At 53.1% G+C, this 57,671-nt stretch carries 52 protein-coding genes and 1 tRNA gene (1 of these 53 running past the window's edge); 32 read left to right on the forward strand and 21 right to left on the reverse strand.

Annotated elements, in window-relative coordinates:
- Window positions 1-25: 25 nt before the first annotated feature.
- A complete protein-coding gene (gene aceE, locus RO22_RS00005) occupies window positions 26-2,698 on the forward strand; it encodes a pyruvate dehydrogenase (acetyl-transferring), homodimeric type (protein ID WP_009287423.1) in 2,673 nt (890 codons plus the stop codon).
- A 58-nt stretch (window positions 2,699-2,756) separates the two neighbouring features.
- Window positions 2,757-4,532 carry a dihydrolipoyllysine-residue acetyltransferase gene (locus RO22_RS00010; protein ID WP_041157228.1) on the forward strand — a complete coding sequence of 592 codons (1,776 nt, stop codon included), beginning with the start codon at window positions 2,757-2,759 and terminating at the stop codon, window positions 4,530-4,532.
- A 79-nt stretch (window positions 4,533-4,611) separates the two neighbouring features.
- Here the strand turns inward: RO22_RS00010 and RO22_RS00015 are convergent, their stop codons facing one another.
- The 11 genes from RO22_RS00015 to uraH form a co-directional block, all read right to left on the reverse strand.
- Window positions 4,612-5,328 carry a GntR family transcriptional regulator gene (locus tag RO22_RS00015; protein WP_027957831.1) on the reverse strand — a complete coding sequence of 239 codons (717 nt, stop codon included), beginning with the start codon at window positions 5,326-5,328 and terminating at the stop codon, window positions 4,612-4,614.
- Window positions 5,329-5,462: 134 nt separating this feature from the next.
- Window positions 5,463-6,932 carry a pyruvate kinase gene (gene pyk, locus RO22_RS00020; RefSeq protein WP_041157229.1) on the reverse strand — a complete coding sequence of 490 codons (1,470 nt, stop codon included), beginning with the start codon at window positions 6,930-6,932 and terminating at the stop codon, window positions 5,463-5,465.
- Window positions 6,929-8,251 (reverse strand): glycerate kinase, encoded by a 1,323-nt coding sequence (locus RO22_RS00025; protein WP_052475456.1) that lies wholly within the window; start codon window positions 8,249-8,251, stop codon window positions 6,929-6,931. Before RO22_RS00025 ends, pyk begins: the two co-directional genes overlap by 4 nt.
- 202 nt (window positions 8,252-8,453) lie before the next feature.
- Complete coding sequence (locus RO22_RS00030; protein ID WP_041157230.1) at window positions 8,454-9,338, reverse strand: 2-hydroxy-3-oxopropionate reductase; 885 nt, start codon at window positions 9,336-9,338, stop codon at window positions 8,454-8,456.
- Window positions 9,339-9,390: 52 nt separating this feature from the next.
- Window positions 9,391-10,167, reverse strand: coding sequence for a hydroxypyruvate isomerase (hyi, locus tag RO22_RS00035; protein WP_041157231.1), 777 nt, complete (start codon window positions 10,165-10,167; stop codon window positions 9,391-9,393).
- Between the two features lie 74 nt (window positions 10,168-10,241).
- Window positions 10,242-12,029: a glyoxylate carboligase gene (gcl, locus tag RO22_RS00040; protein ID WP_041157232.1), complete on the reverse strand. Its 1,788-nt coding sequence runs from the start codon at window positions 12,027-12,029 to the stop codon at window positions 10,242-10,244.
- Window positions 12,030-12,435: 406 nt separating this feature from the next.
- Window positions 12,436-13,272, reverse strand: coding sequence for a bifunctional allantoicase/(S)-ureidoglycine aminohydrolase (locus RO22_RS00045; RefSeq protein ID WP_041157233.1), 837 nt, complete (start codon window positions 13,270-13,272; stop codon window positions 12,436-12,438).
- A 65-nt stretch (window positions 13,273-13,337) separates the two neighbouring features.
- Window positions 13,338-14,114, reverse strand: a complete 777-nt coding sequence (locus tag RO22_RS00050; RefSeq protein ID WP_041157476.1) for an IclR family transcriptional regulator — start codon at window positions 14,112-14,114, stop codon at window positions 13,338-13,340.
- Window positions 14,115-14,222: 108 nt separating this feature from the next.
- A complete protein-coding gene (puuE, locus tag RO22_RS00055) occupies window positions 14,223-15,146 on the reverse strand; it encodes an allantoinase PuuE (protein WP_027957839.1) in 924 nt (307 codons plus the stop codon).
- A gap of 139 nt (window positions 15,147-15,285) precedes the next feature.
- Window positions 15,286-16,494 (reverse strand): urate hydroxylase PuuD, encoded by a 1,209-nt coding sequence (locus tag RO22_RS00060; protein ID WP_027957840.1) that lies wholly within the window; start codon window positions 16,492-16,494, stop codon window positions 15,286-15,288.
- A 75-nt stretch (window positions 16,495-16,569) separates the two neighbouring features.
- Window positions 16,570-16,923 carry a hydroxyisourate hydrolase gene (uraH, locus tag RO22_RS00065; protein ID WP_027957841.1) on the reverse strand — a complete coding sequence of 118 codons (354 nt, stop codon included), beginning with the start codon at window positions 16,921-16,923 and terminating at the stop codon, window positions 16,570-16,572.
- A gap of 497 nt (window positions 16,924-17,420) precedes the next feature.
- Between uraH and RO22_RS00070 the strand changes: the two genes are divergently transcribed.
- From RO22_RS00070 to RO22_RS00080, 3 genes are all read left to right on the forward strand, one after another.
- Window positions 17,421-18,839, forward strand: coding sequence for a uracil-xanthine permease family protein (locus tag RO22_RS00070; protein ID WP_052475458.1), 1,419 nt, complete (start codon window positions 17,421-17,423; stop codon window positions 18,837-18,839).
- A gap of 179 nt (window positions 18,840-19,018) precedes the next feature.
- Window positions 19,019-20,611 (forward strand): methyl-accepting chemotaxis protein, encoded by a 1,593-nt coding sequence (locus RO22_RS00075; protein WP_268747772.1) that lies wholly within the window; start codon window positions 19,019-19,021, stop codon window positions 20,609-20,611.
- 102 nt (window positions 20,612-20,713) lie between these two features.
- Window positions 20,714-21,232 (forward strand): AmiS/UreI family transporter, encoded by a 519-nt coding sequence (locus tag RO22_RS00080; protein ID WP_027957844.1) that lies wholly within the window; start codon window positions 20,714-20,716, stop codon window positions 21,230-21,232.
- Window positions 21,233-21,670: 438 nt separating this feature from the next.
- On the opposite strand, the gene RO22_RS00085 is transcribed toward RO22_RS00080, so the two are convergent.
- On the reverse strand, window positions 21,671-22,555 hold the full coding sequence (locus RO22_RS00085) for a LysR family transcriptional regulator (RefSeq protein WP_041157235.1): 885 nt from the start codon (window positions 22,553-22,555) through the stop codon (window positions 21,671-21,673).
- Between the two features lie 161 nt (window positions 22,556-22,716).
- Here RO22_RS00085 and RO22_RS00090 point away from each other — a divergent pair, with 161 nt between their 5' ends.
- From RO22_RS00090 to RO22_RS00135, 10 genes are all read left to right on the forward strand, one after another.
- A complete protein-coding gene (locus RO22_RS00090; protein ID WP_235270453.1) occupies window positions 22,717-23,694 on the forward strand; it encodes a hydroxyacid dehydrogenase in 978 nt (325 codons plus the stop codon).
- A 42-nt stretch (window positions 23,695-23,736) separates the two neighbouring features.
- Window positions 23,737-24,417 carry an RraA family protein gene (locus RO22_RS00095; protein ID WP_027957847.1) on the forward strand — a complete coding sequence of 227 codons (681 nt, stop codon included), beginning with the start codon at window positions 23,737-23,739 and terminating at the stop codon, window positions 24,415-24,417.
- Between the two features lie 2 nt (window positions 24,418-24,419).
- Entirely contained in the window at window positions 24,420-25,676 is a 1,257-nt protein-coding gene (locus RO22_RS00100) for an MFS transporter (protein ID WP_027957848.1), read from the forward strand.
- 482 nt (window positions 25,677-26,158) lie between these two features.
- A complete protein-coding gene (gene dctP / locus RO22_RS00105) occupies window positions 26,159-27,142 on the forward strand; it encodes a TRAP transporter substrate-binding protein DctP (RefSeq protein ID WP_200890205.1) in 984 nt (327 codons plus the stop codon).
- 23 nt (window positions 27,143-27,165) lie between these two features.
- Window positions 27,166-27,690 carry a TRAP transporter small permease gene (locus RO22_RS00110; protein ID WP_027957850.1) on the forward strand — a complete coding sequence of 175 codons (525 nt, stop codon included), beginning with the start codon at window positions 27,166-27,168 and terminating at the stop codon, window positions 27,688-27,690.
- Complete coding sequence (locus RO22_RS00115; RefSeq protein WP_041157236.1) at window positions 27,690-28,985, forward strand: TRAP transporter large permease; 1,296 nt, start codon at window positions 27,690-27,692, stop codon at window positions 28,983-28,985. Before RO22_RS00110 ends, RO22_RS00115 begins: the two co-directional genes overlap by 1 nt.
- A 2-nt stretch (window positions 28,986-28,987) precedes the next feature.
- Window positions 28,988-29,923 (forward strand): SMP-30/gluconolactonase/LRE family protein, encoded by a 936-nt coding sequence (locus RO22_RS00120; protein ID WP_041157237.1) that lies wholly within the window; start codon window positions 28,988-28,990, stop codon window positions 29,921-29,923.
- Window positions 29,923-31,086 carry an amidohydrolase family protein gene (locus tag RO22_RS00125; protein ID WP_202606161.1) on the forward strand — a complete coding sequence of 388 codons (1,164 nt, stop codon included), beginning with the start codon at window positions 29,923-29,925 and terminating at the stop codon, window positions 31,084-31,086. Before RO22_RS00120 ends, RO22_RS00125 begins: the two co-directional genes overlap by 1 nt.
- Before the next feature lie 66 nt (window positions 31,087-31,152).
- Window positions 31,153-32,118 carry a Bug family tripartite tricarboxylate transporter substrate binding protein gene (locus RO22_RS00130; protein ID WP_041157238.1) on the forward strand — a complete coding sequence of 322 codons (966 nt, stop codon included), beginning with the start codon at window positions 31,153-31,155 and terminating at the stop codon, window positions 32,116-32,118.
- Between the two features lie 335 nt (window positions 32,119-32,453).
- A complete protein-coding gene (locus RO22_RS00135) occupies window positions 32,454-33,410 on the forward strand; it encodes a Bug family tripartite tricarboxylate transporter substrate binding protein (protein ID WP_009286103.1) in 957 nt (318 codons plus the stop codon).
- 18 nt (window positions 33,411-33,428) lie between these two features.
- Here the strand turns inward: RO22_RS00135 and RO22_RS25140 are convergent, their stop codons facing one another.
- The gene (locus tag RO22_RS25140) at window positions 33,429-33,563 is read right to left on the reverse strand and encodes a hypothetical protein (protein WP_255200324.1); all 135 of its coding nucleotides are present in this window, start codon (window positions 33,561-33,563) and stop codon (window positions 33,429-33,431) included.
- On the opposite strand from RO22_RS25140, the gene RO22_RS00140 reads away from it, so the two are divergent.
- Together RO22_RS00140 and RO22_RS00145 are read left to right on the forward strand one after the other, a co-directional pair.
- Window positions 33,562-34,029 carry a tripartite tricarboxylate transporter TctB family protein gene (locus RO22_RS00140; protein WP_041157239.1) on the forward strand — a complete coding sequence of 156 codons (468 nt, stop codon included), beginning with the start codon at window positions 33,562-33,564 and terminating at the stop codon, window positions 34,027-34,029. The genes RO22_RS25140 and RO22_RS00140 overlap by 2 nt on opposite strands.
- Window positions 34,030-34,043: 14 nt before the next feature.
- On the forward strand, window positions 34,044-35,549 hold the full coding sequence (locus RO22_RS00145; protein WP_041157240.1) for a tripartite tricarboxylate transporter permease: 1,506 nt from the start codon (window positions 34,044-34,046) through the stop codon (window positions 35,547-35,549).
- A gap of 239 nt (window positions 35,550-35,788) precedes the next feature.
- Here RO22_RS00145 and RO22_RS00150 read toward each other — a convergent pair whose 3' ends face one another.
- The 5 genes from RO22_RS00150 to RO22_RS00170 are packed head-to-tail and all read right to left on the reverse strand — an operon-like array spanning window position 35,789 to window position 40,505.
- The gene (locus tag RO22_RS00150; protein WP_052475460.1) at window positions 35,789-36,874 is read right to left on the reverse strand and encodes an ABC transporter ATP-binding protein; all 1,086 of its coding nucleotides are present in this window, start codon (window positions 36,872-36,874) and stop codon (window positions 35,789-35,791) included.
- Window positions 36,871-37,731: an ABC transporter permease gene (locus RO22_RS00155; protein WP_230804982.1), complete on the reverse strand. Its 861-nt coding sequence runs from the start codon at window positions 37,729-37,731 to the stop codon at window positions 36,871-36,873. Before RO22_RS00155 ends, RO22_RS00150 begins: the two co-directional genes overlap by 4 nt.
- On the reverse strand, window positions 37,715-38,548 hold the full coding sequence (locus RO22_RS00160; RefSeq protein WP_041157241.1) for an ABC transporter permease: 834 nt from the start codon (window positions 38,546-38,548) through the stop codon (window positions 37,715-37,717). The genes RO22_RS00155 and RO22_RS00160 overlap by 17 nt, the downstream gene beginning before the upstream one ends.
- A complete protein-coding gene (locus RO22_RS00165; RefSeq protein ID WP_041157242.1) occupies window positions 38,545-39,369 on the reverse strand; it encodes an alkaline phosphatase family protein in 825 nt (274 codons plus the stop codon). The genes RO22_RS00160 and RO22_RS00165 overlap by 4 nt, the downstream gene beginning before the upstream one ends.
- A 56-nt stretch (window positions 39,370-39,425) precedes the next feature.
- The gene (locus tag RO22_RS00170) at window positions 39,426-40,505 is read right to left on the reverse strand and encodes an ABC transporter substrate-binding protein (RefSeq protein ID WP_235270455.1); all 1,080 of its coding nucleotides are present in this window, start codon (window positions 40,503-40,505) and stop codon (window positions 39,426-39,428) included.
- 269 nt (window positions 40,506-40,774) lie between these two features.
- On the opposite strand from RO22_RS00170, the gene RO22_RS00175 reads away from it, so the two are divergent.
- The 7 genes from RO22_RS00175 (at window position 40,775) to RO22_RS00200 (ending at window position 47,162) form a co-directional block, all read left to right on the forward strand.
- Window positions 40,775-41,548 (forward strand): UTRA domain-containing protein, encoded by a 774-nt coding sequence (locus tag RO22_RS00175; RefSeq protein WP_084625212.1) that lies wholly within the window; start codon window positions 40,775-40,777, stop codon window positions 41,546-41,548.
- Window positions 41,549-41,957: 409 nt separating this feature from the next.
- Window positions 41,958-42,275 carry an extracellular solute-binding protein gene (locus tag RO22_RS24925; RefSeq protein WP_235270463.1) on the forward strand — a complete coding sequence of 106 codons (318 nt, stop codon included), beginning with the start codon at window positions 41,958-41,960 and terminating at the stop codon, window positions 42,273-42,275.
- Between the two features lie 670 nt (window positions 42,276-42,945).
- On the forward strand, window positions 42,946-43,611 hold the full coding sequence (locus RO22_RS24810) for an SIR2 family protein (RefSeq protein ID WP_200890207.1): 666 nt from the start codon (window positions 42,946-42,948) through the stop codon (window positions 43,609-43,611).
- Window positions 43,557-44,123 (forward strand): hypothetical protein, encoded by a 567-nt coding sequence (locus RO22_RS24815; RefSeq protein ID WP_200890208.1) that lies wholly within the window; start codon window positions 43,557-43,559, stop codon window positions 44,121-44,123. The genes RO22_RS24810 and RO22_RS24815 overlap by 55 nt, the downstream gene beginning before the upstream one ends.
- Complete coding sequence (locus RO22_RS00190) at window positions 44,107-45,903, forward strand: ATP-binding protein (protein ID WP_041157243.1); 1,797 nt, start codon at window positions 44,107-44,109, stop codon at window positions 45,901-45,903. Before RO22_RS24815 ends, RO22_RS00190 begins: the two co-directional genes overlap by 17 nt.
- Before the next feature lie 12 nt (window positions 45,904-45,915).
- Window positions 45,916-46,125, forward strand: coding sequence for a KTSC domain-containing protein (locus RO22_RS00195; protein WP_041157244.1), 210 nt, complete (start codon window positions 45,916-45,918; stop codon window positions 46,123-46,125).
- 5 nt (window positions 46,126-46,130) lie between these two features.
- On the forward strand, window positions 46,131-47,162 hold the full coding sequence (locus tag RO22_RS00200; protein ID WP_041157245.1) for a hypothetical protein: 1,032 nt from the start codon (window positions 46,131-46,133) through the stop codon (window positions 47,160-47,162).
- Window positions 47,163-47,340: 178 nt separating this feature from the next.
- Here the strand turns inward: RO22_RS00200 and RO22_RS00205 are convergent.
- A tRNA-Arg gene (locus RO22_RS00205) sits at window positions 47,341-47,417 on the reverse strand.
- A 144-nt stretch (window positions 47,418-47,561) separates the two neighbouring features.
- On the opposite strand from RO22_RS00205, the gene RO22_RS00210 reads away from it, so the two are divergent.
- Together RO22_RS00210 and RO22_RS00215 are read left to right on the forward strand one after the other, a co-directional pair.
- Window positions 47,562-48,557 (forward strand): TRAP transporter substrate-binding protein, encoded by a 996-nt coding sequence (locus RO22_RS00210; protein WP_041157246.1) that lies wholly within the window; start codon window positions 47,562-47,564, stop codon window positions 48,555-48,557.
- A gap of 107 nt (window positions 48,558-48,664) precedes the next feature.
- Window positions 48,665-49,630: a LysR family transcriptional regulator gene (locus tag RO22_RS00215; RefSeq protein WP_041157247.1), complete on the forward strand. Its 966-nt coding sequence runs from the start codon at window positions 48,665-48,667 to the stop codon at window positions 49,628-49,630.
- A 14-nt stretch (window positions 49,631-49,644) separates the two neighbouring features.
- On the opposite strand, the gene RO22_RS00220 is transcribed toward RO22_RS00215, so the two are convergent.
- The gene (locus RO22_RS00220) at window positions 49,645-51,036 is read right to left on the reverse strand and encodes an FAD-binding oxidoreductase (protein WP_041157248.1); all 1,392 of its coding nucleotides are present in this window, start codon (window positions 51,034-51,036) and stop codon (window positions 49,645-49,647) included.
- A 268-nt stretch (window positions 51,037-51,304) separates the two neighbouring features.
- Here RO22_RS00220 and RO22_RS00225 point away from each other — a divergent pair, with 268 nt between their 5' ends.
- Genes RO22_RS00225 through RO22_RS00235 form a run of 3 tightly spaced genes read left to right on the forward strand, consistent with a single transcriptional unit; the run spans window position 51,305 to window position 54,126 of the window.
- Complete coding sequence (locus tag RO22_RS00225) at window positions 51,305-52,342, forward strand: TRAP transporter substrate-binding protein (protein WP_027957879.1); 1,038 nt, start codon at window positions 51,305-51,307, stop codon at window positions 52,340-52,342.
- A gap of 27 nt (window positions 52,343-52,369) precedes the next feature.
- Window positions 52,370-52,867 (forward strand): TRAP transporter small permease, encoded by a 498-nt coding sequence (locus RO22_RS00230; RefSeq protein ID WP_035539296.1) that lies wholly within the window; start codon window positions 52,370-52,372, stop codon window positions 52,865-52,867.
- A complete protein-coding gene (locus RO22_RS00235) occupies window positions 52,864-54,126 on the forward strand; it encodes a TRAP transporter large permease (protein WP_009286144.1) in 1,263 nt (420 codons plus the stop codon). Before RO22_RS00230 ends, RO22_RS00235 begins: the two co-directional genes overlap by 4 nt.
- Window positions 54,127-54,225: 99 nt before the next feature.
- Here the strand turns inward: RO22_RS00235 and RO22_RS00240 are convergent, their stop codons facing one another.
- Complete coding sequence (locus RO22_RS00240; RefSeq protein ID WP_041157249.1) at window positions 54,226-55,278, reverse strand: GlxA family transcriptional regulator; 1,053 nt, start codon at window positions 55,276-55,278, stop codon at window positions 54,226-54,228.
- Window positions 55,279-55,833: 555 nt separating this feature from the next.
- On the opposite strand from RO22_RS00240, the gene dctP (RO22_RS00245) reads away from it, so the two are divergent.
- From dctP (RO22_RS00245) to RO22_RS00255, 3 genes are all read left to right on the forward strand, one after another.
- On the forward strand, window positions 55,834-56,859 hold the full coding sequence (gene dctP, locus RO22_RS00245; protein WP_041157250.1) for a TRAP transporter substrate-binding protein DctP: 1,026 nt from the start codon (window positions 55,834-55,836) through the stop codon (window positions 56,857-56,859).
- Window positions 56,860-56,921: 62 nt separating this feature from the next.
- Window positions 56,922-57,428 carry a TRAP transporter small permease gene (locus tag RO22_RS00250; RefSeq protein WP_041157251.1) on the forward strand — a complete coding sequence of 169 codons (507 nt, stop codon included), beginning with the start codon at window positions 56,922-56,924 and terminating at the stop codon, window positions 57,426-57,428.
- A protein-coding gene (locus tag RO22_RS00255; protein ID WP_041157252.1) for a TRAP transporter large permease crosses the window boundary here: on the forward strand, window positions 57,425-57,671 show its 5' portion. It continues 1,037 nt past the right edge of the window; only the first 247 of its 1,284 coding nucleotides appear in the window; the start codon lies at window positions 57,425-57,427; the stop codon falls past the right edge of the window. Before RO22_RS00250 ends, RO22_RS00255 begins: the two co-directional genes overlap by 4 nt.

Below are 57,671 nucleotides of genomic sequence, written 5' to 3' on the forward strand. Positions count from 1 at the left end.
TTTATCGTCATTCGGAGAGACCTCTATGAGTCTGGAGACAAGAGAAGATCTCGATCCGATCGAAACCACGGAATGGATTGATTCCCTGGAATCGGTATTGGATCGTGAGGGCGAAGATCGTGCCCGCTACCTGATGACCCGCCTGGCGGATCGCCTGCGCCGGGACGGCATGAAGGTGCCCTTCTCGGTGACGACCCCGCACCGTAATACGATCCCGGTTCACCGCGAAGCACCGATGCCTGGTGACCTGTTCATGGAGCGCCGTATCCGCTCCTTGATCCGTTACAACGCCATTGCCCAGGTGATTCGTAATAACCGCGCCAAGCCGGGCCTGGGTGGCCACATTGCCAGTTTTATGTCCTCGGCTACCCTGTATGACGTGGGCTTTAACCACTTCTTCCGCGCGCCTCAGGGCGATTTTGCCGGTGACCTGATTTATATTCAGGGCCACGTAGCACCGGGCATCTACGCACGTTCCTATTTGGAAGGGCGTCTATCGGAAGAGCAGATGGACAGGTTCCGCCAGGAAGTCGATGGCGATGGCCTCTCTTCCTACCCGCACCCGTGGTTAATGCCGGACTACTGGCAGTTCCCCACGGTCTCCATGGGGCTGGGCCCGATTCAGGCTATCTATCAAGCGCACGTGATGAAGTACCTGCATCACCGTGAGCTGAAGGATATGTATGACCGCAAGATCTGGTGCTTCATGGGCGACGGCGAGTGTGACGAGCCGGAATCCCTGGGCGCCATTTCACTGGCTGGTCGCGAAAACCTCGACAACCTGATCTTCGTCATCAACTGTAACCTGCAGCGCCTTGACGGCCCTGTGCGCGGCAACTCGCGGGTGATGGACGAGTTCGAAGGCGTCTTCCGTGGTGCGGGCTGGAACGTGATCAAGGTCGTCTGGGGGCGTCACTGGGATCCGCTGTTCGAGAAGGATAAGAAAGGCATCCTTCAGAAACGCATGGACGAAGCGGTCGACGGCGAGTACCAGAACTACAAAGCCAACGGCGGCGCTTACACCCGTGAGCACTTCTTTGGCAAATATCCAGAAACCGAGGCGATGGTCAAAGACCTCTCCGACGAAGATATCTGGAAGCTCAACCGCGGTGGCCACGATCCGTTCAAGGTTTACGCGGCGTATAACGAGGCGGTTAACACCTCCAACGGCAAGCCCACGGTCATCCTGGCGCACACCGTTAAAGGTTACGGTATGGGTAGCGGCGATGGCGAAGCGGCCAACGAAGCGCACCAGGTCAAGAGCATGGAGTATGAAGCGCTCAAGACCTTCCGCGATCGCTTCGGTATTCCGTTAACCGACGAGCAGCTCAAAGACGTGCCGTACTACAAGCCGGAAGACGACTCTCCCGAGCTCAAGTACATGCACCTGCAGCGCGAGCGTCTGGGCGGCTACCTACCCAGCCGTCAAAGCGACTTCGAGGCCCTGGAGATCCCCAGCCTCGAAGACAAAACCTTTGCCTCGCAAATGGGCGGCTCGAAAGGGCGTGAAGTCTCGACCACCATGGCGTTTGTGCGGGTGCTTAACGGCCTGGTCAAAGATAAGACGCTGGGCAAGAAGGTGGTGCCGATTATCCCTGACGAAGCGCGTACCTTCGGTATGGAAGGCATGTTCCGTCAGTTGGGTATCTACACCTCGGAAGGTCAGAAGTACGAGCCGGTGGATAAAGGCCAGATCATGTTCTACCGCGAGGATCAGAAAGGTCAGATCCTCGAAGAGGGCATTACCGAAGCAGGCGCCATGTCGGCCTGGATCGCCGCGGCGACCTCCTACAGCAACAACAACGTCACGCTGCTGCCGTTCTACATCTACTACTCGATGTTTGGCTTCCAGCGTATCGGCGATCTGGCCTGGGCGGCGGGTGACCTGCAAGCCCGTGGCTTTATGGTCGGCGGCACCGCCGGGCGCACCACGCTTAACGGCGAAGGCCTGCAGCACCAGGATGGCCACAGCCTGATTCAGGCCTCCACCATTCCCAACTGCCGCAGCTACGACCCGACCTATGCCCATGAAGTCGCCGTGATTCTGCAGGATGGCCTGAAGCGCATGTTCACCGACAAGGAGAACTGCTTCTACTACCTGACGGTGATGAACGAGAACTACGAGCACCCTGCGCTGGAAAACGTGCCCGCCGACGATATCGTTAAAGGCATGTACCTACTGCGCGAAACCAAGGGTGACAAGGGCCGCGTTCAGCTGCTGGGCTCTGGCACCATTCTGCGCGAAGTGGAAGCTGCCGCTGAGTTGCTTGAGAACGATTGGGGCATCGGCGCCGACATCTGGAGCGTGACCAGCTTTAACGAGTTGCGTCGTGAAGCGCTGCTGCTGGATCGTGAAGCCTTCCTGAACCCAGACGCCGAGGCCAACAAGCCTCACGTCACACAGTGCCTGGAAGGGCGCGACGGCCCGGTAATCGCGTCGACCGACTACATGAAGCTGTATGCCGATCAAGTGCGCGCCTGGGTACCGGGTGACTACACTGTACTGGGTACCGATGGCTTTGGCCGTTCAGACACCCGTGAGAAGCTGCGCTACTTCTTCGAAGTAGATCGCTACTTCGTGACCGTGGCGGCGCTACGTGCGCTGGCTGAGCGTGGCGAGATTGATCGCAAGCAGGTTGGTGAAGCGCTTAAGAAGTACGGCATTGATGCCCATAAGCCTAACCCGCTGACTAGCTAAMCCGCTGACCGGTGGGCGGTGGCCCACCGGCTCGATCCGATTTGGAAGGAGCGCGACCTTGAGTAGCGAAATCATCAAAGTTCCCGATATCGGCGGCGATACCGATGTCGAAATCATCGAGATTGCGGTGTCAGAAGGCGACGTCATTGAAGCGGAAGACACCCTAATCACGCTGGAATCCGACAAAGCCAGCATGGACGTACCGGCCCCGAAAGGCGGCAAGGTACTCAAAGTGCTGGTCAAAGAAGGCGATAGCGTCTCGGAAGGKGACGATATCGTTGAGCTGGAAGTCGAAGGTGGCGGCGACGAGAAACAAGAGAGCTCGTCTGACAGCCAGCCTGAAGAGGCCCCAGCGAAGCAAGAGAAACCCAAAGAGCCGTCTCAAGAGCAGAAGCCCGCAGCTAAAAAGTCAGCCGGCGGTAAGCAGACGGTGGATATCAAAGTGCCCGATCTCGGCGGCTCGGACAGCGTCGAAATTATCGAAGTCGCGGTCAGCGAAGGCGATGAGGTTGAGGCCGAAGACACCTTGATCACGTTGGAGTCTGACAAAGCCTCCATGGACGTGCCCAGCCCCCATAGCGGTAAGATCGTCAGTTTTACCGTGAAAGAGGGTGACACCGTCTCTGAAGGCGATGTCATCGGCCAGATGGAGATCGTCGGCGAGGGCGACGACAGCGAAGACGCGCAGGAAGAGGCTGCTCTCGAACAAGATCCATCAGGCAAAGCCTTGTCTGAAAAAACTCCGCCTGAACAAGCTCAGCCGAGCAAGCCTGCGGAATCTCCGGCCGGTACCCCCAGCCCGGAAGCCCAGATGGCCGCCTATAAGCCCCGGGATGGCAAGTTGGTGCACGCCGGCCCTGCGGTTCGCATGCTGGCCCGTGAGCTGGGTGTCGACTTGGGACTCGTTAAGCCCAGCGGCCCGAAAGATCGCGTGCTCAAAGAGGACGTACAGTCCTATGTGAAGCAGGCGATTGCCAATCAGGGTAAAGCTCAGCCAGGCGCGGCAGCTGCAGGCACCGGCGGCGCGGGTATTCCGCCCATTCCGGAAGTCGACTTCAGCCAGTTTGGTGAAGTGGAAGAGAAGCCGATGGGGCGTCTGCTCAAGATGGGCGCGACCAACCTGCACCGCCAGTTCGACGAAGCGGACATCACCGAGCTGGAAGCTTTCCGCAAGGCGATGAAGGCCGAAGCGGAAGCCCAGGGTGCCAAGCTGACGCCGCTGCCGTTTATGGTTAAAGCCTGCGCCTTTGCGCTGCGTAAATTCCCGCAGTTCAACGTTAGCTTGAAGGGTGACGGTGAAACCCTGGTATGGAAGAACTACGTCCATATCGGTATTGCCGTGGATACGCCCGATGGCTTGATGGTGCCGGTGGTGCGCAACGCCGATAACAAATCCTTGATCGAGATTGCCAAGGAGATGGCGGAGCTAGGCAAGAAAGCCCAGACCAAAAAGCTCAAGCGCGACGAGATGACCCGCAACGCCGATAACAAATCCTTGATCGAGATTGCCAAGGAGATGGCGGAGCTAGGCAAGAAAGCCCAGACCAAAAAGCTCAAGCGCGACGAGATGACCGGTGGTTGCTTCACCATTTCGAGCCTCGGTTCGATTGGTGGCACGGCGTTTACACCGATCGTCAACGCGCCGGAAGTGGCCATTCTGGGCGTGTCCAAAGCCCAGATGAAGCCGGTTTGGGATGGCAGTGCCTTCCAGCCGCGCCTGATGATGCCGCTGTCGCTCTCCTACGACCACCGCGCGATCAACGGCGCCGACGCGGCACGCTTTACCGCCTTCCTGGCCGATGTGCTGTCCGATATTCGTCGCTTACTGTTGTAGTTAACGATAAAAAAAGGGACTTATAAATGGCGCCTTTATAGGCGCCATTTATTTAAATAAAAAACTTTTCTTTATTAATTTAATTACCACCTAAAATGGCCATAAGATCAGCATCAGGTTCTCTGGAGGTGAGTACAAGCAAGGATTCTAAGCTATTGAGGTGTGTATATACGGAGTTCCGAGCTGCTTCGGCATCGCCATTTACAAGATGCGAAAGTAGTTGAGCATGGTCTCCCTCTAAATAACAAGACAATAAACTCGGCGGTTTATAAAGTGCAATAACGATAGAAGTGCGTAGTACCAAATCAGTAAGCATCGCACCCATGATACTATTAGGTGAGCATTCGGCAAGAAGATGATGAATATTCAGAGAGTGTTCAATGCGTGCTGGTTCATTATTATTTTCATAAGCCTCCTTTTCAAGTACGACTTGCTGTTGCAATGCTTTCTTAGCGCTAGTCTCCAACTTGCCTGCTAGCAGTGCAACAATTTCACCTTCGACTAACCTGCGTGCAGAAAAGGTCTCACGAGTTTCTTCGATTGAAGGAGCACGCACGCGAGCGACCTGATTGGGGCGTTGATCAATGACATGCTCGGCATCAAGCCGTGTTAATGCCTTACGCACCACCGAGCGACTGACTCCAAATACTTCACCTAGCGTTATCTCAGGCAATTTAGTATTGGGAGTCAAACGTTGCATCAGCACAGCCGACCGGATGTGGTCAACGATGTCCTGGTCGCCGACGCGACCTTCTTTGGGTTTATTAAAGCGATTTTTATGCCAGCCGAGGTTCATATTCTTTGTCTCTAACGATCCTCGCTGGAACTTAACATGTATCCCCCAATACAACCAACATAAGATCAATGCTTTATCGTTGAAGATGGTTATTTCTCAAGAGCTAACTCAAGCATTTTTTGTAGCGTTTCCGATCATCTTATGCTCTGGTTTACAGCAAGAATTTTCATGGTGTTAGTACCTCCGTGTGCATTCATATGGTTGCCACGGGTAAGAATGACATGATCATTTTGGGAAACAATTCCTTTAGATACCAGTAATTCTATTGCTTTATCATTGAGCTCTTCGGCTTTCATACTTGTTGTATCAAAGGCCAGAGAGACCACACCGCGATACAGTGCCATACGTCGTTGAGAAATTTCACTTTGCGCTAAACCGATAATGGGCAATCCAGAGTGTATGCGTGAGGCGATCAACGCCGTAAAACCACTAGACGTCATACAGGCAATAGCGGTGACTCCAGCGAGATGGTTCGCAGCGTACATGGCAGAAAGAGCGACCGTTTCATCGACCTGCAAAAAATCTTGATGGATGCGATGGCCAGACTCCTGAGCGCTCCGCTCACGTTCGGCCCCCAGGCATAAACGATCCATTGCCTTCACGGTTTCTACAGGAAAGTCCCCAGCAGCGGTTTCAGCGGATAGCATCACCGCATCCGTGCCATCAAGAACGGCATTGGCAACATCGAAAACCTCAGCACGCGTTGGCAGCGGCGCACTAATCATCGTCTCCATCATCTGCGTGGCGGTGATCACCGCACGGTTGAGGCTACGCGCGCGCTTGATCATGCGTTTTTGCACGCCGATCAACTGAGCATCCCCGATTTCTACCCCCAGATCACCCCGTGCCACCATGACTGCTTCGGATGCCATAATAATGCCATCTAAAATTTCATCATCCGCCACCGCTTCGGCACGCTCAATCTTCGCGACAAGACCGATCTCTTTACCCTGCCCACCCAACAGCTTGCGAGCTTCCTGCATGTCAGCAGCGCTACGTGGAAAAGATACCGCAAGGTAGTCAACACCTATTTCGACGGCGGTCTTAATGTCTCGTTTATCCTTCTCGGTAAGAGCGGCCGCAGACAACCCGCCTCCCTCCTTATTGATGCCCTTGTTGTTGGAAAGCTTACCTCCAACAACAACCCGAGTATGGATTTCTTGGCCCTCAATGGCACTGACTTCGAGCACCAAACGACCATCGTCAAGCAGGAGGCGGTCACCCACGATGACATCGTCCGCCAACGTCTTGTAATCACAACCGACGCGTGTGATATCGCCGGCATTGCTATCCAACAACATATCAAGCACGAAGGGCTGGCCTTCTCCAAGCAAAACCGAATCGTCCTTGAAGCGAGCGATACGAATTTTAGGGCCTTGCAAATCAGCTAACACCGCGACGCTTCGGCCTAGACGTTGGGAAATCTCACGCACTTCGACTAGCCGACGGCGATGATCATCAGCCGAACCATGGGAGAAATTGAGTCGAACGACATCCACACCTGCCCGCAGCATACCTTCCAGTACACCTTCACGGTCGCTGGCGGGGCCTAAGGTTGCCACTATTTTGGTGCGACGAATGGGGGTATAAGCGGTTGGTTTCATGCTGGCCTCGGGAGAACAAGAATAGCTCGAAAATCATTGACATTAGTTCGGGTCGGACCGGTCACAACCAGGTCGTTAATAGCCGCAAAAAAACTGTAAGCATCGTTACGGTTCAGATAATCCTTTGCTGACAACTGCAAGGCTTTTGCACGTTGCCAGCTCTCGGGGCCGAATACAGCACCGGCGTTGTCCTCAGAACCATCAATGCCATCGGTATCGACAGCGAGTGCATAAACGCCCTCTGCACCCTCAAGTGTGTCGAAAAGCCCTAATAAATATTCGACATTGCGCCCGCCACGCCCATCGCCACGCACAGTGACGCTGGTCTCACCACCGGAGAGCACCAGCAGTGGACGTTTAATTTCACTTTGCAGTTTGCGCACCATACGCGCTTGAGCAATACCTAAATCACGAGCTTCACCTTCCAAATCATCGCCCAGCACTCTGACGTCGACCGCACTTTTTTCAGCACTGAGTCGAGCAGCCTCAAGGGCATCACTGGCTCGCGCCAGGATTATGAACTGGTCGCGTGCAAACTCAGGGCTAGAGGCTTGAGGCGCGTCGTGATTGGCCATCAAATGTTGACGCACGTTATCAGGAACCTCGATGGCGTGGCGTTCGAGAATCTCCAGGGCATCAAGCGGTTTTGAGTTATCTGGCAGGGTGGGACCTGAAGCAATCAGGGTAGGATCATCACCCGGCACATCAGAAATAAGGTAGGTCACCACCCGAGCGGGGTGAGCGTGAGCAGCCAAACGACCACCCTTGATCCCAGACAAGTGACGCCGCACCGTATTGATTTCGCGGATCGGTGCGCCACAGCGCAGCAACGCTTTGTTAACAGCCTGCTTGTCCTTCAAACTGATACCTGCGGCGGGTAGCGTCATCAATGCAGAGCCGCCCCCAGAGATCAAAGAAATCACTTGATCGTCTTCACTGAGGTTTTTCACCGCTTCAAGCATACGTTTGGCTGCTTGCTCACCAAGAGCATCGGGCATGGGATGGGAGGCTTCTAACACCTCGATATATTGGCAATCAGCACCGTGTTTATAGCGAGTCACCACCACTCCGTCCAAGTCAATTGCTTCATCGTTGTTACGTGCACGCTCAACCCAAGCTAACTCTAGTGCGCTTGCCATAGCAGCGGCGGCTTTTCCAGCACCGACGACAATGGTTCGTCCGGCCGGTTTTTCTGGTAGTTGGTCTGGCAGTAAGCTGAAAGGATGCACCGCAGCGATGGCCGTTTCAGCCAGGTGCACTAACCACTGGCGCGAGGCCTCTTCACTAGTAAAGGGTGCTAAGCGAAAAAGGGCATTCATCGATAGACTCCACAGGCAAGGGCCGGGGGGAATAGAAAAAAGGGGGTAAAAAAACCGGTGAAAGACACATAACGGAACGGAGGTCTTGCACCGGGAAAAGGCAACGAGTCACATGCAATAACAAGGGCGGGCCGCAGAACGATGCCCGCCGTAAAACAGTAATGAAACCTCCGTCAATCAGTCAGTCGCGCCATAAAAGGCATTACTGGCCAATTTCATAATTCGCCAGTTTTTCCAGGGCACGCAGAATTCCCGCATGGTCCCAATCCGCACCGCCATTAGCGGCACATGCCTGGAACAGCTGTTGGGCATTTGCTGTACCCGGTAACGAGAGGTTAAGGCTACGTGCGCCCTCCAATGCCAAGTTGAGATCTTTCTGATGCAGGCGGATGCGAAAGCCAGGGTCAAAGGTACGCTTAATCATACGCTCGCCATGCACATCCAGAATTTTCGACTGAGCGAGGCCGCCCAACAGGGATTCACGCACCTTGGCGACATCGGCACCGGCTTTGGAGGCAAACAGCAGCCCCTCTGCAACGGCCTCAATAGTCAGTGCAACAACGATCTGGTTGGCGACCTTGCAGGTCTGGCCTGCTCCGTGCCCCCCAATGTGCGTAATGACCTTGCCGACGACTTCAAGCAGCGGCTTAGCCCTTTCAAAGCCTTTGTCCGTCGCCCCTACCATAATGGTCAGCGCGGCATTGATCGCACCGCCTTCACCGCCTGAAACAGGGGCATCAACAAACTCACCACCGGCTTCAGTAATGCGCTTGGCGAATGCCTGGGTCTGCATTGGGGCAATGGAGCTCATGTCGATGACCAAGGTGCCGGGCTTGAGGCCCTCTATCACGCCGTCCTCACCGAACAGTACACTCTCTACATCTGGCGTATCCGGCACCATGGTGATAATGACATCGGACGCCTGGGCAACCGCTTTTGGATTAGCCGCCTCTTGCATGCCCTTATCGGCAAGCGTTGCATCCAAGGGGCCGCGTTTGACGGTCATCAAAGAGTGGCCCGCATCGAGCAGGTGGCCTGCCATTGGGCGTCCCATAATGCCTAAACCGATAAAACCAATCTTGCTCATCCTCTTTCTCCTTCAAACTAACGCAATTTGTACTTATTCATACTTGGGCTGTTCAGCGCACCGCCTCCAACCAAACCAGCCCTTCCGACGTCGACGTCTTGGGCTTGTATTCGCAGCCGACCCAGCCGTCGTAACCTAGGCGGTCAAGCTGTGAGAACAGAAAAGGGTAGTTGATCTCACCGGTACCCGGCTCATGACGGCCCGGGTTATCCGCCAGTTGCACATGCGCGATACAGCCCAGATGCTTTTCTATCGTGGGCGCCAGATCCCCCTCCATGATCTGCATGTGGTAGATGTCGTATTGCAGCTTCAGATTGTCACTACCGACCTCGTCGAACAGCGCCAGAGCCTGCTCGGTGCGGTTGAGGAAAAAGCCTGGGATATCACGAGTGTTGATCGGCTCCGCCAACAGAAGAACGCCAACCGACTTGAGCTTTTCAGCCGCATAACGCAGATTTTCAATCAGCGTGCTGCGTGCCTCGTCATCACTTACACTTTGAGGCTTAATGCCCGCCAGGCAGTTCACCTGTTTGCACCCCAAAGCAGTGGCATATTCGATGGCACGATCAACGCCGATCCGGAATTCTTCCACCCGATCCGGGTGACAAGCGATGCCGCGTTCACCCGCTGCCCAATCGCCCGCAGGCAAATTGTGCAATACCTGGGTAAGGCCGTTGGCTAATAAACGCTCTTTGATTTCCGCCGCCATGTAATCGTAGGGAAATAGGTATTCAACCCCCTCGAACCCTGCCCCGGCGGCGGCCTGAAAACGATCGAGGAAGTCTACTTCGGTGAACATCATGCTGAGATTCGCGGCAAATTTGGGCATGCAAGTCTCCTTGTTTTTATCCTAGTGATAATAATTGCCCTGGTGCCGAACCTCGGTGGTCACCAGGGCCAAGCTTAGGTCAAACTGGCGATAGAGCTAGGCGCATCCGTCAAGTTTTCAGCCAGTTCCTCGAATTCATTGACGCCATCAAGGTCGGTACCCATTGAGATATTGGTGATGCGCTCAAGAATGATCTCAACGACTACAGGTACGCGATGTTCACGCATCAGTTCGCGGGCCTTTTCAAATGCCGGAGCGATATCCTCAGGCTTTATTACGCGCAGCGCTTTACAACCCAGGCCTTCGGCAACAGCAATATGGTCTACACCGTACTCAGCTAATTCAGCCTCTTCGTCGGTGTAGTTAATGTTTTTGAAAGAGAGCTGCACGCAGTAATCCATGTCGAAGCCGCGCTGGGCCTGACGAATCAACCCGAGATAGGAGTTGTTCACCAGCACATGAATATAGGGCAGGTTGAATTGCGCCCCGACTGCCAGCTCTTCGACCATGAACTGGAAATCGTAGTCACCGGAAAGTGCCACCACTTCAGCTTCAGGATCAGCACGGCAAACGCCCAACGCCGCTGGAATGGTCCAGCCTAGCGGCCCCGCCTGGCCACAGTTGATCCAGTGACGCGGCTTGTAAACGTGCAGGAACTGAGCGCCCGCAATCTGGGACAGACCGATGGTGCTGATATAGCGGGCATTCTTGCCGAACACCTTGTTCATTTCTTCATAAACACGCTGGGGTTTGACCGGCACGTTATCGAAGTGCGTCTTGCGCAACAGCGTGCGTTTGCGCTCCTGGCACTCCGCGGCCCAGGCACTGCGATCCTTGAGCTTGCCCTTCGCCTTCATTTCCCGAGCCACATCAAGGAAAAGTGCCAATGCCAGCTTGGCATCAGAAACGATGCCGTAATCAGGGCCGAAGATACGCCCGATCTGCGTCGGCTCGATGTCGACGTGAACAAACTTACGGTCTTTGGTATATGTTTCGACGTTACCGGTGTGGCGATTGGCCCAACGGTTGCCGATGCCCATCACGAAATCCGAGGCAAGCATGGTTGCGTTGCCGTATCGATGAGATGTCTGCAAGCCCACCATGCCCGCCATCAGCGGGTGATCGTCGGGAATCGTACCCCAGCCCATCAGCGTCGGAATGACCGGCACGCCGGTAAGTTCGGCAAACTCGACAAGTTGTTCTGCGGCATCTGCATTGATGATCCCGCCCCCCGCGACCAACAGCGGCTTTTCGGACTCGTTGAGCATGGTCAACGCTTTTTCAATCTGGGCACGCGAAGCAGACGGCTTATAGGCCGGAAGTGATTCGTAGGTATCCGGATCAAACTCGATTTCGCTCATCTGAACGTCGATCGGCAGATCGATCAACACCGGGCCGGGGCGGCTTGAGCGCATGAGTTGAAAGGCTTTCTGGAAGGCCCGCGGCACTTGGGCCGGTTCCATCACGGTAATCGCCCATTTTGTGACCGGCCCGGCAATGGTCTGAATATCCACTGCCTGGAAGTCTTCCTTGTGCAACTTGGCCCGTGGCGCTTGACCGGTGATGCACAGAATCGGTATGGAGTCGGCGCTGGCGGAATACAGCCCGGTGATCATGTCGGTGCCGGCGGGACCAGAAGTACCGATACATACCCCGATGTTCCCCGCTTTGGTTCGGGTATAACCCTCGGCCATGTGCGACGCCCCTTCAACATGGCGTGCCAGAATGTGATCGACTCCACCCACCTTACGCATGGCAGCGTAAAAAGGATTGATTGCGGCCCCCGGCAACCCAAAGGCAACGTCGATACCTTCTTTCTTCAGAACGTGAATGGCGGCTTCCGCAGCTGTCATTTTAGCCATTACAATTTCTCCTCAACAATTGAATACAATTGATGTATTCATTTTCGATTTGTTCTTGTATTCAAAAATAGGCGCCTACTCGATGAGTGTCAATTTTTTATGGAAAATATTTCCATAAAAAATTAAATGCCAACATATACCCTTAATAAACAAAAGGTTATTGAAATCACAGCTACGGGAATATGCACATAGTGCAGAGGTGGAATCGTAGAACCAAGGAGGGAAATTCAGGCACCACTAATAGACCAACAGCCTTGGCTGTTAGCCTTTAAAAACCTTAAGGAATAGCGGATGACATTCGAGAAAATTTAGCGCCAAAGGCATCTCAACAGGCTAACAACGCTATTGATCAGAGTGTGTACGTCATCGCCATCATCTTCGGTTTCAACTCGTGCCAGGTAACGCCTCAGCGTGCCCCCACGCAACCCAGTTTCATATGGCGGTTAACGTCTTTGTAGAGCAGATAGCGGAACGGCCCTGGGCCGCCGGCATAACAGGCCTGCGGGCAGAACGCGCGCAACCACATAAAGTCGCCAGCCTCGACCTCAACCCAACTCTGATTCAAGTGATAAACAGCCTTACCTTCGAGCACGTAAAGTCCGTGCTCCATGACATGGGTTTCATCGAAAGGGATGACAGCTCCAGGTTGCAGAGTGACGATATTGACATGCATGTCATGGCGGACGTCATCCGGTTCGACGAAGCGTGTAGTCACCCATCTCTCATCGGTATCCGGCATAGCCGATGGTTCAATGGCATTTTCGTTAGTGACGAAAGGCGCAGGTGCTTTAATGCCTTCAACATATTCGTAAGCCTTGCGCACCCAATGAAAACGAACCGGCTCGTCAGCCCTGTTATGCGCCTGCCAGCTAATACCTGGGGGTAAAAAAGCATAGCCGCCGGGCTGCATAAGGTGTGTTTCACCCGCCAGGGTGAGAGTCAGTTCGCCTTCAACGATGAACAGCACCCCCTCGGCTGCCGGATCTAGTTCCGGCTTTTCGCTACCACCGCCAGGAGATACTTCCATAATGTATTGTGAAAACGTCTCGGCAAAGCCAGACAGGGGACGAGACAACACCCATAAGCGGGTTTTATCCCAAAACGGCAAATTACTGGTCACAATGTCACGCATGACCCCTTTAGGTATCACTGCATAGGCTTCGGTAAACACGGCGCGATCCGACAGCAGCTGTGTCTGTGCTGGCAACCCTCCCTTGGGGGCATAATAGTTACGCTTGGCCATCATCTTTCCTTTATTGTGGTCATTTTATCGTTTGGTTTTTTTATATATAAAAGGGATCAAGAAATTTATCCGTAACCCAACATAGCGGAAATGGTTGCGGCAGCTTCAGCCACGCAGCTCTGTAAACGATCACGCTTTTCGGCAGGGACTTCATGTACAGGCACCATAATGCTGATAACGCCTTCCATAGAGCCATCATGGTTATAGAGGGGATAGACAACAGAAGAGATACCAAAGTGATAATAGGAGTCCGCAATAACATATCCACGCTGCCGGTCTTCCTGCACTAAATCCCAGAGAACATCTCGGTTGGCTGGAGCACCCGGTTCCTTATCTAAAAGGTAATCTGGTGGATAAAGAGTTTCGAATTCCTCTCGTGATAGATCGGTTAGCAGCATTCGTCCCAAAGAAGTGCAATGCAACGGTAAGCGGGTTCCAACACTCACACGGCGAATAGTAGCGTTCGATGCCCCAACTCTCGCCACATAGACGGCATCACGACCATCTCGAATAGCGATATGGCTTGAACAACCGGTTTGCTCACACAAAGACTCAATAACCGGCTGTCCGATCTGTACTACATCCAGCGAAGCGACGTACTCAAAGCCTAGGCGCAATACATTGACCCCCAGGGAATATAAACCGGTGACGGGGTGATGGCGTAGAAACCCCATGTGCTCCAAGGTCTGAACCGCTCGATGCGAAGTTGCTTGTGGATAACCCACTCGCTTAACAAGCTCGGAAAAGCTCATCTCTCGGTGATGACGATTGAGCTCCATTAAGATCATTAGCCCTCGTTCAAGCGCGGGTATCAGATGTTTTTTGTTATCCTTGTCACTCATGGCTCGTTCACTCGCTTCAGGGTTATCGCTTTTAGGCGAACAAAAAAAAGAGACCTTAGTAGATAAGAAATTACTAATAAACATTTCTTTAGACCTGCATCGATAAGCTCAGTAGGCGGGATGGTGCTTTACCCAATGCCGGGCGATATCCACGCGCCGACTGACCCAGACACGGTCATGCGCTTCAATATGATCAAGAAAACGCTGGAGTGCGATAAAACGGCCAGGGCGTCCTATCAGGCGGCAATGCAAGCCGATAGAGAGCATTTTTGGCACTTCTGCTCCCTCCGCGTATAACACATCAAAAGCATCACGCAGATAGCTAAAGAAATGATCAGCGGTATTAAAACCCTGTGGCGAGGCAAAGCGCATATCATTAGAGTCCAGTGTATAAGGCACTACTAGATGAGAGTGCGTATGGCCCTGGCTGTCCTTCTCGCGTGTCCAGAACGGTAAGTCATCACCGTAGTAGTCGCTGTCGTACAAAAAACCGCCTTGATCCAATATCAGACGGCGCGTATTGGGGCTGTCACGGCCGGTATACCAACCCAGCGGCTGCGCGCCGTAAAGGTTCTGAAACACTTCGATAGCACGCTCCATGTGCTGGCGTTCCAGCGCTTCTGGCACTTCCTGATAATTGATCCAACGATAGCCGTGACACGCAATTTCATGACCCAACTCCTGAAAGGCATGAGCCACCTCGGGGTTACGCTCCAGCGCCATGGCCACACCGAAAATGGTCAGCGGCAAACCACGTCGTTCGAATTCACGCAAGATTCGCCATACCCCTGCCCGGGAGCCATACTCATAAATGGATTCCATGCTCAGGTGGCGATTGGAAAAAGCAGGCGCACCGACTATCTCGGAAAGGAACTGCTCGGAACCGGTATCGCCGTGTAGTACCGAGTTCTCTGCACCCTCTTCATAGTTCAGCACGAATTGCACAGCAATTTTCGCCTTGCCAGGCCAATTGGCCTGAGGGGGATTACAGCCATAGCCGACCAAGTCACGAGGATAATTGGGCGAATGCATGATGCAAGTTCCTTGTTATAAAACAGCGATCTAATGAGTGTTTAAAAACAATAAAAATGTACATAGCGAAAGATACAGCCCACCATAAGGCAGGCTTTAAATAGCACTGACGTTAAATACGTACGAATTATTTAGACGCTTACTCTTCCCACTCCTCAATCAATGCACGTTCTTCCTCCGTCATATTCGTCATATTGCCAAGCGGCATATAGCTGCTCGCTACTACTCGCTTAATGCTCTCTTGTTGTTTAATGATTTGCTCGATTTCGTCATATGCAAAACCAGCAGGAGGAGCAGAAAAGCCTGGCTGTGTCGGCGTTTGTGAGTGGCAAGCGACACAACGTTGCTCTATGACGGCACCGATCTCGGTGATATCTGGCCCCTTTTCTGCTGCCTGAGCACCAGATTGACTCGAGCTTTGCGCAGGCATAGCCACCCAAAAAGCTATTAAGAGAAGAGCAACACCAGCAATGGGATAAATTGGCTGAATTTTACCCGCATGCATTAAGACAAAGTATTGACGAATCAATGCACCCGCAAAGATAAAGAGTGTCATCAGCACCCATGCATGTTCATGAGTGTAAGCAAAGGAGTAATGATTGCTGATCATCAACAATACGACGGGCAGGGTGAAATAGGTGTTATGAACCGAGCGCTGCTTACCACGCTTACCATCAAGCGGATTGGGTGTTGCGCCAGCCTTCATCGCCTTTACCATGCGACGCTGACCAGGAATAATCCAAAAGAACACATTCGCCGACATCGCAGTAGCCATCACAGCCCCTGTTAACAGGAAAGCCGCGCGCCCCGAAAACATTTGAGTACTCAAGTAGGCAACTACGATCATCATGACCGCTACGCCGATACTCAAGAGACCATCACGCTCCATGTTCGGGCTGATACGCTTACACATCTCGTTATAAACAACCCACCCTAGTAGCAGGAAGGCCAGCGCCAGGATATTAGCTTCCCAACCAGCAAGGTTAGCCGCCCACTCCCAGTTACTGTTGGGGTTCACCAAGTAGAAGCTTGGGTTAACCATATACAAAATGATGAACAGGGCAAAACCGGACAGCCATGTGGTGTAAGACTTCCAGAACGACCAGTGCAGATCATCCGGTAGTTTTTCTGGACTCGTTGCATATTTCTGGTTGTGATAGAAACCACCACCATGTACAGCCCACATTTCACCAAACACCCCTTTTTGGCGGCAGTTTTCGTCTTTAGGTGTTTTGAGGCCGTTGTCCAGCATCACAAAATAGATGGATTCGCCTATCCAAGCGATGGCCGCGATGACATGCAGCCAGCGCAGCATAAAGTTTCCAAATTCAAGTAAATAGGCTTCCATTAGGGGAACCTCGCCTCATTTGATTATTGTTGGGTGGCTAACTACAAAACGTACATTGACGCTCAAAATGGATGTTCAGCTGCCGCGATAAGTCGAATAGGCATATGGCGTTAGCAATAACGGCACATGATAGTGCTGCGCCGCATCATTAACCCCGAAACGGAGTGGTATGATGTCCAAAAAGCTCGGCTCTGGCGCTTTTAAGCCTTGGCGCATCAAGTAGTCACCTGCATGGAACACCATTTCATAATTGCCCTTTACTAATTCACTTCCTTCAAGTATTGGAGCATCACAACGACCATCGTCATTGGTCTTAACTATTTTAAGAAGCTGGCGTAGCCCCCCATCTAAACGGAATACCTCTATTTTAATTCCTTCACCAGGGCAGCCTTGGGCTGTATCCAAAACATGTGTTGTCAGTTTTCCCATCACCTCTCTCCTCTGATTTTCCGCGAATCCTGTGCCGCTAGCTCATCATTGGCAACGCAGTATTAGCACAGTCTAAAAAGCGTTCATGTGGTTATAGTCAACATTTTTAGCTCTTTAATGGACACATTTCAAATATTTTTTGTATACATTTATTGAAGTATTTGGTGACCAACGTTAGCGGGTGCGACTTTAGTAGGTACGTCGTGAGGGAATTTAGCTTTAGAAGCCTCGGCTACAGCAGGCAGAGGGAAAACAAAAAATAAAAACATAAATATCTGTAATTTAACTATTTTACTTGTATTTTTGTTAGAAGCTACTGAGAACGCCAGTATCGTTTTCTAGGTATAGTTAACCGAAAAAAATGCACATTGATGAGACAGGGCTGGCAGAGAGCTACAAAATTATTTATTTTCTGATTTATTTTTGTGTACAGTATGATCAGATCAGATAAACAAAAGATTAATAGCACTGAATACAATAACAATGGAGCCTCATCTATGAATGATGCATTAGCCTCTTCCGAACAGCGGAAACGCGTGAACGAAAAGAACACCTCACTCTTTGATTTCTATGGAAAACCGCGGTTTTCAAAGGCCTTACCTCTATCTCTTCAGCATCTACTGGCCATGATCGCTGGCGTCATCACTCCGCCCATTATCGTTGCCGGTGTTGTGGGGGCGAGCATAGAAGAAAAGCTCCTGCTTATTCAGATTGCCGTGCTGGCATCAGGGGTATGTACTGTTTTCCACCTTTACGGTGTTTGGAAATTTGGCGCCCGCTTGCCCGCCATCTTTGGCGTAGGCTTTGCCTATGTACCAACCCTGGTCGCAGTAGGAGCTCAGTATGGTATTGAAGGGATTCTTGGCGCCCAGTTAATCGGCGGTATGACCATGGTGATAGTGGGCTATTTCATCCAGTATATCCGCCACCTCTTTCCGCCTGTTGTCGCAGGCACAGTGGTATTGGTCATTGGCTTATCACTTTACGATATTGCTATTCGTTACATGGCGGGCAGTGGCAACGTAAACGCACCCAATTTTGGCGATCCGATTAATTGGGTCGTGGCGGTGGTAACGCTACTCACAGTATTGATTGCCGCTCAGTTCGGTAAAGGCGTGGTGAAGCTTTCCGCAATCATTGTTGGCATCGTCGTGGGTTACTTGCTCTCGCTCGCCCTTGGCATGGTCAATTTCGATAGCGTGTCCAATGCTTCCTGGGTGGCCATACCCAAGGTAATGCCTTTCGAGATGGAATTTCACGCGGCCGCTATCGCCTCTATGGTCGTTATCTGCATCATCAATTCCGTACAAACTATCGGCGATTTGTCCGCAACAACCGTCGGCGGCATGAATCGCGAGCTGAAGACTCGCGAGTTGACGGGAGGTTTACTGGGCAATGGCCTGACTACCACCCTGAGCTCTTTCTTCGGTGCATTACCTACCTCCACCTTCAGCCAGAACGTAGGCATTGTGGCGATGACCAAGGTTATTAGCCGTTATGTTCTGGCGCTGGCGGGCATCATGATGATTCTGGCCGGCCTTAGCCCAAAGTTTGGGGCAATCATGACCACCATTCCTTATCCCGTATTGGGTGGAGCAACCATTACCGTATTCGGCATGATCACCATGACGGGGATTCAGCTGTTGGTAAAAGATGAAATGTCCGCTCGAAATATGACGATCGTGGGGCTCGCTTTAGCATTGAGCCTAGGGATCGCTTCTGTCCCCTCAGCCATTGAGCAGTTTCCGACGGTGTTGAGAGACCTGATTGGTGGTGCGCCTATTGTAGTTGCTGCGATAACAGCCTTCACGCTTAACATAGCCTTACCTAACAAATCACTAACCGACGAGGAAAAAGAGCGAGAGGCGATCGCCAAAGCAGATGCTGAGGCGGCCAAGGCCGACAGCGACAAATGAAGCCAGAAAATCTCACAAAACAGCACCCACTCTAATTAAACAGTTTTATGTACACCTAATTAGAAGCCATTTGGCCACCATTAAATAGAACTGCTGCGTGCGCTGGCAGTTCTATTTTGTGGTTAAGGTGCATGGCTCTATAGGTTAACTTGGGAATATAAATGCGTATATTAGATAATATGACTTTAAGGATGAGCTGGACGCTGGTTCTACTCTCATTCTTACTTATGCTTCTTGTGCTCAGTGGCACAGGGCTTTATGCCGTCAATCACAGCCAACAAAGCATCGAGCAGCTCACTAATGTCAATGTTAACCAGCAGGCTAGTCTCAACCGAACTAATTCTACGCTACAAGCCACACGCCTTAGCATGGCGCGCCTTTATGAGGAATTGATTGATCCACAAACAACGCTTACCAATGAAGAGAGGCAGCAGCGAGCTAATGAGCTGCATAGCTCACTTAATAGTACCCAAGACGTGTTTTCGAATTTTATCTCACTGCCCGCCGACGCAGCCCATGAGGCGATCATCTCGCCTATCGTAACAAGCTTTGACACCATGATAGATGTACACCTTTTGCCGCAAGTAGCTGCATTGTATGAAGGCGATACAGTTACTTACCGCGAACAGCGTGACGCCGCTTACCAGGCTTATGCAGCTTTCTATCAAGATGCGATTGGTTTTTTTCATCAAGTAGAAAAAGAAGGTAACAACCGGCTGACCAATTTTGACTCTGTCATCAGCCTTTCCACTATTACCATCATCACCGTCTTCATTATAGCGCTCATGGTTACCGTGATTGTTTACTGGGGCGTAGGTGTTAATTTAATACGGCCTTTGCACCGCATTACCGAGCATTTCAAGAGCATGGCGGAAGGCGACCTTTCAAGAGAAGTGGAAACCCGCGGTCGAAATGAAATCGGCGTGCTTTTCACCTCTCTGCGTCATATGCAGCAAAGCTTACTCGGAACTGTTATGACGGTTAGAGAAAGCAGTAGCGAAGTATTTACCAGCGCCCAAGAGATCGCCAAAGGTAATCAGGATCTCTCGGCGCGTACGGAACGACAGTCAGCCTCGTTAACCGAAACCGCGTCAAGCATCGAAGAAATGACCTCAACAATGGAGCGCAACAGCGAAAACACTATCCAAGCAAGACAAGTAGCTCGTGAAGCGGCGAACACTGCGGATCAAGGCGGTAGTGTGGTTATGGAGGTCATTAGCCATATGCACAACATCCGCGAAAGCTCACAGAAAATCACCGACATCATCAAACTGATTGACTCCATTGCTTTCCAAACCAATATTCTCGCCCTCAATGCTTCAGTAGAAGCGGCACGTGCTGGAGAGCATGGCCGCGGCTTTGCGGTAGTGGCCAGTGAAGTACGCCAGCTCGCTACCCGCAGCGCTAGCGCTTCAACGGATATTCGAAAGCTGATTGAAACATCGGTCAATATGGTAGAAGCCGGCACGCATCAAGCGGATAAAGCAGGCGAAACCATGGCGCGAATCATGGCATCGGTGACCCAGGTCACCACGTTAATGGACGAGATATCCGTAGCAACCGAAGAGCAACGCGCGGGTATTCGAGAAGTTAATATCGCAGCTAACGATATGGAGCAAACGACTCAACAAAATGCCGCGATGGTCGAACAAGCCAGTGCGGCCGCCATCGAGCTTCAGCATGAGGCCGAACGCCTCAACTCCATCGTCGCCCGGTTTAAGCTGAATGAATCAACACCGCAGCTAACGGCGCAAGCGGTCAATACCCACTAACGATACACAGTAGTGCCTTACTAAAAGCACCCTACCGTTAAAGCAAAGCCACGGGAACGAGCACGTGGCTTTATTAAAAATAAACATCTGGAGCAAGACAGTATGATCCTGGGTCTTACATTGCTATATGTGGGCGCTGTTTTGTTTATAAATGGTATCTGGCTGCTGGGAAAAATCAGCAACCAAGAAGTCTCAATCATCAACGTCCTGGTTGGGTTGCTCAGCTTTATTATAGCCATGCACTTAATTTTCAAAGACCCTAACAACACGGTTGAGATTAGCGCAGGGGCTTTTACGCTCTTATTTTCAATAACCTATCTTTGGGTAGGTGCCAATCAGTGGCTAAAATCTGATGGCAAAGGATTAGGTTGGTTCTGTCTTTTTGTAAGCATCACCGCCGCGGTTATTGGTGTGCACTCAATCGCTGGCTACACGACAAGTTTCAAATTATGGAATACGGTTAACTGGTTTTCATGGTCTCTTTTATGGCTTAGTTTCTTCTACCTATTAGCGCTAGCGAAGCCTATTCAGCGGTACGTTGCAACTTATACCATTTTTTGTGCGATCTTTACCGGCTGGATTCCAGGCGTCATAATTTTGCTAGAACTTATTAGTACATAATTTTCAATAAACGCTTCCTCTTAAAGGTGTTTTTAAACCTTCCTCAAAAAGACCAACTTTCGAATCGTGCCGCTTATGCCAGGCTGATACTAATAAAACCACCAATAAGCTGATTCGCCGATGTTTCCCGAAAGTGCTGCGCTTATTAGTTGAATTCAGAATTCAAGATGGCCAATATTAACCACGCTGAAAGAACACTATAGGTTACCAGCTCATGAACTGGTAGTTGACGGATCCATCATGATCAGCAAACCCTGTATGGGTTGATGGGCATAAGCGTTAATATCAAAGTGCTTGCGCCAGGTAAGTGGCCAGTAACCCTAAAGGCGAATGCGGCCCAGGTGATCGCGCATTACTAGGGCCTGTTGACGTTTCATCAGCGTAGCGGGGACGGCTCGGGCAAGTGCGATATTGTATCTACGACTTCCGTAATGACGACTATTCTCGATAAACACCAAACTCTCCCGCAACTTCCGCCAGCTTATTGTGTAACGCTGTCAGTAGCTCGGCCTTGGCCGAACTGGCGCGATGGATCATGCCAATTTGTCTGAAGACTTGGGGCTCACCGAACGGCAATGTCAGCATGTCGCGACCGTTCTCGCGCACCGCGACATTTGGCACGATGCTGGCACCAAGGCCCGCGGCCACGCACTCCACGATGGCTGGCACGGTGTCGATCTCAGCGATGTCCTGCACCGCTATGCCTAGCCGGGCCAGCTCGTTGTTGATCATTGCGCCCAGCGGCACGTTACTGCCAAAGCGCACGAAGGGCAACGTTTCCAGCAACTGCTGAACCGGCATCGGCGGTGTTCCGGGCGGCGCTATCACCACTAACGGCTCGCGTATGAACGGCGACCACAAGAGATCGCGCGACACGCCGGAGTGCTCGGCGACCACCGCCACATCCAGCCGGTCGGCGTTGACATCACTGATCAGCGTCGAAGACATGCCCACTCGTAGGTTTACGTTCAGCTCGGGGAACTCCTGTCGCAGTGCCACGATGGCACGTGGCAGTAGGCCGATAGTACTGGTGCGCACCGAGCCAATATTGAGCGTACCCGTTATCTGCTTCCCGGACAGAACGCCACGCGTTTCATCCACCAAGGCCAGAATCTGTTTAGCCGTTTCAAGCATTTTCAGCCCCTGGAGGTTGAGGCTAGGAGGGCGGGAGTCACGATTGAACAGCTTGGTATCCAGTTCCTGCTCAAGCGAATGGACCTGTTGGCTAACAGCGGAAGGGGTCAAATTTACGATCAAGGCCGCCCGCGCGAATGTGCCATGCTCAGCGATCGCTACGAATGTTCGTAGTTGGCGAGTGTCCATAAACCCTCCTTAAATGAAGAAATGCTTAACATAAAGGCAAATTTTATTCGCTTTTGTATAAAAAATCTTCCTGTATTCTAAAAATCAATTCGAAAGCAGTCGCCTGTGATGCTACGCCGATCAGTGTCCGGCTGCCCTCGTTACAACAGGGAGGATCTGATTTGGCACTACAACCTTTGATTCTAATAACAGGCCCCGACCTTGCCCCCACTGCAAAGCAAATGGCCGAAGACGCTGGCTATACCCTTGTTCACACACCCCCCTATCCATCTGAGGAGGTACTCGCTGACTTCCTCAAACAGTACGACCCGGTTGGGGTCGTGTCTCGAATGGGGCAATTTGGTGCCGGTGCTGTCGCAGCAGGGAAATCGCTGCGCGTTATCTCCAAGCATGGCGCAGGCGTCGACAATATCGACATCGATGCAGCAACCCAACATGGTATCCAAGTCATCCGGGCGGCAGGTGGCAATGCAGTTTCTGTTGCGGAACACACGGTTGCTCTAATGTTCTCGACGATCAAACGTTTGCTGCCACTGGATGCAGGCATGCGGGCAGGACGCTGGGAAAAGGCGGGATTCCTCGGTCGAGAATTATCCGGCATGCGTTTAGGTCTAGTGGGTGGCGGCGCCATCGCTGCCGCCGTAGCGAAGCTGGTGAAAGGCATGGGTCTCGACGTGCTCGTCTACGACCCCTATGCCTCGGTGGACGCCATCAAAGCTATGGGCGCACGCCGCGCCGAACGCATCGAGGACCTGCTCCGCCAATCGGACATCGTCAGCCTGCACTGCCCCCTTACCGAAAGCAATACGCACATGCTTAACGCCGCGATGCTCGCCCTGATGCCGGCCGACAGCTACGTCATCAATACTTCTCGGGGTGGTCTGATCGACGAGGCGGCCCTGCTTGCCGCCCTAGAGAGTGGGCATATCGCAGGCGCAGGACTAGACACTTTCGAACAGGAGCCGCCATTGGACGTGAACGCTCTGGCCGCGTCTGAGCGAGTCATTCTCACGCCCCATATCGCAGGCGTCACCAAAGAAGCTGGCAAGCGCGTCGGCGAACTGGCGGTAAGCGGTATCGTGGACTTCCTCGCTGGAGAAACCCTACCGAAAGCCCGCTTGGTCAACACCCTAGCCTGAACGCACCATCTTTAATGTTGAGTCACATGACGGAGTAATGCCATGACAGTCGGAAATAGAGTTCTTCAGCGCCAGCGCCGTGTCGACGACGACCTCGTTAAGGCGTTCGCAGTACTGCCCGTAGCGGTGGTCAGCGATAGCATGTCCCGCGTCTTCGCCGGTGGCCCAGACCTTCGCCCGATGCATCGCGCTGGCAATTTAGCCGGGGTCGCCCTTACTGTTCGTACGCGCCCCGGTGATAACCTGATGCTGCACAAGGCCATCGACATGGCCCAGCCCGGTGACGTCATCGTCTGCGATGCCGGAGGGGACACCACCAATGCCCTGATGGGTGAGTTAATGCTGGCTTACGCGGTCAAGAAAGGCGTTGCGGGTTTCGTGCTCAACGGTGCGCTGCGCGACCTGGACGGCTTTCGCGATACCAACCTGCCGACCTTCGCCGTGGGCGTCACGCATCGCGGCCCATACAAAAACGGGCCAGGTGAGATCAATACTCCGATCAACCTTGGCGGGATGGTTATTGAGCCGGGCGACCTAATTCTGGGTGACGCCGATGGCGTGCTGGCCGTTCCCTACGCTGATGCCGAGACAGTGCTAAAAGCCGCCCAAGCGAAACAGGCCTCCGAAGAGAAGCAAATGGTCGCCATACATACTGGCGAGAACGACCGCACCTGGGTTGATAAGGCTTTGGAAACGACGGGCTGCAGCCTCCTGCGAGGCTGAGTTTGCACCTGCCCAAAGCCGCCGCCCCGCTGGCAAACGCTCGGCTTCGCGCGTACTTGGCGGGTAACGCGGCTTCGGCTGTTGGCACCTGGGCGCAACGTGTGGTGCTACTATGGCTCGCCTGGGAGATGACACAGTCGAGCTTCATGCTAGGGTTAATGGCAATGGCGGACCTGCTGCCATCAATGGTCGTGGCTCCCTTTGCAGGCACATTGGTCGATAGACAAGACAAAATTCGCCTAGCCCTGTGGCTGCAGCTTCTCTCAATAGCGCCGCCTTGCATTATGCTGATTGCCATAATGGCCGAGCTTGTCAGCCCGACAATGTTGCTAATCGTGGCTGGATTAACTGGCATCCTGAACGGATTCGATCATCCAACGCGTATGGTCGTTGTCGGTAGCATCGTCCCTAAAGAAGATGTGCCTGGAGCGATAACGATCAACTCCATGGTGTTTAACCTTGCGCGGATGTTAGGTCCAGCCGCCGCCGGCATGGCGCTAACGCTGGAAGCACTTTGGTCGGTCTTCTTATTTAACACAATTAGCTATTTGCTCTTTGCACTGATACTAGCGCGGCTTTCCCAATCAGAAAATACTAACCAAAGGCGAGGGTCTGAGGGACTGGAAGGGTCGACGGAAGGCAAACTCAGCCACTCAACATGGTCAGCGGTAATACATGCACTGACTGGACATCACAAGCTCTTGCTGCTGTTCTTCGCCCTTCTAGCGCTATGTTATAGGCCTATTTTCGAATTATTACCGGCTTTTGCCGGTCAGGTCGTTATTGGAGAAGCAGCAAGAGCAAAGGCCTTCTCTTTGATGACATCAGCTCAAGGGCTCGGTGCGATAGGCGGTGGGTTGATGACCTCCTTCTTACTAACAAAAGGCTCTCCTCTCTCACTGGCCATAGGCTTCGGACTATCGGCAATATTGGCATGCGGATTATTTCTGATTAGCCATGTGTTATGGGCAGGATTATTAACCCTCGCCTGTTTGTCAGGAGCCATCCTGGCCAATGGTGTGTGTACGCAAGTTGTTCTGCAGACACAGGTGCCAGAGTCGGTGAGAGGAAAAGTGCTGTCACTCTATACAATGATCTTTCGAGGCCTACCAGCGATGGGGGCTATGGTAGCCGGACTAATCGCCGAGAATACATCCAACCGCGTCATCTTCGGCTTGAGCAGCCTACCAATAGTAGCAATGTTGCTTGTGCTGCTAGTGGCTCTAAACAAGGATCGAAAAAAGCTGAGTGACTCATAGCCCTTGAATCTGCAGAAGACTTCAAATCAATAACGTTCATAGATACGTTACTATTATGGGTTACTAGATAATCTGTAAAACCTCATCATTTTCCTCTTTTGATACAGATTAGCGGAGTTCGATTCGGCGCGCTCCCCGTTCCAAGATTGTCTCCCCCCCGATGCAGTCGTATAGGTTGATATCGCCTCAGGTACGTTTGCATCTTTTTGCTACGCCATGCCAATAAACTACCACTAAAGCGGCATATACAAGTCTGTAAAAACACGAATTTTTAATAAAGAAATTCTTCATACTTCTTCAAGAAAAACGCGCTTTATACAGAAAGTCTTTTCATGTTCCACTTCTGCTAGAAACACGCTTACCAATAGCTTAGATGCCCGTGGTTCGCGTCTTTTCGATCATAGATCAACATCTAACAACATGCGCTGTACCGCCAGTTCCTCGAACGGTAGAGACATAACAACGATTAATGAGGTATCGATATGAAAGCCTTCAAGCCCTCTTTGGTAACTAGCCTACTCATCATGGGTATAGCCACGACAGGTGCTGCTCAAGCCGCTGATTGGACCGGCTACACCTATTCGTCGGTTTCCACTACCGCGGCAGTAAAGGGAATGCAGCGCATCATAGACCGTACTGAAGCTGAAACCGAAGACCTGTCGATCACGCTGCATTTGGGAAAAACACTGCAGATTGCCTCCAGCGATATTACCCAGGCGGTCGGTAATGGCTTTATCGATTTCTCGGCTGATCTGTTTTTTTCCGGCAATGTGCCCATCGCGCGTATCCTCAATCTGCCAATGCTGATCCAGAACGATGAGGAGTGGGATAAAGCCTACGCGGCCATGTCTCCCTATCTCACGCAAGGCTTCGCCGAGCAGGATGTTACCTTTCTGGGCGCTTATCGCTACCCTCAACAAGTCATTTTCACCTCGTTCGAGATCGACTCCCTCGACGATCTCGAAAGTCATAAGATCCGCGTGACCTCGCCCGAGCAGGGTGCCTTCGTCGAGGCCTTCGGGGGCTCACCGATCACCCTATCCGGCTCCGAGGTTCCAACTGCCCTGGAGCGCGGCGTAATTGATGGTGTGCTAACAGCCAGTGCGGGCGGTGCAAAAAACTGGCACGAGTTCCTCGACTACAACTACCGATTACCGGTGAACTACGCCTATAGCGCCATTATCGCCAATACCAACGCCTACGAGTCCCTGAACGAAGCCGATCGCGAAACCTTCGCCACCATCATCAGAGAGGAGGCTTCTAACATCACCGAGGCCTTCCTTCTAGACGAGCAGGCCCAAAAGGAATCTCAGGGGGACGCTGGCATGACCATTGTTGAAGCAAGTGACGCAGAGATCGTCAAGGCCCAGGAAGCCCTCGCCCCCTTCTGGCAGGAATGGGCCAGTGAAGCCGGTCCTGAGCATGAACAGGCACTGCAGGATGTGCTCACAGCGCTCGGCAAGTAATTGATCTTTCAGAGGATCTCAACATGTCTGCCTCCCAACATGAAACAAGAAAAGGGCCGGCCTCCGCCGGCCCCATCTTTGACGTACTCTCCGCTATTGTGCGCATTCTCGCTAGCGCTGGGCTAATAACGCTAACGGTATTGGTCGTCGCCGAGATCGGATCACGGTTGCTTTTCAACAGTTCCCTACATGTAGTGGAGGAGCTCTCCGGCTACTTGGTTATCGCCACCACTCTGTTCGGCGCTAGCCTAGCAATCAGGAACAATGCATTGTTTCAGGTCGGTTTTATATACGAAACCTTGCCGCCTCGGGTCAGACAGGTGCTTGGTCTGGTGTACGTCGCGCTAGCCATGGGCATCTGCGGTGTGCTCGCCTGGCACTCCTCCCTGCTCGTCATGAGTTCGTTCGCACGCGGCAACGTGGCGCCCACCGCTCTGATGACACCGCTTTGGATCCCGCAGATGCTGCTGCCTGTGGGCCTGTCCGTGATGACCCTTTTCCTGTTAGAGCGTGCCTTGCTGCAACTAGGCATCGGAGGACAACGCTGATGGATGCAATCATTGCCTTTTCCGTCTTGCTGCTACTGATCCTCGGCGGTCTTTGGGTGCATTTCGCTGTAGGAGCCGCGGCCCTTGGGTATCTTTGGCTGATGAAGGGATTTGCTGGCTGGAATGCCCTTGGAATGGTTAGCTGGGGGGCATCCAACAGCTTCACCCTAGCCGCCATTCCGCTGTTCATCTTGATGGCGGAAATCCTACTCGGCAGCGGCCTGAGTGGCCGTCTCTATAACGGCATCGCACCCTTCATGCGCCGCCTGCCGGGCGGACTGCTACATACCAACATCATAGGCAGCGGCATCTTCGCCGCCGTCGCTGGCGGCAGCGCTCCCACAGCCGCAGCCATGTCGACTGTAGCCCTGCCAGCCCTATCCGCACGGGGCTACCAGAAGCGTATCATCGCAGGCTCACTGGCCGCCGGTGGCACCCTGGGCATATTGATTCCACCCTCGATCACCATGATCATCTACGCCACCTTCACCGAAACCTCCATCGCCAAGCTGTTCGCGGCCGGGCTGGTGCCCGGTATCCTGCTGGCTGGCTGCTATAGCCTGTTTATTGCCGCGCGCTCGCTACTCAACCCCTCGCTGGTGCCACGCGACACCACCCAGTTGCGGCTTTCCGATTACCTGAAGGCGGCGCTGGATGTCGTGCCATTCATGATATTGATCAGCTTCGTACTGGGCAGTATCTATTCGGGCATCGCTACGCCTACCGAGGCCGGTGCTGTTGGCGTAGTTGGGGCAGTAGTGATCGCTGCCGCCTACCGCAGGCTCAGCTTGAGCATATTACGCAAAGCCATCTCACGTACCCTGGTGATGAGCGGCAACGTGCTGTTCATCGTCTTCATTTCGATGATTTTCGCCTACGCCACTGCGCTATCCGGCGTCGGCGAGGATCTGGTTAGCTGGGTGTCCGAGGCGGACATGTCGCCGTTCGTTTTTCTAATGATCTTGCTGGTCACCTTCGCCATCCTCGGCTGCTTTATGGAAGGTCTAGGCATGATCTCGATCATTGTGCCGGTCATTTTTCCAGTGCTGATGGCGATGAACATCGACCCAGTGTGGTTTGGCGTGTTCGTAGTCATCCTGGTCGAGCTCGGCCAACTGACGCCGCCACTGGGCATCATCCTGTTCGTGGTCGCCAGTTCGGATCCCACCGTTAAAGTCGAAGACGTCGTCATGGGTGTGCTGCCCTTCTTCCTGATCATCCTGGCCTTCCTTGTTCTGCTGATCTGGTTCCCCGACATCGCCCTGTGGCTCCCAACCACGACCTTTGGAGGTTGAACATGGCATTCCCCCATCCCGACCCGATACTGATTGAGGCCGAGGTTTTCACCACACTGCCGACGTCACTGAGAAGATCCGACCAACGCTCTTACTGGGCGGATCGCAACCGGCGCGGGGCGGTGGTCGACAGCTTCATTGAGGGCCCATCCTTCGATCTTGAGGGCAACCTGTGGTTCGTTGATATTCCCTTCGGTCGTGTCTTTCGCGTCTCACCTAACGGCGCCGTCGAGCAGATCACCGAGTACGAAGGCCAACCCAACGGCCTGAAGATCAATACGGGCGGGCACATCTACATTGCCGATTTTCGTAACGGCATCATGCAGTTGAATCCGAACACCGGCGAAGTGACCACCGCGCTGGGCGATGCTGACACCGAGGGCTTCAAGGGCTGCAACGACCTGCACTTCGGCCCCGACGGCTCGCTGTACTTCACCGATCAGGGCCAAACCGGCTTGCAGGACCCCTCTGGCCGTGTCTACCGCTGGCACCCGGACAGCGGTCGGCTGGACTGCCTTATCGACAAAGTGCCGAGCCCCAACGGGCTGGTGCTCGATAAGGCTGGCCATGCACTCTATGTGGCGGTAACCCGAGCCAATGCTGTCTGGCGTCTGCCGATCTCGGACAGCGGACGCGTGGTAAAAGCGGGGCTATTCCTGCAGTTTTCCGGCGGCCGTGCGGGCCCGGACGGTCTGGCGCTTACCAAGGATGGTGGCGTGGTGGTCTGTCAGACCGGCATGGGACTGGTTTGGGTACACGATGCGCTCGGTGTGCCAATCGCCGTGGTGAGATCCCCTCGTGGGCTCGGCACCACCAACTGCGCCTTCGGCGGGCCGGAAGGCCGTACACTCTTCATCACCGAGTCTGACACCGGCACTATTCTGCGCGCTGAGCTGCCCGTCGGCGGCTTTCCCATGGCTTCCGGCTGGGGTATGTGATGCTGACGACGAAGCCGCAGCCCTACGACAGCTTCCTTGCCTCCTGTTCCACGACCCAGCGGAATCACCAAGACAGTGACGATGCCGCCAACGAGCGACCCTGGCGCCGACGCCCCGTCGTAGACTCACCGAACCCGCCGCCGCGGCCGGACTGGCTCACCCAGGTTCGGGAGCCCTCGCTGGCTCCGGATCAGAAGATCGTCGATGCCCATCACCACCTTTGGGATCGCCGAGGCTTTCGCTATCTGCTTGAGGAGTTCACCGACGACATCGGCGACAGTGGCCATTGGGTGACTGCCTCGATCTACATCCAGTGCCGGACGATGTATCGCGCGAGCGGCCCCGAGGCCTATCGATCCGTCGGTGAGATCGAGTTCGTTCGCGGCCTCTCCGCCCAGTCGCGTAGCGGCCACTACGGGCCCACCGACGTGGCAACGGCCATCGTTGGCTATGCCGACCTACTGATGGGTGCTAGCGTCGCGCCGGTGCTCGAGGCGCTGATGGAGGCTGGCGGCGGGCACTTTCGCGGTGTGCGCATGCCCGTCGCGGCGCATCCCGACCCCACCGTTCGTTCCAACCCCGTGCCAGCACCGGAGGGGCTGATGGTCAGCAAGCCCTTCGTCGAGGCAGCACGGCAGCTGTCCCGCCTCGGCCTGTCGTTGGATATATGGGCCTACCAAACCCAGCTCGACGAGGTAGCAACCTTGGCCCGCCGCCTGCCCGAGCTGACCATCGTTCTCGACCATGCTGGAGGGCCTCTGGGCGTCGGATCCTATCCCAGTCCTCATAGTGACCATAACTCGATCCATCGCCAGGCCTGGCGCGACGGTTTGGCGCGACTGGCCGAACTCCCCAATGTGATGCTCAAGATCGGCGGCTTTGGCATGCCGATCATGGGCTTCAGCTTCAACACAGGAAAGACGCCACCGAACTCACAGCACCTTGCCGATGCCATCGCCCCCGACGTGGACGCCTGCATTGAGCGCTTTACACCATCGCGCTGCATGTTGGAGAGCAACTTTCCTGTCGATAAGGGCAGTATCTCCTACGGCGTGCTGTGGAATGCCTATCACCGACTCACCGCCTCCTGGAGCCAGGAGGAACGCAACGCCGTGTTTCACGACACGGCTACACGGGTCTACCGGCTACCCGCCGGTTCATGACCTAACTAACCGCGCCGTTAATGAGCCATGCCCGCAAGTTCAACAACAAGATCGGAGTACGCCAACATGAAACAACGTTTTTTAAGCTTGTCCCTCGCCGCTGTCGCGTCGACTTCCCTCCTGGTCGGCACCAGCCTCGCTCAAGCCGACTATCCCGACAAACCGATCAACTTGGTGGTCGGCTACTCCGCCGGGGGCGGCACGGACGTCATGGCCCGCACAGTCGCCAAGTATCTGGAGGAGCAGTTGGGCGACGGCGCCACGGTGGTGGTTAAGAACATGCCTGGCGCGGGCGGCCAGATCGGATTTTCGGCGCTAGCCTCGGCCAGTCCAGACGGCTACACGATTGGCACCATGAATCTGCCAGCTGCCCTGGCGCTGACCTATGACCGCGAGGCTGACTACGACGTGGACAGCTTCACCTGGCTGGCCAACTTCGTCTCCGACCCTAATACCCTAGTGGTGCCGAAAGACTCTGACATCGCCTCGGTGGAAGACCTGATCGCGTACGCCAGGGACGTCCAAGGCAAGATGCCGGTGGGCCTGTCCTCGCTAGGCGGCAACGACCATTTCTCCGCTATCCAGTTCGCCGAGGCGGCCGACATTGAACTAAACTACGTACCGTTTAATGGCGCAGCCCAGGCGCGCAGCGCACTGATGGGCGGGCACGTGGCCATGGGCACCATGGCATATAGCCAGACGGTGGGCTTTGAAGATGAGCTACGCGTACTGGCCGTGCTGGCTGACAAGCGCCTGGAACAAGCCACCAACGTGCCGACGGCGAAGGAGCTCGGCTTCGATATCGAAATGGGCTCGTTCCGCGGCTTGGCGGCACCGGCCAACCTACCGGTTGACATCCGCTCTGCTCTGCTGGGCGCCCTTGAGGATGTGGCCGAGGACATCAACTTTAGCTCCGACATGGCACAGCAGGGCAACCCGCTGAGCGTCATCTATGGGGAAGACTATCGAGCCCTGGCCGAGGCCCAGGATGAGTTGACGCGGCGCACCTGGGAAGAGACGCCCTGGAAGTAATCTTATTTAACAGACCGACGCGAGGCACTGCTGTCCCGCGCCGGTTTATCTCTATTTCATCCCTCCGGCGCACCAGCCTCACTCAATACATAGTCACACTGAATTACTCCCACTCCCCCCGACCATAGTCGTAAGCCTTTACTGGCCGTTCGTCATGGTATTAGCGGCCAACCCCGATGACATGGGCTTTATCGCCTATCCTTTCCATAGATACAGAAAAACTTACCACACAGTTAAACATTATTCGCTTTTATCAAGTAATTCTGTACTGTTCACTGCACTAGACAGGCTTTGCCTTTTAGACCATCCGTGAATGTAAACGGGAGTACAACAACATGATCACAAAGTTTTCAACCATCGCCGCCACTCTCTGCCTCGCTAGCATTACCTCGACTCAGGCCCTCGCCGACTATCCAGAGAAAAAGATAGACCTGATCGTCGGCTATGCTGCAGGTGGTGGAACCGACGTCATGGCCCGCACCGTTGCGCCCTTCCTTGAGCAGTATCTTGGCGACGACGCTACCGTCGTAGTAAAGAATATGCCCGGTGCCAGCGGCCAGATCGGCGTCACCGCCACGGCCCAGGCCGATCCCGATGGCTACACTATCGGCACCTACAACCTGCCCGGCATGATGGCCCGCACCCTTGACCGCGACGCCGACTACGACGCCGATAGCTTCACCTACCTGGCCAACGTGGTAGACGATCCCAACGTGATCGTCACACCTAAGAGCAGCGACATCGACAGCATGGAAAAACTGGTCGCTGCAGCCCAGGAACGTGATGGTGCCATCACCGTCAGCATGTCAAGCCTCGGCGGCGATGATCATTTCTTCCTTATTCGGCTCTCCGAGGAGACCGACGCTGAATATACCATCGTTCCCTTCTCAGGCTCCGCGCCGGCGCGTAGTGCTCTCATGGGCGGTCATGTCGCAATGGGGATCATCAACTTATCGGAGGTGGTCAACTTCCGTGACGAGCTCAATGTGCTGGGCATTGCCACCAACGAACGTTCTGAACTACTGGAAGGTGTGCCGACCTTTACCGAGCAAGGCTACGATCTTGTCAACGGTTCGCTGCGTGGGTTTATTGCCCCCTCCGGCCTGCCGGAAGAGGTCGAGGCCAGCCTGATTAGTGCCTTCGAGAAGACGTACGAGGATCCAAAATTCCAAGAGGCTATGCTCAAATCTGGGAATCCTATCAGTCTGACGACAGGAGATGATTTTCAAGCACTTAACGCAGAGCAGCTTGAACTGGCCGAGCGTGTTTGGGAATCCTCACCCTGGAAATAAATTGATTGGCCGGGGTGTTCAATCAACCCGGCCAACCATGGCAAGCCCCCCTTCGTCACGCCCCGTAACAGGATAAAACGTCACCTCCACCATGTCGCTCGACTCGCTTGGTGGTAGACGCTCTACGAGCAAGCCAGCCAGAGAATAGAACATGAAACAGACCACTTCAGGGCAAGGGCCTCATCCCGACCTCATCACCGGTATCGCCATCATTGTTGTCGCAGGGTTTCTTCTGTTACGCACACCCGACATGCCGACCATGAGCTCCCTGCTGCCGATAACAATGCTGAGCACGCTAATCGGGCTCTCTGTATTAATGATTTTACGGGTTTTCTTCGCCACGCGAAGCGAGCGCTTTAAAGCCCCACGGCACCAAATATTCGAGAATTTGCCGCGCTTTCTCGGCATTGTCGTGGCCATTGGGCTCTACGTGGCCAGCGTGAGCTTGATCGGCTTTTACACAACCACCGCGGTTATGGTGCCTTTGGTGGCGTGGAGCTTCGGCTATCGGGATATCAAGCGGTTGCTGCTGGCGGATCTGATATTCACCGGCGGCTTGGCAATAATTTTCGCCTTGCTGATGGGTCAGGATCTCCCCACTGAACTCTTTATACGCTGAAAGAGGGCTGACACATGTATGGAAGTTTGATTGATGCACTCCCAGCGGTGCTGTCTCTCGGCAATTTCGCCGCTGTCGTGCTCGGCGTCATAACGGGCATCTGTATTGGTGCCTTGCCCGGGCTCAGCGCCACCATGGCAATCTCGGTACTGATTCCCTTCACCTTCGGCATGGATCCACTGGTAGCACTTGGCATGATGGCCGGTATCTATAACGGCGCCATGTACGGTGGTGCTATTCCCGCGGTGCTGCTGCGCATTCCCGGCACCCCCGCCGCCGTAGCCACCAGCTTCGACGGCTACCCAATGGCCCAGCAAGGCAGGGGCGGCTATGCGCTTCAGGTCTCAGTGGTGTCATCCGCCATCGGAGGCATCGTCTCGGCTATCGTGCTCATGCTATTGGCCCCGCCGCTGGCCAAGGTAACACTGCTGTTTGGCCCCTCCGAGGTTTTCTGGGTCGCCGTCTTCGGCCTCTCGGCCATCGTCTTCCTGCTCGGCGGAGACGTCCTCAAGGGCTTGTTGAGCGCCTGTTTCGGCGTTTTTGTCTCGCTGGTCGGGCTAGACTCTATCTCCGGATATGACCGCTACACCTTCGGCCACCTGGAGTTACTCGACGGCATCAACATCGTGGTGCTACTCGTCGGGCTCTACGCCATACCGCCGGCAATCGCCCTCCTGGAGGAAGTCGTGGATGTCGACACCTCCACGGCCAAAAAGCTCAATACGACGAGCCTCTGGAAGGCCTTTCCGAGCATGCTGAGATTCTGGAAGACTTGGCTGCGCTCTTCGGTGATCGGCGTGTTCGTCGGCATCCTGCCGGGCGCTGGCGGATCAATGGCGGCCTTTCTCAGCTACAACGAAGCACGTCGCGCATCCAGTAATCCCGAAGACTGGGGCAAGGGCGAACCCGAGGGCGTAGCGGCCTCCGAGACCGCCAACAACGCCGATACCGCCTCAGCACTGATTCCCGCCTTGACGCTCGGCATCCCCGGTACCGCGGTGGCTGCAGTGATGCTCGGTGGCCTGATGATCCACGGTCTGCAACCTGGCCCGATGCTCTTCCGTGACAACCCCGGCATTGTGTTCGGCTTCATGTGGCAGTTCCTGTTCGCCGCCATCTTGCTGATCGTACTTGGCGGCGCCCTGGCCACCAACAGCTTTGCACAGGTTCTGCGTCTGCCGCGTCCACTGCTTGGCGCTTTCATCATCACCCTGGTTCTAGTGGGGGTCTACTCGATCAATGGCCGGATGTTCGACGTTTACTTGATGCTGGGCTTCGGTTTTATCGGCTACTTTATGGACAAACTGAAGTTCCCATTGCCCCCAGTCGTGCTGGGCCTAATTCTCGGTGGCTTCGCCGAGCAGAACTTGCGTCTGGCTCTGCGTATTGGTGGCGGCGATTGGACAGCCTTGGCAGCGAATACAACGTCGAAGGTGCTTATTGCCATGATTCTTCTTGTCATTCTTACGCCACTCTTTTCACGACTGTCCCGCCGTAAGAAGAGTCAGTCGACGGCATAGTACCCCGTTAATAATTTATGCCCTCCGGTCTGATATGGCATGAAAGCGCGGCGCCCCTGCCGCGCTTCTTCTGTTGTTTGCCCCCGGTGACCAAGGGGATGTCAGCCCTTCATTCGCTTCGACTACTGGCACTTCAGCGGGCGTTCTCTTCTGCCGGCGCTGGCTATCGTTACGATATGCCTTGCCACCGCTATGCTTTAGAGCGCCACTGATAAAGGCACATGATAAACGGGGCCTAATTACTCTACGAACGCTTGAACCTCATCGAGGTCCACCACTACCCCTACTTGGCTGCCTTCCGTCAGCAGATGCCGGCTACCGCGGTTGAGCGTATCGACACAGAGCATCACCCCGGCGCACTCCACCGAATAACGCACGATGTTGCCGAGCAGTTGGCAGCGGCGAATGACGCCAGGGCACTCTGGGCCAGGGCGAGTCGGGCGCTCCACGCCTATTGCTCCGTCTGCCAGCGGCTGGAGGTAAAGGGCCTCTGGCCGCAGCGCCACGCGTGCTGAGTCGAAACCCTCTCCTAACAGCGGACGGGCCTGATCGCCGAGCAATATGTTGTAGTGCCCCATAAAGCCCGCCGCGTGGTAGTCCCTGGGCCGTGTATAGAGCTCTTCGGCGCTTCCCTGCTGCAGGATGTGCCCGTCATGCATTAGGAAGATACGATCAGACATCACCAATGCCTCTTCCTGGTCGTGGGTCACAAACAGGGTCGTCAACCCCAGTGTCTGCTGGATATCGCGCAGCTGCTGGCGCAGATGGCCGCGGATGCGGGCATCGAGCGCTGAGAGCGGCTCATCCATCAATAGGATACGTGGCTCAACCACCAACGCTCTGGCTAAAGCCACGCGCTGGCACTGCCCGCCGGAGAGCTGGTGGGGAAACTTGTCAGCATGCCCATTGAGCTCTACCAGACGCAGTACTTCATCCACCCGGCGGCGGCGCTCCTCATGCGGCACCTTCTGCATACGCAGGCCGAAGGCGACGTTGTCGGTCACCCGCATATTGGGAAACAGCGCATAATGCTGGAAGACCATGCCAACACCACGCTGCTGGGGCGGAAGTGCGGTGATCTCTTCGCCATCCACCACGATTCGCCCCTCATCCAGCCGATTCAACCCGGCAATAGATCGCAACAGGGTCGATTTTCCGCAGCCGGAGGGCCCCAGCAGCGTGACGAACTCCCCCTTGGCTATCACCGCATTGATGTGAGAAAACACCTGGGTAGTGCCGAAACGCTTGGCCAACCCCTCGAGATGGAGATAGCCAGAGGCCAGGGTGCTGTCGTTGGCTACCGGAGCACCGCTTAGGGTCGTCATGGGTTGGCCCCCTTGGTAATGGCGTGACCGGCCTGACGATTCCCCAACCAGGTCAGCAGCAGGGTGAACAAGAAGAGTGTTATCACCAATGCGCTGGTGAAGTGGCCGCTGGAGCCACGCATATTGTTGAGATACACCTGCAGGGTCTCGAAGCGCGTGCCTACCAGCATGTTGGCGAAGACGAACTCGCCGATCAGGAAGGAGAAGGACAGGAACACGGCGACCTGCACTCCCACGCGGATGTTGGGAAGAATGACCAGGAAGAAGGCCTTGAAGGGCGTTGCCCCCAGCAATTGCGCGGCTTCCATCAGTGACCTTACATCGATGGTGCGCAGGCTGTTGGCAATGGCCCGGTAGACGAAGGGCAGCGCGATCGTCACGTAGGTAAACATCAGAATCCAGGGGGTGCCCACCAGTGGCAGCGGGCCGCCAGCGTAGAGTTGCAGCAGTCCTACCGAGGAGACCACAGGAGGCACTGCAAAGGGCACCAGGATAAGGCCACTCATCCAGGCATCCAGCCGTGGGTAGCGGGTATGCGCCAGGAAAGCTACCGGCACCACCAGCACCAAACTCAGCGCCAGCGCACCTAGAGTGACCAGCAGTGAGCGGGCGAAGGCCCACTGAAAGCGCGGTGTACTCCATAGCTCCCAAAACCACTTCAGGGTCACCCCATCAGGCAGGAGGGTGGCCCCCCAGCTGGACGCCAACGCATACCCCAGGGTGGCGAGCAGCGGCAGCGCCAGTAGCGTGAACACACCCCACACCACCAGTGCATAGGGCGACGGCCAGGCAAGGCGAAGTGCTGGCAGTGGCGACTCCCCTGGTCGGGATAGGGTGAGATCAGCGTTCTGCGACATAATGGCTCCTGCGCACTATCCACTGCTGAATCAGGGTGACCATTGCCAGTAACCCGACCAGAACCAGCGCCAGTGCGCTGGCCAGATTGGGCTGCAGGAAGAGATCCCCCGAGACCAGATTGGCGATACGGATAGTCATGAGGTTGTAGCTGGTATTGACCAGTGCATAGACGGTGGCATAGGCGCCCATGGCGTTGGCGATCAGAATCGTCAGCGTCCCCGCCAGTGCCGGCCGGAGGATCGGCAGACCGATATGGCGCCAGTAGGCGATGCGCCCGGCGCCCAGCAGACTAGCAGCGTCCCGCCACTCTGCCCGCAATCCCTCAAAAGCAGGAAACAGCAGCAGTATGCCCAAGGGAATCTGGAACCAGGTGTAGATCACGATCAGGCCGTTGCGCGAATAGAGCGAGAAGCTATCGATCAGCCCTAGACGCTGAAGGGCTATGGTCAACACCCCGTTGGCGCCCATCAGGATGATGAACGCGAAGGCCAGCGGTACACCGGCAAAGTTGCTGGTCATATTGGTGAAGGCGATCATCCAGCGCCGCAGCGGACCGCTGGTGCGGGTCAGGCTGTGGCACGCCAGGGTGGCGATGATCAGCCCCAGAAGGCTCGAAATCAGTGAAATCTCCAGGCTGCGCCCAATGGCCTGACGAAAGAAGGTCGAACCCGCGATTTCCCTGAAGTGGCCGAGCCCCCAGGCGCCCTCGACGTGGAAGGCACTGATGGCGATCCAGCCGAGCGGCGCCAGTTGGAAGGCCACGAATACCAGCGCAAAGGGTACCAGCCATAGCCAGGCGGGCAGTAGACGCTTCACGACGCCGCCCTCCCCTCGGCCAGCAGCTCGGCGTGATAGGGTTTGTCATGCTCCAGGCCCAGCAAGGTGGCCAAGGTACCGCACAGCCTTGGCTGCTGCAGCGATGCCACCGGCGCATGAGCAAATGCCTCGCCAAATAGCCATAGTGGCACCCGGCGCTCCTCCTCCAGCAGGCCCGAGTGAGAACCGTCGGCGTTCATGCCGTGGTCGGCGGTCACCATCACCTGGTAGCCCTCAGCCAGCCACTGCGGCAAATAGTCTGCCAGGGCGCTATCGGCCCGACGTGCGGCGTTGCGGTACTGGGGCGCCTCGCCGCCATGGCGATGGCCGGCATCATCGACATTCATGCTGTGCACCAGCAGAAAGTCAGGGGCGTTGAGCCGGCGCAGCGCTTCGGCGTCGCTGAACAGGTGATCGTCAGGGTAGTGATCCTGCCAGTAGAAGAGGCCAGACTGGATCGCGCTCTCCGCATTCTGGTGGAAACGGTGGCGGGCAGGCACAAAGGGAGCCTCAAGATAGAGCTCGCTGACCCAGTGATAGGCCGCCGCAGCGGTACGCCGCCCTTGGCGAACCGCCAGATCGAACAGGCTGGTGCCCGTTGATCGGCGCACCACCTGGTTATGTACCACCCCAGAGTCCACAGGACGGTCGCCGGTCAGCAAACACTCATAGAGGGGGCGGGACATGGCTGGCAGCTCGCAGTTAAGCGCGTGGAAGCTGCCACGGCCCGCTTCACAGAGGGCATGCAGGTGACCCATTGCGTGCCGCCCCACGGCATGGTTAAGGCCATCGAGCACCACGAGAATGACGCGGTGAGACATAACATGCTCCTTGCCGCCTCCCGGGGAGGCGGCAATCAGTCGGGAAGAGGAGGCGGTTACTGCTGATGGATCAGCACCTGGGACTGCCACTGGCTCGGCAGCTGCCGGGCGCTCATTTCCCAGGCGTCGAAATCGTCTACCGCGCGGGCATTGGCGTACTGCTCATTGGGCAGCAGTTTGGCGGCGATCTCGTCGGGGAGGGTCAGGTGCTCGGCGCGAATCGGGCGGGCATACCCCTCCGCCAGGTTGAACTGCCCTTCGTCGGAGAGGATGAACTCGCGAGCCAGCTTGGCCGCGTTTGGATGCGGGGCGTGCTTGTTGATGATGGTGGCGTAGCCAGAAGTCACCGAGGCATCGGCAGGAATGACCACATCGAAGGCATCACGGTTGATCTGATCACGGTAGTTCAGCGCGTTGAAGTCCCACATCAGCGCAACCTCGACTTCGCCCTTCTCAAGGTTGGCGATGCTGGGATCCGCCAGTGACAACCGCCCCTGACGGGCCAGTTCGGCAAATAGCTCCAGCCCTGGCTGCAGGTTATTTTCATCACCTCCGTTGGCATAGGCGGCGGCGAGCACAGAGCTGTTAGCCTGCGCCGCTTGCCCTACGGCACCCAGCGCTACGCTGTAGTCGCCCTCGACCAAGTCAGCAAAGGTGCGCGGCCGCTCTTCCTCCGGCACTAGCTGCTTGTTGATCATAAAGGCAATAGTGCCGGTATAGCCCAATACCCAGTGGCCGTCCTCATCCTTGGCCCAATCGGGAATCTCTTCCCAGGTCGTCGGCTTGTAGGGTTGAGTCACGCCTTCTGTCACGGCGATGGGGCCAAAGCTGATGCCCACGTCACCGATGTCAACGGTGGCATTTTCACCCTCGGCCTTGAACTTGGCAATTTCCTCGGCGGAGCTCATGTCGGTATCCATGTGCTCCAAACCATACTGTTCGTGCAAATCGGCCCAGGTGTCTTTCCAGTTGGCCCAGGAGTCCGGCATGCCGACGCTGTCGACGCGCCCCTCCTCCTGGGCAGCGGCGATCAGTTCGGACAGGTCGGTATCCGCTTGGGCTTGGCTGGCGAGAAGCGCCGTTCCGAGCGCGGCGGTTAGCGTCAGTTGCAGCAGCGACGAGCGTGTCGGATTCACAGTATGGCCTCATTCGGTTAGTCAGGGTGATGCCGCCATCTGGTCTAGTTCAGTAACGGCTGACAAAAGGCATACTAGGGGGTGGAAATGACAAAGGCATGTCGCTTGAATGACATTCACATGTCCTTACAATAGCGGAAATTGCTGCTAAAATTGGCGGTTATAGATTAGACATGTCATCGCCCTGACATGATACCTTCGCTAAAATAACCTGCAGACGACTGCGTGCGAGCTTAAGCAGTCTGAACTAGACCAGAAGCGAGCTTCCTTTGACCACTACGCTGCCACATGCCACGCCATTTAGCGCGGATAACGCTTTACCCCGCCTGACGCCACCGACCAGCCGCCTTCAGCAGGCGCTACTGGGCATGCTGGCCGAGGAGGCCCCCTCTGCCACTGGGCGCCTACCCTCCGAACGGCAGATGATGGAGCGCTTCTCAACCACACGCATCACACTGCGTGAGGCGTTGATGCAACTGGAAGCCGAAGGTCGCATCTATCGGGAGAGCCGCCGCGGCTGGTTCGTCTCCCCGCCTCGTCTTCGCTACGACTTACTCGCCTCTCTGCCGTTCAAGGAAATGGTAGCGTCCCAGCAGCGCTGCCCGGAAACCGAGGTACTCAAAGCCACCGAGTGCCCCGCCCAACCCAAGGTCGCAGCCCGCCTGGGTATCCTGGAAGGAGCACCGGTTTTCCACATCATCCGGGCACGCCGTATCGATGGGCGCCCCGTGCTATATGTCGAACACTACCTACGCGCGGACTGCTTCCCCGGGATTCTCGAGCACGACCTCGTGACCTGCTCACTCACCGAGCTCTATCGCAGCCACTACGGTATACGCATCAGCCGTGTCAGCTTCGAACTCTGCTCCACGGTACTGCATAGTCGTGCTGCTGAGGCACTGCGCGCGGCCTCAGGAGGGCCTGCTCAGCGCGTCACTCGCATCAACTACGACCAGAATGGCCGAGCCATCGATTATGATGATGAACTTTGGCGCCATGATGCGATTGAACTCACTGTGTCGGCGGCGCCGCAGGGTACGTAACAACTGCCCATCGGTGAGCTCGCCCGCATAAAAGCGTTTCAACAGCGTCACCAACGCCGCTTCACGATCATCAGCAGCGTGTTTTTTCATAACAGCCCCCAGCGCTTGAGCCGAGTATCAAGAGTGCGCAAGCCAACGAACCTCGCGTCCAATATTCGGGGGCAGGTAACGGCAATTAACCCGCATCGTGCCAAGCCTTATCAAAATGAATCTGTACTGTCAGTTTCAAGCGCCACCTGTGCGCAGAATAGTGCTCAAGATATCCAATATGAGCAGTTTAGTGCGCAAAATATGCTTCAGAAAGAATTAATGAGCAGTATTCTGCATAATAAAAGCAGTAGGACTAGCCGAGTTCGAAGACCTGGGCAATCTCAGCCTGGCAGAGATCGAAAGCCTTATTGATTGCCTGATCAATCTCAAGCGTCAGCAACACTTTCGCGCCTTCTGGAGCAACCAGGATCAAGCCTCTTCAGATATGGTTCGCGGCCGAGTCGGCATCGAAAGCCTATGGTCACCCGCCATGACGGATCTCAAAAAACGCAACATCAAGGTGCGCATGGCAGCGCCAACAGAGGGCTACCGCGCCTGGTACGGTGGCATGTCAATCTCACGGCATGTGAAGGGACGCACGCTAGATGCTGCCTATGACTACCTCAACTGGTGGGTCTCTGGATGGCCCGGCGCCGTCATGGCCCGCCAAGGCTATTACATTTCCGCCCAGAACTGACCCGCCCTCACCTTTCCGCTGCGGAGTGGAACTTTTGGTATGACGGCAAACCTGCCGCCAAGAGCCTACCAGGCTCCGATGGCAGCTCTGATATGATTCATTGAGGCGAAATCCGCGACGGCGGAGACTACCAGACAAGAATGAGCCGCATCGCGGTGTGGAATACCGTCATGGATGAGCATAACTATTTGGTAAGGCGCTGGAATGATTTTATGTCGGCTTAAGGCCGGTGCTTGATCTAGCATTTAGCTTCTTCAGATCCGCTTCCCTGGCACAGGCAGCTAACAGCGTGATGACCATAAGTACATGCCCCGCCTCTTGGCTTTCACGAGCTTACGCGGGGTTCTTGTTTGCTCCCCAGCTCCCATCTAATCAAGACTGCGTCTGCTGCACAGCCGCCAAAGCTAAAAAATGTTACGGCTCCTAATCAGCAGGCCACGAAGGAACGTTGAAAATAAAAGCTGACGAACCTCAGCCTACTTCAGCAGCTTGTGCTAGGCTAAATTAAACGCGGGAGTTTAAAAGTTAAGCATCGGTGCAAGAAAAATTGCCGCTTCATAAATATTGAGCATGTATACAGCTAACAACCTAAAAGCAATAACGCCACTTTTTAATTGATAATAATGAAAGGGCATATAGCTGGTTAATACATAAAACGTCAGGAATAAAGATGGATACGACCGTTCACAACCCAGACCAGTATATGCTTGACTTTCGCCAGATAATCACAAACGGAAGGAAAAAGATTGGATTATTAATTGGTGCTGGCGCTCCTGTAAGTATAAACATAGGTGATTCAGGTAATTATAAGCCTCTGATTCCAAATATCGAAGGCCTTACAAATCAAGTCCGTGAAAATCTAAAAGGAATAGAGAAAGATGCTTACATAAGCTTGGAGCAGCAAGTCAGCAGCCCTAATATTGAGTTAGTATTATCTAGAGTAAGGGGGCTATCTGAAGTCATTGGTGTGGCCGAAGTTTGTGGTTTGAACGGTGAAGGATATAAGTCTCTTTCAAAGTCAATTTGTGATTCTATTAAGAGCACTGTTGACGTTGGCTTGCCTGATGGAGAGAACCCCTACTCCGATCTTATTTCTTGGGTCAATGGAATTACAAGAAAAGAACCTGTTGAAATATTCACTACTAACTACGATCTATTATTTGAAGAGGCGATGGAAAGGGCCAGAACTCCGTATTTTGACGGATTTGTTGGGGCTAAATCAGCCTTTTTTGATCCGTCAAGCATTTCCAATAATGATCTACCCGTAAATTGGATACGGTTATGGAAGCTTCATGGTTCAATAGGTGGGCTGAAAATAAGAGAGGCGATGTTATAAGAGATTTTTCTACCGATGGCCAAACAATGGTTTACCCTTCTCATATTAAATATGACCAAACGCAAGCCGCTCCTTTCACCTCTTTATTTGATCGTTTAAAAAGCTTCATGTTAGAACCTGATTCAATATTAATAGCGAATGGATTTTCATTTGCCGACGCACATATTTCTTCAAAACTAATGGAGTGTATGGCAGCAAATCCTTCCTCGGCAATAATAGCTCTGCAATACAAAACACTAGAGGAGGAATCTAGCGCTGTAAGCATCGCTCTGAAAAGACCGAACTTGAGTGTATACTGCTCTGATGGAGCTGTAATTAATGGTGTTAAAGCCTTTTGGAAACTAGGCGAAGAACCTGTCAAAAACTGGGGAAGAATAAGACAAGAATATTGGAAAGATAGTAGATTCAACCTGGGTGACTTTAAACGTTTCACACATTTTTTAGCCAAATCAGGTGGTGAGAAAATATACGCCCTAGAAGCTGGGGAGGCTGGCAATGAAGCTAGTGAATAAACCTACATATTTAGGCAGCGTTAGTGCAGTTACCGGTTCATCAGTAGTGATAGAATTGACGCCTCAGTTGAAATCTGGACTTCTAATCATTGGAGGCAGAACACATCGAGTGGGCCAAGTTGGCTCCTTTGTCCGAATCCCACAGGGGTACAATAACCTGTATGGAGTTATATCTGAGACCAGTGAATCATCGTTGGATGACGATAGTGTATTACTAAAAATAAAAAGAAGATGGATAAAGGTCGAGCTTGTTGGAGAATTAATTGGAGAAGAGTTCGAGCGAGGAATTGGTCAGTTTCCCAGCATTAATGATGAAGCTCACATTGTTACTGATGCTGATTTAAAGCTTATTTATGGAAATAAAAATAGCGGGCAAATAGTTATTGGAAAACTTTCGAGTTCAGATAGTATTGACGTGAGCGTAGATCTTGAAAAACTTGTAACACGACATTCCGCCGTATTGGGATCTACTGGATCAGGAAAATCTACAAGTGTATCAAGCCTTCTACGATCAATTGTATGCGACGAAGAAGGCAACGTAATTTACCCATCATCTAGAATCGTCTTGATCGACATTCATGGAGAGTACTCCTCAGCTTTAGGCGATATAGCGAAGACGTTTTCAACAAGCCCAAGAGCAGAAGAAGAAAAGCTACTTATACCATATTGGTGTGTTTCGCCCGATAGCTTAGTGGACTTCCTATGCGGCCAAGTGAATGATAAAAGCAAAAACTCAATCATTGATCGTATTCATCAAGAAAAAATAAAATTTATCGAAAAAAACTCCAACATAGCTAAGTTCAAAAAAATTGATTTAAATAGAGTAACCTCGCACACCCCAATTCCATTTAGCTTAAAAAAATTGTGGCATGATCTTTCATTTGAGGATGCTGTAACATGGGGTGAGAAAGAGAAAAAAACCCCTTCCATTGCTGACGAAGGTGATCCAGATAAATTAATTGCCGCTAAGTTTAACCCTCCTGCATCTGGCAGTACAGCTCCATACAAAGGAGGAGAGGGTATATTAAAAAGAAGTCTTGATTTATTTAGGGCTAGGCTTTTAGATCATCAATATTCTTTTCTATTAACCCCTGATAAATGGGAGCCTAATTTAGAAAACGAAATTGAGTCTGATCTTGATGAATTGTTGAATTCATGGCTTGGACATGAAAAACCAGTCACTATATTAGATTTGTCAGGAATTCCGTCAACAAGGCTAGATCTTCTTTTAGGATCCCTGTTAGATATATTATTTGAAGCCGCTCTCTGGGGGAGGCGTCTAAAAGAAGGCATGAAAAGCAGACCTTTGCTATTGGTTTTAGAAGAGGCGCACAGATACCTATCAAGTGATTCGTCCGGGCTTGCTAAAAATATGGTACGACGCATAGCAAAAGAGGGAAGAAAATTTGGTCTTGGAACTATGTTAGTAAGCCAACGACCTTCAGAAATTGATGAAACGATATTGTCACAATGTGGAACATTTTTTGCTTTGAGAATTAACAACCAAACAGACCGGAGTAGAGTCAAGTCGGCCATGTCGGAAAGTGTTTCTGGAATGATTGATAGTCTACCAGTGCTTCGCACAGGGGAGGCTATCGTCGCTGGAGAGAGCGCCAAGTTACCAATGAGATGCAGGTTTAAAGTACCCTCTCGAGGTAGGTATCCTGACAGCATTGACCCCCAAGTTGCTTCGCTCTGGGCAAAAGTCAGAGCTGAAGAAGAATATGATCAACTGGTTGTCGCTTGGCGAAATCAGAATCCATTTGAGTACGAAAACTAAAAGGTGAAAAGTATGGACAAGGTACAAGTTGAATCTAGCAATATTGCATCTATAGGATATGATGCCGACAGTGAAACCCTTGAGATAGAGTTTCTAAATGGGAGCGTTTATCAATATTACAATATTCCTAAAAATATATACGATGGGATAATGTCTGCAGCATCCCATGGAGGTTATTTGGCTTCAAATATTAAAGGTCAGTATAGCTATAGCAAGGTGTAAACCTTATGGGAATAGTTTCTTTATCACAGAAGAAAATGAGAGTTGAAATAAATGAATTCGAACTGGAAAACCAAGTCGTTTTTGAGTATTTCAACAAACTTCCAGCGGCAGATAGAGACGAAAAGCTGACCAAAGCAATATATATTGGAATACTAGCACTTATGGAAGACAGGATGTCAGCTTTTTTAGCAAAAACATCTAACGAACTGGGCACTGAGCTAGAAAGCTTGAAGCTCATTTTTGATATGAAGCAAGAGATATTTTATAAATCATCTCTAAAAGGTGTTGCTGCAGAAGAAGACATAGCTGATTTTTTGTCCAAATATTTTCGCGATAACAATCTTAAAGATGAAGTTTTTTTAACGGGAGGGTCTCAAGGTCTTATAAATAAAAACAAAACCGGTGATATTGTCTGTCATGTCAATGGGCGTGACGACCTTAAGATAGTAATTGAATGCAAATTTGACAAAAATATTCGACTTGGGGATATCAAAGACAAAGAAGTATTTACTAACAAGACAGACACTGTGTGGAGTCAACTAATAGAAGCTCAAGCTAATAGAGATGGAAAAATAGGTCTGTTAGTGCTTGACATTTCCTCAGTTGATGGCGTTTTGTTGCGTGAAATACAGAATGTTCGCTTTATTCCGGAGATAGGATTTGTAGCTATTGTCGACTCCCAAAAGGGCGATTATACGAGTTTGATAATTGCCTATATGCTCTCCAGAGATATAGCTATAAACTCGCAAACACTCGAACCTGACAAAGAATTATTAAAAATAATAGTTAACCGATTAATCAAAGATATAAACGATGCTTCCTCTATAAAAAAATTAGTGAAATCAAATATCGATAACAATAATAAAATCCTTTACCAACTTGAAAAAAGCATGTTGATGATGGATTTTAATATGAAATTTTTGACCAAATTCTTGTCTGATGGGACATTATCAAAAAAAGATCTTTTAGATTTCTATTTCGGCGATGAAGTAAAAGAAAAATACAAACTTATCGAGCAAGATATTAAAAATATATAACTTAAAAAACCAATAAAAACCCAAGATAGCTTTTATTTTCAAGCATCTGGGATCAACAACAGGTTAATACCTATTATCCTTGAACAACCGATCGCGTCATTTCCTATTGTTAATCTTGGAATACGCATCATAACCAAAAAGAGGCCCACGATTTCTCGCAGGCCCCTTTTCTGATGTTTGGCGCGCCCGGCAGGATTTGAACCTGCGACCCTCGGCTTCGGAGGCCGATACTCTATCCAACTGAGCTACGGGCGCTTGTGGGTGCGTATCGTAACTGTGCAGGGGCGCTGTGTCCAGCCGTATGGCGCTTGAGTACCTTTAGTCAATTGACCGTTTTCCCTGGTGTGGTGCATGCTTTGGGAGCACTTCTGCACCTTAGTCCATTGGGAACACAATAATATGAAAACATTTGCACGTAGCACGCTGGCCCTGGGCGTCTCACTGGCGCTGGTGAGCGCCGCGAACGCCGCTGATTTTGCTGATATGGATCCCGTCACCCTGCGCCTGGCCCACGTGGTCAATGAGCAGGATGGTTTCCACATCGCCGCCACCAAATTTGAAGAGCTGGTGGAAGAGCGCACCGACGGCAAGGTGGATATCGAAATTTACCCCAACGCCACCTTGGGTGACGAACGCACGCTGCTGGAAGGCATGCAGATCGGCACCGTGGATATGGGCGTGATCACCAACGGCCCGGTGGCCAACTTTGTCGAAGAGATGGCGGTATTCGAACTGCCGTTCCTGTTCCCCTCCCCGGAAGCCGCTTACGAAGTGCTCGATGGCCCGATTGGCCAGGAGCTGCTCGATAAGCTTTCTGAGGTGAACCTGAAAGGCATGGCCTACGCCGAACGCGGTTTCCGCAACCTGACCAACAGCGAGCGTGCCGTAAACTCGCCGGAAGATCTGGACGGCCTGCGCATCCGCGTGATGGAGAACCCGGTCTACACTGACACCTTCCGTGAGCTGGGCGCCAACGCGATTCCCATGGCGTGGACAGAGGCGCTCACCGCCATGCAGCAAGGCACCATCGACGGCCAGGAGAACCCGGTGAACGTGATTCACTCGTTCAACTTGGATGAAACCCAGAACTACATGACCCTTTCCCGCCACACCTACGCCCCGGCGATTTTTGTGATGGGTATGCCCGCCTGGAACCAACTGCCTGAAAACGCCCAAGAGGTACTGCTAGCGGCGGCACAGGAAGCCGCGGAGCATGAGCGCCAAGTAAACGCAGAGATGGAAAGCGAACAGCTGCAGGCCCTGCGCGATGCGGGCATGGAGATCAACGACGATCCAGATATGGAGGCCTTCCAAGCCGCTGTCGCGCCGGTGTATGAGAAGTACGGCGAACAGTTCGGTGATTACCTGCCGCGCATTCAGGAAGCGCTCAAGTAATTCGCTTCCCATCGAGGCAAGCCCGACATTAGATACAGTGCTTTTACAGCAGTGGCTGAGGGCTGTTCCCACGCCGGAACGGCCCTTCCAACCAAGAGACACGCCTGATGGCTGACACCACCCATACGAAGCTGGCGAACAGGCTCAATAAGATAAATCTCAATTTACTATTGGTTTTTCACACGCTGTATTGGAAAAGGAGTTTGACGCTCACCGCACAAGCGCTCTGCCTGACGCAACCGGCCGTCAGCCACTCGCTGAAAAAACTCCGCCTGTTAATGGACGACCCGCTTTTCACCAAGACGTTGGAGGGCATGCAACCGACCCCGCTTGCCCGGCAGATGGATGCCGCCGTAGCCAAAGGGCTGTTCTATCTTGATCAGGCAGTTCACAGTAGTAACGAGTTTTCACCTGCCACATCAAAGCGGGAGTTTCGGGTCAGTTTGGTGGACTATGTCAGCCAACAGCTACAACCCAAGCTGATTCAGCACTGCTTGGAACACGCGCCAGATTTGTGTTTCAACATGCTCTCCACGCGCATCGCAAGTGCAGAAGGTGCCCAGCAAGTCCTTCAAGAGCACGATATCGACTTGGCGGTGGTGCAGTTCGAAACCTTGCCGCTCACCTCTCATCATGAGTACCTGTTTGACGATGTGATTGGCTGTGTGGGTGATGCGACATTTCATGGCGAGAGTAGCGCCATTACCCTTGAGGCGTTTTTAAACTCCCCCCAGGTCGCTTTGTCCCATCGTGAAGACAGCCCGCTGTTAATTAATGAAAAACTGAGGGAGCTGGGGTTAGAGCGGAAAATCGTCGCCAAGACGCCCTACATCAATCCACTGCAGGAGATATTGGCATCCACAGCACTGCTTTGCGTGGTGACAGAGAGCGCGGCCAGGGTCATTTGCCGCAACAATAGCTTGAAGTTCTACGCTCTGCCCCTGGACGTACCGGCGTTCAAAGTCTGCCTGTGCTGGGATGAAAGGAAGGATCACGATCCTGGCATACACTGGTTGCGGCAATTAACCCGGGAGCTGATGACACCAGCCCCCTCCGCCCTGGGCGACCCTTAATCAAACCGCCAAACTCACTCCACCGCCACGACTTTGCCTCGATTCAACAACAGCTTGGGATCCAGAGCGACCTTCATGCGCTTCATTAAAGCGATCTCCTCGCTGGAGCGGGAAATACTGAGGTAATCGCGTTTTTCGAGACCAATGCCGTGCTCGGCAGATATCGAGCCGCCGTACTCTTTCAGGGGCGAGTAAACCAACTGCTCCACTTGGCGGCGGCTTTGCGAGCTGTCGTCGCGCACCGTGATCATGATGTGCAGGTTGCCATCGCCAAGATGGCCGAACACGATCATTTTACCTGTTTGGGGAAACTGCGCCTTGAGGTTTTGCTCCAGGGTATCGACGTACGCGTCCATATGGGGAATCGGCAGGCTGATATCATAGGAGAACATCGGCTTCAGCTGGTGCACCAGCACTTCGATATCCTCTCGGATCGCCCAGATGCCCTGGCGCTGGGCACCGGAACTGGCTAGCACGGCATCGGTGATCAAGCCGTCTTCCATCGCCTTTTGCAGAATCTCAGAGAAATGCTCTGCATCCTGGGCGTCATCTAGCCCCAGGGTTTCGATGATCGCGTAGAAAGGCGAGTCGTCGGCCAGCGGGGGCGCGTGCTTGCCGCTCTCGGTGGTCACCAGCTTGTAGTGGCTATTCCATAATGCCTCGAAGGCGCTAAGGCTATTGGCGAGCTCTTGGGAGACCCTACGTAACAGCTGGGTCAAGGCATCGAAGGAGGGCACTGCGACCAGCGCGGTTTGCTCGCTGGGCATATGTGGCTGCAGCCGGAGCACTGCGCGGGTGACGATACCCAGCGTGCCTTCGCTACCGATAAATAGGTGTTTGAGGTCGTAGCCAGCATTATTCTTGAGCATTTTGTTCAGCGAGCTGACCACGGTGCCGTCGCTGAGTACGGCTTCCAGCCCCAGCACTTGCTGGCGCATCATGCCGTAGCGAATAACCCGTATGCCGCCTGCATTGGTGGCAATATTACCGCCAATGGTGCACGAGCCCCGGGCGCCAAGATCGAGCGGAAATTGCATATCGATCTCCGCCGCGGCTTCTTGTACACGCTGGAGCGTCACCCCGGCCTGAACCTGAATCGTAGAGCCGACCAGGTCGATCTCTTCGATCTGGTTCATCAGTTCCAAGGAAACCACCAGTTCCTCAGGGCTGGCTTCCCCACCGTGCACAATGCCGGTCATGCCACCATGGGTCACCACCAGCTGGTCGGCCTGATAGCATAAGGCCATGACTTTGCTAAGCTGTTCGGTGTTGCGGGGCCTTACAATGGCTTTGGCACGACAGGGCGCCCCGGTAAACCAGTCGACGCTACGCTGGGAGACATCTTCACCGAGCAGCACGCCTTCTGGGCCGACTACCGCTACTAGGTCGTTAAGCAACTTGTCCATTGGTTATTCCTGTTTTAGCTGGCGTTGCCATGGGTAGCAAGACTTAGCCATCGACTAAGCCTTACAATGGCCTTCCAAGGCATTTAATCAATCGTAATGTTTGCAGGCTAGCGCTAACTATCACCACTCTCAAGCCCCAGATCTATAAAGATTTTTTGGATTATTATCGCGAATAGTGGAATGAAAATAAGTAATTTGCCCTGTTAGTTCGATGTGATATAGATGAAGCCCAATAAGACAATAAGAACAGCCACCACTAGGAGATAATGTGAATCACAACGCCCGCTTCACCGCTCACGCCGCATCCTGTTATACAAGTAAATTCAAACAGTTAAACTTGACATTGCTATGCGCTGGCTTGCTTGGTTTACCGCTCATGGCCCACGCCGAGGAAATAACGCCTACCAATCTGCGCTTAGCGACCGTGGTAAATACAGAAGATACTTACCATATCGCCGCCGAGCGGTTTCAGCAGTTAGTCAGCGAACAGACCGATGGCGCGGTCTCTGTCGAGATCTTCCCCAACGCTTCTCTGGGAGACGAGCGCACCATTCTGGAAGGCATGCAGATCGGCACTGTCGATATGGGCGTGATCACCAACGGGCCCGTGGCCAACTTCGTTGATGAATTCTCGGTATTTGAGCTGCCTTTCCTCTTCCCTTCCGCTGAATCTGCCTACTCCGTGCTGGATGGTGAGATCGGCCAGGAAATACTGGGCAAATTAGAGGATGTGAACCTTAAAGGGTTGGCATTTGCTGAGCGCGGCTTTCGCAATATCACCAATAGTCAGCACGCGATTAATGCGCCCCAGGATCTCGAAGGCCTAACACTGCGCGTCATCGAGAACGAGGTTTATGTGGATACGTTCCGGGAACTCGGCGCCAATGCCGTGCCCATGGCGTGGACAGAAGCGCTGACCGCCCTGCAACAAGGCACGATTGATGGTCAGGAAAACCCGGTTAACGCCATCCATGCCTTTAATCTGGCGGAAACCCAGGACTACCTCACCATGACGCGGCATATCTATGCGCCAGCGATCTTCATTATGAGCTTACCCGCCTGGAACGGCCTTCAAGAGGAGGTTCAGGAGATCGTACTCGATGCCGCCAGCGAAGCTTCTAGCTATGCCCGAGAACAAAATGCCATCATGGAAGCCGAGCAATTAGCCGAATTAGCTGAGGCAGGCATGGAAATTAATGAGTCGCCCGATATCGCCGCCTTCCAGGAAGCCGTTGCCCCGGTGTATGAGAAGTACGGTGATCAGTTTGGTGACTATCTGCAACGCATCCAGGAGGAAGTGAAGTAAGTGCCCACTCACACGCATCCATTGGTAATGTTGCTACAGCGTACTGAACGCTTTCTGGACGCCATTCTACAGCCCGTGGTCTTTGCGGGCATGGCGGCGCTGATTGGGGTGATTACCCTGCAGATCGTCTCCCGGGTGCTATTCACCGCGGTGGGCTGGACTGAGGAGGTCGCCCGCTTTCTGTTGGTGTGGATCACCTTCTTAGCTGGCACCTTGGCGTTTCAGCGCGGGCGACACATTGCCGTGACCTTTGTGGTGGATGCCCTGCCCGGCCGCCTGCGCCAAATCGCCCGGCTTGCCGCTCTGCTGGTGGTGCTGGCGTTCATGATCACGCTGATCGTTATCGGCTACCGCTATATGCAGGTACAGAGCTTTCAGAAATCCGCCTCGCTGCGGCTTTCGATGACCTATGTCTACGCGGTGATGCCAATCTGCGCGGCGATTATGGCGTGGTATGCACTGGTCGATATCATCGAGCTGCTGATTAACGGTGAAACCTCCCAGCCCCAGGAGGAGTCGCTATGACGCTGCTGCTGTTTGGGCTGTTCTTCCTGTTTATGCTGCTGGGCGTGCCAATTGCCTTTGCGATTGGCGCCAGCACGCTCTATGCGCTCTATCAATCCGGCGTGCCGCTGATGGTCGTCACCCAGCAGATGTTCCAGGGCATCAACTCCTTTGCCCTGGTCGCGATCCCGATGTTTATCCTCGCTGGGGATTTAATGGCCCAGGGTAAGGTGAGCGAGAAGCTGGTCAGCTTTGCCGATTCGCTGGTCGGTTTTATGCGCGGCGGGCTCTCGGTGGTCTCGGTGATGGCGGGCATGTTCTTTGCGGCAATCTCCGGTTCTGGCGCCGCGACCACCGCAGCGGTGGGTTCCAGTCTGGTGCCTGAACTAAAACGCAAAGGCTATGACCCGGCCTCAGCAGCCAGCTTGATCGCCGCCAGCGGCACCATCGGGGTGGTGATTCCGCCCTCGGTGCCGATGATCATCTACGCGGTGATCGCCCAGCAGTCGGTCTCTAAGCTGTTTCTAAACGGTTTTTTACCGGGTCTGGCGATGGGTTTAGGGTTAATGGCGATTGCCATTGCTCAAGCCTATAAACGCCAATACCCCAAAGGCACACCGCTCTCGCTGGCAACCATCTGGACGACCTTTAAAGACGCCAGCTGGGGCTTGATGACGCCGGTGATTATCCTGGGGGGTATCTTCTCGGGCATCTTCACCCCTTCAGAAGCCGCCGTGGTGGCAGTGAACTACGCCATGCTGGTATCGCTGTTTGTGTATCGTGACCTTAACCTGCCCCAGATTTATAAGCTGCTGATCCGTTCAGCGATGACCACCGCGGTGATTATGCTGGTGATTGCCATGTCGGCGGTGCTGAGCTGGACGCTGTCTAGCTGGCAAGTGCCGGGGGCGATTGCCCAGGCCGTGTTGTCGCTGTCTACCAACCCTTACGTGATTATGCTGCTGATCGTGGGGATCATTCTGCTCACTGGGGTGTTTATCGAAACCGCCAGTGCACTGATTATCCTCACCCCGGTGCTGCTACCGCTGGTGCTGCAGTTGGGGATTGATCCGATCCACTTTGGTTTGATTATCGTGGTGGGGCTCTCCATCGGCATGATTACCCCGCCGGTGGCGATCAACCTCTATGTGGCCTCATCGATCACCCAGCTACCGCTGGAGCGCATTACCCGTGCGATCATCCCTTACCTGCTGGGGCTGATCGGGGTGCTGCTGTTAGTGGTTTACGTGCCGATTATGTTGGGTTGGTCGGGTGGTTAAGTCAGCGTTTGCACTTTTTAAAGAGAGCCTTATTGGCTCTCTTTTTAAGGTGACGCTTATCTAGCCTCAGTGCATTCATCTTGAACTCAAACAAGAAGTTCACATTGAATGTTCGCCAGCTTGGCACAACTTTCGAAACTGTCCCGGTGTTACTTCAAAGAGCTGGAAAAAACAGCTGCGAAAATGAGAGATACTCACAAAACCGGTGGCAACTGCCACTTCGGCGACGGGCTTGTTAGTTTGCTGAAGAAGCTGACGCGCACGCGTTAGACGAAGTTCCATATAGTATCGAGAAGGGCTAGCATTAACGTAATTACCAAACATACGTTCTAATTGGCGTCTCGAAATATTGACCCAATTAGCTATTTCGGATATGGATAAAGGCTCTTCAATATTATTTTTCATCAATTGCAGTGATATTTTCAATTTTTCTGGCAGAGTGAGGTTTTGATCGACACCTATCGTTGAAATATCTGGGGAGTCTAAGCCCTTATCACAGCTAAGCATCTCTTCAACTGCATTGACCACCTCATTGCCACAATCAGTTCTGACTACTTCAAGCATCATGCTCAATGAGCTACTCGCCCCGGCACAGCTGATACGATTACGATCCACAATAAAGCTACGGCTAGATACCGATACATCCCAGAACTGCTCTGCCATCATCGCGCGGCCATCAGGATGATAAGCACACTGGTAGCCGTTCAATAATCCCGCCTCTGCAAGGAAGTAGGCACCGTTCCATAACCCTCCTAACATCATGTCTTTGCTGTCAGCATGCCTCAGTTTGCTGCGCAGTAGGAGGGTTGTTTTAGGAAGTACACGCAGGCCACCGCATACAATCAACACATCAATATTGAGGCTTGTAGCATCGAACTGGTCTAACGAATAATCCGCGGCTACCTCAATACCTAAGTCAGAAACCGTTGCAGGCGCCTCGCTACCCACCACCAAGACCTCATACATCGTAGTAGATTGCATTAAATTCGTTGTAACGAGTGCATCCACAGCGCCAGTGAAAGCCATCATTGAAAAATTCTCTAGCAGTATAAAAGCTACTTTTTTTGTTATCTTAGGCTCCCCTAAAGAGTCAGTCGAAGAAATATAAGCCATGTTTTTATTTTTCAATATGCTTGAGAATCTATCCTTCATGATGAACCTCAATTTTTTGAACTATAGTTATTTTAAGCAAAAATCACGCCATTTGAAAAATAAGACATTAAAATCAGTATTATTAAAATTCACCAACACCACAAGACCTCAAACTCAATCATGTAAAACCTGCCCGACCTTGTATCAAGTTGAACAATTTACACGAACCCTACGTGACTGGTTAAAAAGTAAAAAATAGTTATATTATTTAAAAACCTTATAGTAAAAGTACGAATTTCAGCCGTATTAGCCAATCGAGTATTACATCAGTCGTCTTTCACTGAACTTTTCGATATCGCACTGGGTAGAGATGGCTTTGTCATTTTCACTCATGAGCCTACTACTAACACAACCTTAGCCTCTAGCGTCCCGCGGCGCGAATCTTCCTCTCGCCTTACTTCGTCAGATAACAAAAACATACCCATCGCCACGTACTTTTTAAAAGTTCATCAAATGTCGCTATTTAGGCCCTTAGTGTCGCAAAAAATACCTTTTCGAAAGTCGTAACTGATTCAAGATGAAAATCCATCCCCCTGTCCTCTGAGAAATAAACTTATGAATAATCCTAAAAGCAAAAAAGTTACTCTGGGCGCTGCGACTCTTTTGTCCTTAACAACCATCGGGAGTGTCCAGGCAGAGAACATCTCGTTGAAATTCCATAGCGGGCTTTCACAATCTCGCCCTGAAGCAGAGCAGATCAACAGATTCGCTAGCTTAGTGAGTGAAAAGTCAGATGGCGAGCTTGATATCGAAGTCTACCATGCAGGCGCCTTAGGTCTTAAAGAAGCCGACATGCTGAGAGTATTGCAGCAGGGCATGGTCGATATGGCACTACTGTATGGTGAATATTACACACGTGATGCGCCTGCCTTGGCATCTGTATATGCTCAGGGCGCCATTACGGAATCTTCCCAACATGACGAAATTCTTGATGTAATCAGGGAACTCTATGAAGACGGCTTCTCAGATTGGGATATTCAAACCGTTGGTGGCGTCGTTGCTCCTATTTTCGATGTAGGTTTGCACTGCAAAGAGCCGGTACACTCCTTGGCAGACCTAGAGGATAAAAAAGTCCGCGTCTGGTCCAGACACCTTGTGGATACTTTTGAATTATTGGGCATTTCAGCTCAAGTCATTCCGCAAAACGATATGTATATGGCACTTCAAACAGGCGTTGTAGATTGTGCCTATTACTTATCTACCGTGGCCCCCACCGTTTCGCTTCAAGAAGTCACCGAGTACGAGTCTTACTTACACCCTTGGGCTGCCTCCCCATGGCTCTTTGGTATCAGTAAACAAGCGCTATCCCGCCTCAACGACAACCAACGTCAGGCTCTGGAAGAAGCCGGTGAAGAGATTTGGAACGAGACCCGCGCCACTGCTGTTGATCCAGAGCGCGAAGCGCAGGCGCGTCAAGAGCGTAAAGAATTGGGAATCACCATGCTTCCCGACTTCTCAGATGATGACGTTGAAACCTTTGTAGACGCCGCTTGGCAGGCGTGGCAAGCCATGGCGGAAAACGCTGGCGAGGACGGCACACGCTACTACGAGACAGTCACTCAAGCGATCTCCGAAGAGTAATGGGTACATAAACCAATCGAGAGCCAATACCTATTGGCTCTTTCTTTTTGGAGCTAGTCGTGATGATGAGAAAAATCAACACTGTACTGAACCATACCGCCTATGCCTTCTTTCTATTGGGCGTTATGAGCGGTATCGCAATGACGGCACTGATATTCGTCAGCACCTTGATGCGCTATCTGGGTGGTAATCCTTTGCGTTTTTCCGATGAGCTGGCGGGGCTGCTGTTCTTAACATTGACCTTCCTTTGTCTACCTTATGTGCTCAATAAGGGCCGCCACATACGCATAGAGATACTCGTCAACCTGATGCCAGCAGGGATCGCGAGGATAATGGACTTTATTGGCGTCGTCGTATTACTCACGTTCTGCGCCATCTTCGCCTTTGAGTCCTGGAATTTCATGAACTTCTCGTTCTCGCTCAATTCGCGTACGGATATCAGTAGCATTCTCTTATGGCCGTGGATGGCAATCATGCCTTTTTCCATGATGCTGTGCATCTTGATTCAGCTCAGCCATGGTTTTAAACAGCCCACGACAGACACTGCCTCAGCGGAGGATGCGATATGAGCTGGTTACTCTTGAGCGGGGCGCTAGTTCTATTTTTAACCAGTGGCGCAATCCTAGGGGCGGCGCTGGGGCTTACGGGTCTACTCCTGCTTCACTTTCAAGCTAACGGCGCCACCCCCTTGGCGATTAACGCAACTTGGAACATGCTAACGGATTTTACGCTAAGCGCAGTTCCTCTATTCATATTTTTAGGTGAAATACTTCTCGCAAGCGGCGTGTCAAAACGCGTTTATAACGGCCTAA

The organism is Halomonas sp. KHS3, assembly GCF_000830495.1.
GTDB classification, from domain to species: domain Bacteria; phylum Pseudomonadota; class Gammaproteobacteria; order Pseudomonadales; family Halomonadaceae; genus Vreelandella; species Vreelandella titanicae.

What these genes read in the sequence shown, in the direction of transcription:
- RO22_RS00080 (WP_027957844.1), top strand. Translation starts at nt 20,714, where the DNA reads ATGATCCTGGGTCTTACATTGCTATATGTGGGCGCTGTTTTGTTTATA.
- RO22_RS00200 (WP_041157245.1), top strand. Translation starts at nt 46,131, where the DNA reads ATGGGAATAGTTTCTTTATCACAGAAGAAAATGAGAGTTGAAATAAAT.
- RO22_RS00085 (WP_041157235.1), bottom strand. Translation starts at nt 22,555, where the DNA reads ATGGACACTCGCCAACTACGAACATTCGTAGCGATCGCTGAGCATGGC.
- RO22_RS00095 (WP_027957847.1), top strand. Translation starts at nt 23,737, where the DNA reads ATGACAGTCGGAAATAGAGTTCTTCAGCGCCAGCGCCGTGTCGACGAC.
- RO22_RS00120 (WP_041157237.1), top strand. Translation starts at nt 28,988, where the DNA reads ATGGCATTCCCCCATCCCGACCCGATACTGATTGAGGCCGAGGTTTTC.
- RO22_RS00110 (WP_027957850.1), top strand. Translation starts at nt 27,166, where the DNA reads ATGTCTGCCTCCCAACATGAAACAAGAAAAGGGCCGGCCTCCGCCGGC.
- RO22_RS00155 (WP_230804982.1), bottom strand. Translation starts at nt 37,731, where the DNA reads ATGTCGCAGAACGCTGATCTCACCCTATCCCGACCAGGGGAGTCGCCA.
- RO22_RS00060 (WP_027957840.1), bottom strand. Translation starts at nt 16,494, where the DNA reads ATGGAAGCCTATTTACTTGAATTTGGAAACTTTATGCTGCGCTGGCTG.
- RO22_RS00135 (WP_009286103.1), top strand. Translation starts at nt 32,454, where the DNA reads ATGATCACAAAGTTTTCAACCATCGCCGCCACTCTCTGCCTCGCTAGC.
- RO22_RS00075 (WP_268747772.1), top strand. Translation starts at nt 19,019, where the DNA reads ATGACTTTAAGGATGAGCTGGACGCTGGTTCTACTCTCATTCTTACTT.
- RO22_RS00240 (WP_041157249.1), bottom strand. Translation starts at nt 55,278, where the DNA reads ATGAAGGATAGATTCTCAAGCATATTGAAAAATAAAAACATGGCTTAT.
- RO22_RS00025 (WP_052475456.1), bottom strand. Translation starts at nt 8,251, where the DNA reads ATGAATGCCCTTTTTCGCTTAGCACCCTTTACTAGTGAAGAGGCCTCG.
- RO22_RS00145 (WP_041157240.1), top strand. Translation starts at nt 34,044, where the DNA reads ATGTATGGAAGTTTGATTGATGCACTCCCAGCGGTGCTGTCTCTCGGC.
- RO22_RS00140 (WP_041157239.1), top strand. Translation starts at nt 33,562, where the DNA reads ATGAAACAGACCACTTCAGGGCAAGGGCCTCATCCCGACCTCATCACC.
- RO22_RS00015 (WP_027957831.1), bottom strand. Translation starts at nt 5,328, where the DNA reads ATGAACCTCGGCTGGCATAAAAATCGCTTTAATAAACCCAAAGAAGGT.
- gcl (WP_041157232.1), bottom strand. Translation starts at nt 12,029, where the DNA reads ATGGCTAAAATGACAGCTGCGGAAGCCGCCATTCACGTTCTGAAGAAA.
- pyk (WP_041157229.1), bottom strand. Translation starts at nt 6,932, where the DNA reads ATGAAACCAACCGCTTATACCCCCATTCGTCGCACCAAAATAGTGGCA.
- RO22_RS00220 (WP_041157248.1), bottom strand. Translation starts at nt 51,036, where the DNA reads ATGGACAAGTTGCTTAACGACCTAGTAGCGGTAGTCGGCCCAGAAGGC.
- dctP (WP_200890205.1), top strand. Translation starts at nt 26,159, where the DNA reads ATGAAAGCCTTCAAGCCCTCTTTGGTAACTAGCCTACTCATCATGGGT.
- RO22_RS00235 (WP_009286144.1), top strand. Translation starts at nt 52,864, where the DNA reads ATGACGCTGCTGCTGTTTGGGCTGTTCTTCCTGTTTATGCTGCTGGGC.
- RO22_RS00115 (WP_041157236.1), top strand. Translation starts at nt 27,690, where the DNA reads ATGGATGCAATCATTGCCTTTTCCGTCTTGCTGCTACTGATCCTCGGC.
- RO22_RS24810 (WP_200890207.1), top strand. Translation starts at nt 42,946, where the DNA reads ATGGATACGACCGTTCACAACCCAGACCAGTATATGCTTGACTTTCGC.
- RO22_RS00190 (WP_041157243.1), top strand. Translation starts at nt 44,107, where the DNA reads ATGAAGCTAGTGAATAAACCTACATATTTAGGCAGCGTTAGTGCAGTT.
- RO22_RS00210 (WP_041157246.1), top strand. Translation starts at nt 47,562, where the DNA reads ATGAAAACATTTGCACGTAGCACGCTGGCCCTGGGCGTCTCACTGGCG.
- RO22_RS00150 (WP_052475460.1), bottom strand. Translation starts at nt 36,874, where the DNA reads ATGACGACCCTAAGCGGTGCTCCGGTAGCCAACGACAGCACCCTGGCC.
- RO22_RS00130 (WP_041157238.1), top strand. Translation starts at nt 31,153, where the DNA reads ATGAAACAACGTTTTTTAAGCTTGTCCCTCGCCGCTGTCGCGTCGACT.
- RO22_RS00215 (WP_041157247.1), top strand. Translation starts at nt 48,665, where the DNA reads ATGGCTGACACCACCCATACGAAGCTGGCGAACAGGCTCAATAAGATA.
- RO22_RS00165 (WP_041157242.1), bottom strand. Translation starts at nt 39,369, where the DNA reads ATGTCTCACCGCGTCATTCTCGTGGTGCTCGATGGCCTTAACCATGCC.
- hyi (WP_041157231.1), bottom strand. Translation starts at nt 10,167, where the DNA reads ATGCCCAAATTTGCCGCGAATCTCAGCATGATGTTCACCGAAGTAGAC.
- dctP (WP_041157250.1), top strand. Translation starts at nt 55,834, where the DNA reads ATGAATAATCCTAAAAGCAAAAAAGTTACTCTGGGCGCTGCGACTCTT.
- RO22_RS00250 (WP_041157251.1), top strand. Translation starts at nt 56,922, where the DNA reads ATGATGAGAAAAATCAACACTGTACTGAACCATACCGCCTATGCCTTC.
- RO22_RS25140 (WP_255200324.1), bottom strand. Translation starts at nt 33,563, where the DNA reads ATGTTCTATTCTCTGGCTGGCTTGCTCGTAGAGCGTCTACCACCAAGC.
- RO22_RS00125 (WP_202606161.1), top strand. Translation starts at nt 29,923, where the DNA reads ATGCTGACGACGAAGCCGCAGCCCTACGACAGCTTCCTTGCCTCCTGT.
- RO22_RS00045 (WP_041157233.1), bottom strand. Translation starts at nt 13,272, where the DNA reads ATGGCCAAGCGTAACTATTATGCCCCCAAGGGAGGGTTGCCAGCACAG.
- RO22_RS00030 (WP_041157230.1), bottom strand. Translation starts at nt 9,338, where the DNA reads ATGAGCAAGATTGGTTTTATCGGTTTAGGCATTATGGGACGCCCAATG.
- aceE (WP_009287423.1), top strand. Translation starts at nt 26, where the DNA reads ATGAGTCTGGAGACAAGAGAAGATCTCGATCCGATCGAAACCACGGAA.
- uraH (WP_027957841.1), bottom strand. Translation starts at nt 16,923, where the DNA reads ATGGGAAAACTGACAACACATGTTTTGGATACAGCCCAAGGCTGCCCT.
- RO22_RS24815 (WP_200890208.1), top strand. Translation starts at nt 43,557, where the DNA reads ATGGAAGCTTCATGGTTCAATAGGTGGGCTGAAAATAAGAGAGGCGAT.
- RO22_RS00195 (WP_041157244.1), top strand. Translation starts at nt 45,916, where the DNA reads ATGGACAAGGTACAAGTTGAATCTAGCAATATTGCATCTATAGGATAT.
- RO22_RS00230 (WP_035539296.1), top strand. Translation starts at nt 52,370, where the DNA reads ATGTTGCTACAGCGTACTGAACGCTTTCTGGACGCCATTCTACAGCCC.
- RO22_RS00050 (WP_041157476.1), bottom strand. Translation starts at nt 14,114, where the DNA reads ATGAGTGACAAGGATAACAAAAAACATCTGATACCCGCGCTTGAACGA.
- RO22_RS00070 (WP_052475458.1), top strand. Translation starts at nt 17,421, where the DNA reads ATGAATGATGCATTAGCCTCTTCCGAACAGCGGAAACGCGTGAACGAA.
- puuE (WP_027957839.1), bottom strand. Translation starts at nt 15,146, where the DNA reads ATGCATTCGCCCAATTATCCTCGTGACTTGGTCGGCTATGGCTGTAAT.